Below are 57671 nucleotides of genomic sequence, written 5' to 3'. Positions count from 1 at the left end.
CGCCGGCGGCGTGCTGCTCTGCGCCCTCGGCTGGTACGGCGTGTCCGGCGAGCGTTACACCGCACGGCAGATCCCCTACCTCGCCTCGGCGACCGCCCCCGGTGCCGCCCTGATCATCGGCGGCACGGTACTGCTCGCCGCCCGCCGCCGCGATACGACACCCTCCCCCGAGCAGCAGCGCAACCAGGAGCAGATGCAACGTCAACTCTCGCTCCTGTACCAGCTTCTGACGGATGCTGTGGAGACTGCCGAGTCTCCCCAGCCCTCCCGAGGGAACGGTTCCGACTCAACCGCCGGTGCGCGGACGGACGGCTCCGCCCTGCTCCTCGCCGTCCCTGGCGGCCGGACCTACCACCGCACCGGCTGCCTGCTGGTCCAGGGCCGCCAGGACCCGGAGCGGCTGCTCGACGGCGCCGCCTCCGAACGCGGCCTGCGTCCCTGCCCGTTGTGCGATCCGCCGGAGGTGTGAGCGCGCGATGGCCGCCCCCCTCGCCCTCCAACTCGCCGTGGCCGGACTGTCCGTGGGCAGCGCGGCGGCGATCACCGGCATCGGCCTGGTAGTCTGCCACCGGGCCACCGGAGTGCTCAACCTGGCCCAGGGCGCCGTCGCCATGGCCACCGCGTTCGCGCTGCGCCAGTGCGTGGTGGTCTGGCACTGGCCGCGAGCGCTCGCGGTGGCCTGCTGCGTCCTACTGCTGGCGCCCGGACTGGGCTTCCTGATGGACGTCCTGGTGTTCCGTCGGCTGCAGCGGCGCCGCGCGGGCACCGCCGAGACCCTGGTCGCCGGGCTCGGCGTGTTCGTCCTGCTGGTCGGCGCCGCCACGCTGCTCTGGGGCACCACCCCCTACCCGGACGCGCCCGTAGTCGTGCCCGCCACCCCGCTGGGCACCCCGGACGGACTGCTGATCACCCTGGACACGGCGGTGGAGCTGGGGCTGGTGCTGCTGCTGGCGGCCGCCGTCGGCGCGCTGAGCCGCTGGACCGCGTTCGGTACCGCGCTGCGCGCGGTGGTGGACAACCGGCGGCTGGCCGAGCTGTCCGGGATCGACGCCGACGCGGTGGCGTCCACCGGCTGGGCCTTCGGCGCCTTCACCGCCGGACTGACCGGGGTGCTGCTGGCACCGGCCCTGCGCCTGGACCCCTACGGGCTGCCGCTGCTGGTGATGGAGACCCTGGCGGTCGCGGTGGCGGCCGGGCTGCGCAGCCTGCCGCTGGCGATCGGCACGGCACTCCTACTCGGCATCGGCCAGAGCGAACTGACGATGCTTCACCCCTCCGGAGCGGCTCAACCGCTGCTCCAGGCGGTGAGTTCGGGACTGTTCGTGGTCGCGCTGCTGGCCGTGGCCCTGCTCCCCGGCCGTCTCGCGGCCGGGCTCAGTGCGCTGCCCCCGGCCCCGACGCTCTCCGCCACGACCGCCGCGACGGTAACGGCGACCGCGACCAGTGCGGCGCGGACCCGGCAGATCGGACGCCGCTGGGCCGCAGCCCTGCTGCTGCTCGTACCGCTGGCCCTGCGCGGTGGCGATGTGCGCTCGCTGCTGCCGGGCCCCGGGCTGGCCCTGATCCTGCTCTCGATCGTCGTCGTCACCGGCTACGGCGGCCAGATCTCGCTCGGCCAGGCCGGGTACGCGGGCCTGGGCGCCCTGCTCACCGGAGCGCTGGCGGGCGGCACGATCCCCGGGCTCCCGGCGCTTCCGGCGCCCGCCGCCCTGCTGCTGGCCACCGCGGTCGCCGCGCCCTGCGGCCTGCTGGTCGGTTGGCCCGCCATCCGCCGCCGGGGCCTCGCACTGGCGCTGACCACCTTCGCGGTCGGTACAGCGATGAGTCGATTTGTCTTCCAGCAGCCCTCCCTCACCAGTGGGCTGCGCCTGGACCGCACCGGCGCCTGGGCCGACGACCGGCTCTTCTACGGCGTGGAACTCGCCCTCATCGCCGCCGCCCTGCTGGCGGTGCACGCCCTGTGCCGGGGCGCGACCGGCCGCGCGCTCGGCGCGATGCGCGACCACGAGCCCGCCGCGTACGCCTCCGGCGTGGACGTCCCCCGGTTGAAGCTGCTGGCCTTCACCGCGGGCGCGGCCCTGGCCGCGCTCGGTGGCGGGCTGCTGGGGCTCGGCGCCCAGGCCTTCGACCCCAACGCCTTCGACCCGGTGCTCGGCCTGCTCTGGTTCGCAGCGGCGGTCGGCCTCGGCGCGGACAGCGCCTCTGCGGCCGTGCTCGGGGCCATGGTGCTCACCGTGCTGGACGCCTCCACCACCGCCGGCGTCTCGGCCGCCGCGATCGGCCTGCTGGCCCTGGTCCGCGGACGGCTCGTCCACGGACGGCGCGCCGGGACCGGCGGGAGCACCGCCCCCGTACCGCCCGAACAGCCACCCCTGCCGGTCCGGCTCAGCCCGTTCGGCGAACGACTGGTCCAGCGCCTGAAGGGAGTCCCCGAGTGAGTCCGAGCCCGAGTCCCAGACCAAATCCGAGTCCGAGTCCGGCACCGCGCCTGTCCGCCCGCGCCCTGGTCCGCCGCTTCGGCGGGGTGACCGCCCTCGACCAGGTCTCACTCGACCTGCCGCCGGGCCGGATCACCGCCCTGACCGGCCACAACGGAGCCGGCAAGAGCACCCTGTTCCGCTGCCTCAGCGGAGCCGACCGACCCGACAGCGGCCAGGTGCTGCTCGACGGCCGCGACATCACCCGCCTCCCCGAGTACACCCGCGCCCGGCTCGGCCTGGCCAGGACCTTCCAGCAGATCGCCGTCTTCCCCGGCCTGAGCGTCGCCGACAATCTGCGCGTCGGCGCCGAGCAGGCGGGCCGCAGGGGACGGCTCGAAGCCGACTTCGCGGTCGCCCGCACACTGCGGCTGCTCGGGCTGGACCACCTCGCCGACCGGCACGCGTCCGGCCTGCCCACCGGCACCCTGCGGCTGGTGGAACTGGGCCGCGCGCTCAGCGCCGAACCGGGTGTCCTGCTGCTGGACGAGCCTGCGGCCGGACTGGACCGGGCCGAGTCCGAACAGCTGGCCGTACTGCTCACCGCACTGGCGGCGGACGGACTGGCGGTGCTGCTGGTGGAGCACGACCGCGAACTGGTCGACCGGATCGCCGACCGGGTGCTCACCATGTCCGCCGGACGCATCCTCCCGGCCGTATCCACATCGGCCGCATCCACACCCGCACCCGCACCGTCGGACGGCGCAGCCGATGACGCTTGAGATCGCCCTTCTCGGTGCCCGGGTCCGCCACGGCCCGCTGGAGGCGCTGCACGGAGTGGACCTGCCGGTCCCGGCCGGCCGGCTCACGGTCCTGCTCGGCCGCAACGGCGCCGGACGGAGCACCGCCCTGGACGCCCTGGCGGGCGCCGTGCCGCTCTCGGCCGGGCGGGTGCACTGGTACGGCGGCGCGCCCGCCCGGTCCGGCGCCGCCCGCGACATCACGGCGCTGGGCGCCTACGCCCGGGCCCGCCGCGGCATGACCCTGGTCCCCGCCGAGGGAGCGGTCTTCCCCTCGCTGACCGTCGCCGACCACCTCTCCCGGTCGACGCCCCGCGAGCGCGCCGCTGTCCTCGACCTCTTCCCCGAGCTGGGTCGGCTGCTCCCCCGCAGCGCCGGCACCCTCTCGGGCGGGGAGCAGCAGATGCTCGCACTGGGGGTGGCCCTTGCCCGCCCGAGCCGGCTGCTGATGCTGGACGAACCCGGTCGGGGACTCGCTCCGGCCGTCCTGGAGCGGTTGCACACCGCGCTCGCCGCCCAGGTCGCGGCGGGGCGCACCGTCGTCCTCGCCGAGCAGTCGCTGCCGTCGGAGGCCACCGCCGCGGTCGACCTGGTGCATGTGCTGCACCGGGGCTCGGTGATCTTCTCGGGCGAGCCGGGCGAACCCGGCCTGGCCGCGATCAGCGCAACCGCAGCACCGTCCCCGCATCCAGCCGGTCCGGGTCCGGGCCGATGGCGGCCCGGTTGAGCCGGTACAGCGCGCGCCAGCCGCCTGCGAGGCCGTAGCGGACGGCGATGGCTGACAGGGTGTCACCCGGACGAACGGTGTAACGCGCGGGCACCGGCCCGGGCACAGGCGTGGGCGTCGGCCCCGGGAGCGTCGCTCCCGACGTCGGCGTTGGTTGGGGACTCGGCGTCGGGCTCGGCGTCGGCTTGGGGCTCGGCGTCGGCGCAAGCGGCGGCGTCGGCGTCGGCATGGGCTTCAAGCTCGGCTTGGGCGTCGGTTTCAAGCTCGGCGTCGGCGTCGGCTTCACGCTCGGCTTGGCACTCGGCTTCAGTGTCGGCGTGGGCTTCTGACTCGGCTTAGAGCTCGGCTTCGGTGTCGGCTTGGGACTGAGCGTCGGCTTCGGCACGGGCTTCAGGCTCGGCTTGGGCGTCGGTTTCAAGCTCGGCGTCGGCGTCGGCTTCACGCTCGGCTTGGGACTGGGCTTCAGCGTCGGCTTCGGACTCGGTTTGGGACTCGGCTTCAGCGTCGGCGTCGGCTTGGGACTCGGCTTCGGGCTCGGCTTCGGCTTGGGGCTCGGCGTTGGCGTCGGCCTCAGCAGGCCCAGTTGCCGTGCGCAGGAGGGCCAGGCCTGCCAGCCCTGCTCGCGGAGGATCCTCTCGGCCACCGCGATCTGCTGCTGCTTGGTCGCCTGGTCCGGCCGGGTCGCATAGACCCTGCCGCCAGACTCGCGCCAGGTCTCCAGCGAGATCTGGACTCCGCCGTAGTAGCCGTTGCCGGTGTTGATGTGCCAGTTCCCGCTGCTCTCGCAGGCGGCGAGCGAGTCCCAGACGGCCGTGGTCACCCGGGCGGGCGCAGGCCCGATCGCCGCGCCGCTGCCGTCCGCACTGGGCACCGCCCAGAGCAGCAGCGTCGCGGTGACGACGGTCAGTGCCTGTCTGCGTATGCCCACGGCCGACGACGCTACGTCCGATCAGCACACGATCTGATGAGCCACCAGATCGGCACGCCGAAGCCTCACCCGGTCGGCCGCAACAGCCGCGCAGCCAGCACGCGCACCAGCACCGGCAACGCCGAAGGCACGGCACCCCGTGAGGGGTGCCGTGCCTTCGGTTGGAGCAGAGGCTGACGTCAGCCGATGGTCAGCACCTGACCCACGAGGATCAGGTTCGGGTTGGAACCCACGGTGCTCTGGTTCTCCTGGTACAGGGTCTGCCAGGTGGTGCCGTTCGCGGCCGCGATGGCGCTCAGGGTGTCACCGGACTTGACGGTGTAGGAGGTGCCCGAGGCAGTGGAGCCGGTGGAGGCGCTGCTGTCGGTGCTGGAGGTGGTGGCGGCGCTGTCCGAGGAGCTGGTGTTCGAGCTGCTCGAGTCGCTGGAGCTGCTGGAGCTGCTGTCCGCGTAGCTGTTGGAGCTGTTGGAGCTGCTGGAGCTGTCGGACGAGCTGGAGCTGTGCCACCGTAGGCGGCCCAGGTGGAGGCGGAGAACTGCAGGCCACCGTAGTAGCCGTTGCCGGTGTTGATGCTCCAGTTACCGGTGCTCTCGCACTGCGCGACGGCCTCCCAGGTGGAGGTGTCGGCGGCGGAGGCGCTGGTGGCGGTAACCAGACCGGCCACGGGGGCGGCGACGACCACACCGGCAAGTACGGCGGCCCGGAGGCGGCTCTTCTTGCGGCCACCCTCGGTCTCGATGGCGGCGGTGCGGGCAGCGTCGGTCTCGCGGCGGAAGATCATGAAGTCCCTCTCGACAGCCCCGGCCGGGCCCACGGGCAGCGCTTTGCAAGCACTGCTTCGTTCCATGGATCCGGTTCTGCGGGACGGGCGGCGGCACGGGGGTGTCCGCCTGGCCGTCCCGGTGCCTGCCACTCGCCGCCGGCCTGTCCTTGCGGCGGCGGGCGCACTTCCCCGGGGTGAGCCGAGGAGGCGTACAGAGGCGGGCGAACCCGGGCGGTGCTCGTTGCACCGGTCTCCGAACGTAGGCAACTCGTGCTGCACAGCCAAATAATTTGGTTTAAATGCTGATCAGAGGGGCGTTACCGGAGGTATCGATCATCGAATGCCTGGCAATTGGCACCGATTGGTCCGATATATGCAAGATCGACGGCGGGCGTCGTGGGCTGCGCCACACAGCCGGCTCAGTGAGCTGACCCACATTGTCGACCCACGGTCACCGCTGACCTGCAGGGAGTGAAATCTCGACCGGCCGTTCCCCTGCTCGAACCCCCTCAACCGTGACCTGGCGCACACCCGGTCCGTTTGTCATCACGGCTGGGGCAGCACCGCGCCGCCCCCGTGACCCAAGGAGTGTTCGTGCCGCGTTTGATCGACGTCAGCGACGAGGTCCGTGCCGAGATCGGCGACGACGAGGCGGACCGCCTGCTCACCGGAGTCACCGCCCCGGACCGATACGACTGCACCTCATGCCGGGCACCGGGCGATGTCACTGTGGAGCCGACGGCGACCGTGCTCTTCGTCGGCGAGGAGACGGCAGTCCTCGCCTTCGCCCATTCCCGCTGCATCCCCTCCCAGGTGGTGCCGGTCGCCGAGGAGCAGTTGCTCGGCGCGGTGCGCAGCATCGGCCAGACCGCTGGCGGCGCGGCCCCCGGCAGCCCCGAGCAGTCCCCCTACCCGTACCCGGCCGAGTTCCAGCCGGAGTTCCAGACCCAGCCGCACACCGGCCCCCAGGGCGGCTTCCCGTCCGCGGCCCAGCAGGCCCAGCAGGCCCAGCCGCAGGCACCGGCGCAGCCGCAGGCCCCCGCCGCCGTCCCCTCCCCGCGGCAGCAGGACGCCGCCGTCCTCGGCGTCACCTGCGGCCTGGTGCTCAGCCAGGAGGGCCCGTACGCCGGAGTTCCCCGGGCCGCGCTGGTGGTGGAGCCCACCGGACCGGTCGGCCGTCCCGGCGACGAGTCGGGCGTGGACCACTTCGCCGAGATGCTGCTGGACCACGGCTTCGGGCAGGTCGCCGATGTCGAGCAGCCGCCGCAGCAGCTGCCGGGCTGGTCGGTGCTGATGGCGATGGGCCAGCTGCACGCGATCCTGCAGCCGGCGCCCCAGGGCGGCGGCACCATCGCCTGGTGGCAGGCGCACGTCCCGCTCCAGGTCACCGAGGCCTGGCGGTCCGCCGCCACCCGGCAGGGCGAGGTGCTGATGTACGCGGCCCCGGCCGGGAGCGTTGGCCGCCAGCCCCGGGAGGACCTGCTGCGGCAGGCGATGGACGACGCCGCCCGGCGCGGGCTGCTGATCGGCGCCGTACTGCCGCTGGCCGGGACCTGACCCCTCCGGCAGCACGCCGGCAACACGTCGGCAGCCCTCCAGCAGCCCTCCGCCGACCTCCGGCATCCCTCCGGCGCGCGTCCTGCCCCACGCGCTCCGGGGACGGACCACTCTCCACCTGTCGGCCGCCGCCCCGCATCCCGCGGGGCGCCCGGTCGTTGGCCATGACGTGCAGACTTCTCGCTCCTTCCCCCCGCCCCGCTGGGCCACCGGCCATGTGCCGACGAGCGCCCCGCTGATGCCCTCCCCGCGTTCGCACGAGGCCGAGCCCGCCTCCAGCACGCCCATCTACGACGCGCTGTACTCGGAGTTCCGCCGGCTCTTCCGGGCCCTGCCGGGGGACCGCTCGGGAGAGGAGGAGCTGCGCTTCACCGGCTTCGGCCACTACTACGCGGGCAGCAGCGAGTACGCCGCGCAGGGCGGGATGGGCCGCCACCGCAGCTACCTCTCGCTGCCGCCGGGCCGCGGCTGACGCCGTACGGCCCACGGCCCGCCCCCGGCCCGCGCGGCCCGCGCCCCGCGGAATCGACCGCCGCGCACCGCGCTGGCGCCCCGGCGGCATGCAGCAGGGCCCCGGGCGACTGCCGCCCGGGGCCCTGCTGTGACCGCCGTCCTGCCGTGACCGCGGCGCCTGCTCCTTCTACTTCTTGCGGCCGCGCTTCTCCCGCACCCGCACGCTGATGGAGATCGGCGTGCCGACGAAGCCGAACTCCTCACGCAGCCGGCGCTCGACGAAGCGCCGGTAGCCGGCCTCGATGAAGCCCGAGGCGAAGAGCACGAAGCGCGGCGGCTTGGCGCCGGCCTGGGTGCCGAACAGGATCCGCGGCTGCTTGCCGCCCCGCACCGGGTGCGGATGGGCGGCGACCAGCTCGCCGAGGAAGGCGTTCAGCCGGGCGGTGGGGATGCGGGTCTCCCAGCCCTCCAGCGCCGTCTCGATCGCCGGGACCAGCTTCTCCATGTGCCGGCCGGTCAGCGCGGAGACGTTCACCCGGGGCGCCCACTGGACCTGGACCAGGTCCTGCTCGATCTCCCGCTCCAGGTAGTAGCGGCGCTCCTCGTCGAGCTGGTCCCACTTGTTGTAGGCGACGACGACGGCGCGGCCGGACTCCACCGCCATCGAGATGATCCGGGTGTCCTGCTCGGCCAGGGTCTCGCTGGCGTCGATCAGGACCACCGCGACCTCGGCCTTCTCCAGCGCGGCCGAGGTGCGCAGCGAGGCGTAGAAGTCGGCGCCCGCGGTCTGGTGCACGCGGCGGCGGATGCCGGCGGTGTCGATGAACTTCCAGGTCTTGCCGCCGAGCTCGATCAGCTCGTCGACCGGGTCGCGGGTGGTGCCGGCCAGCTCGTTGACGACGACCCGGTCCTCCTTGGCGACCTTGTTCAGCAGGCTGGACTTGCCCACGTTCGGCCGGCCGATCAGCGCGACCCGGCGCGGGCCGCCGAGCGGCTCGCCGCCGAAGGTCTGCTCCGGGGCGGGCGGCAGCTTGTCCAGGATGGCGTCCAGCAGATCGCCGGAGCCGCGGCCGTGCAGCGCCGAGACCGGGTACGGCTCGCCGAGGCCCAGCGACCAGAGCATCGCCGCGTCGGCCTCGCCGGACAGTCCGTCCACCTTGTTGGCGCACAGCACCACCGGCTTGCCGGACTTGCGGATCAGCTTGACCAGGGCCTCGTCGGTGTCGGTCGCGCCGACGGTGGCGTCCACCACGAACAGCACCGCGTCGGAGGTCTGGATGCCCAGCTCGGCCTGCGCGGCGACCATGGCGTCCAGGCCGAAGACGTCGATCTCCCAGCCGCCGGTGTCGACCAGCCGGAAGCGGCGGCCGTTCCAGGTCGCCTCGTACTGGACCCGGTCCCGGGTGACGCCCGGCTTGTCCTCGACGACCGCCTCGCGACGGCCGATGATGCGGTTGACCAGGGTGGACTTGCCGACGTTGGGGCGGCCGACGACGGCCAGCACCGGCATCGGGCCGGCCTCCGACAGGTCGCCGATCTCCTCCGCGTCGAAGCCCTCCTCCGCGGCGAGGGCCATGAACTCGGCGTAGTCCGCCGGGTCGATACCGTCGACGTTGCCGGCGGAGCCGTCGAGCCCACTGGTGCCGGCGTTGCTGCCGACGTTCTCGTTACTCATGGTGCGGTGCCAACTCTCGTTCGTCAGACGCCCGGGAGGGCGCGCAAAGCTTCGGGGTGCTGCGTGGACCGGCCGGGCCGGTCGCAGCGGGCCCGGCAACGGCCGGGCTCGGTACGGGGCTAGGCCCGGACGGTTCGGGCGCGCTGCCGCACCAGGCCCAGGATGTGGCCGATGACCTCTTCCGGGTCCATCTCGCTGGTGTCCACCTCGATCGCGTCGTCGGCCTTGGCCAGCGGCGAGGTGGCCCGCCCGGAGTCGGCGGCGTCGCGGCGCTCGATGTCCGCGAGGATCGCCGCCACACCGGCCGGGTCGGCCACCCCCAGCTGCGCCGCCCTGCGGGTGGCGCGGGTGGTGGCGGAGGCGGTGAGGAAGACCTTGAGGTCGGCCTCGGGGAAGACCACGGTGCCCATGTCGCGTCCCTCGGCGACGATCCCGCGCGGAGCGGCGGCCGCCGATCCGCGCTGCAGGTCGACCAGCCGGGTGCGGACCTCCGGGACGGCCGAGACGGCCGAGACGGCCGCGGTGACCTCCGGGCCGCGGATCGGCCCGGAGACGTCCACGCCGTCGACGGTGATGGTCGGGCCGTCGGCGTCGGTGCCGGAGAGGATGACCGGCTTGGCCGAGGCGTTGGCCACCGCCTCGGCGTCGTCGACGTCCACGCCGTTCTGCAGCAGCCAGTAGGTCATCGCCCGGTACATCGCGCCGGTGTCGAGGAAGCTGAGGCCCAGCCTGGTGGCGATCTCACGGGAGACGGTGGACTTGCCGGTGCCGGCCGGGCCGTCGAGGACGACGATCACCGGGGCATCCGAACGGTCGCCGCTCGGTGCAGTGTGGTGGGCCACGGTGAAGGATCCTCATTCTTCTCGACGCAATCAGGGGTCTCCCCCAAGGTTACCGGTCCGAACGCACCCGCCAGCCCCGCTCCTGCAGCGCCGCCGTCAGCACACCGGCCGCGGAGGGCGCGACCATCAGCTGCACCAGTCCGACCTGCTGCCCGGTGGAGTGCTCGATCAGCACGTCCTCGATGTTCACCCCGACCCGCCCGGCCTCGGCGAACAGCCGCGCCAGCTCGCCCGGCTGGTCGCCGATGGCGACCACGACCGTCTCGTAGCGGGTGGGCGGCGCGCCGTGCTTGCCCGGGATCCGGGCCCGCCCGGCATTGCCCCGGCGCAGCACGTCCTCCACGGCGGTCGCGCCCTGCTCGCGCTTGGCCTCGTCCGCGGCCTGCAGCGCGCGCAGCCCGGCGACGGTCCCGTCGAGGTCGGCGGCCAGCTCCTCCAGGATGTCGGCGACCATCCCGGCGTTGGCGCTGAGGATCTCCACCCACATCAGCGGATTGGAGCCGGCGATCCGGGTGGTGTCCCTGATCCCGGGCCCGGCCAGCCGGACCGCGTTCTCCTCGGCGTGCTCCAGCCGCGCCGCCACCAGGCTGGCCAGCAGCTGCGGGGTGTGCGAGACCAGCGCGACGGCGCGGTCGTGCGCGGCGGCGTCCATCACCACCGGGACCGCCCCGCACAGCGCCACCAGCTCCAGCGCCGCGTTCAGGGTGTCGGTGTCGGTCTCCGGCGTCGGGGTGAGCACCCAGGTCCGGCCCTCGAACAGATCGGCCCGCGCGGCCAGCGGCCCGGTCCGCTCGGCCCCGGCCATCGGATGGCTGCCGATGTAGTGGACGGTGTCGCAGCCCAGCGCGGCGATGTCGCGGCGCGGACCCGCCTTGACGCTGGCGACGTCGGTGTACCAGCGGGCCAGGTTCTGCCGCTGGCAGTCGGCCAGCACCGTGGCGATCATCGCCGGCGGCACCGCGATGATCGCCAGGTCCACCGGACCCTCCGGCTCCTCCACCGTTCCGGCCCCCAGCGAGGCCGCGGTTCGGGCGGCGTCGGGGTCGGCGTCCCGCAGGTGCACCGTTATCCCGCGGGCGCTCAGCGCGAGCGCGGCGGAGGTACCGATCAGTCCGGTGCCGATCACGGCGGCGGTGCGCATGGCGGGATACGTCCTCGGGTTCAGGGGGCGGGTGCGGCGCGGGTTGCGCTCCCCATGATTCCGCATGGCCGGGCGGGGCAGCGAGTTCCGCGCGTGCGGACCGGGTCGGAGGCGCAGACCGACCCGGTCCCTGCTGCGGCGTCAGCGACCCTAGCTCTGCCGACCGCCATTCGAAACGGCGGGTTCACCTGTCGAGACTGCCGGAGCGACCGGACGGGCGGCCGCCCCGGCCCGCTGGGTGGTGGCGATGCAGCCCAGCACCAGTACCGCCGCGACCAGCGCGGACAGCGGCAGCCGCTCGCCCAGCAGCAGCACCGACCAGAGCAGCGTCAGCAGCGGCTGGGCCAGCTGCAGCTGGCTGGCCCGGGGCACGCCGATCGCCGCCATCCCCCGGTACCAGACCACGAAGCCGCCGAACTGGGAGACCGCCGCCAGATAGCCGAGGCCGACCACCGAGTGGACGCTCAGTCCGACCGGTTCCACCGCCAGCGCGACCGCGGCGGCGAGCGCGGTGAGCGGCAGCGCCGCCACCACGCCCCAGCCGATCACCTGCCAGCCCGGCATGGACCTGGCCAGTCGGCCGCCCTCGGCGTAGCCCACCGCGCACACCAGCAGCGCCGCCAGCAGGCACAGGTCGGCGCCGGTCGGACGGCCGTGGTTCTGCTGCAGCGCGAAGGCCGCCACGACCGCGGCCCCGGCCAGCGCCGCACCCCAGAACCAGGGCGACAGCCGGGTCCGGTTCCGCGCCGCCGACACCACCGCGGTGGCCAGCGGCAGCACCCCGATGACCACGGCGGAGTGGGCCGATCCGGCGGTCTGCAGGGCGAACGTGGTGAGCAGCGGGAAGCCGACCACACAGCCCAGCGCCACCGCCGCCAGCCCGCGCCAGTGCCGGCGCTCGGGAACCGGCACCCGCCCGGCGCGCAGGCAGCCGAGCGCCAGCAGGCCCGCCAGAACGCCGCGGAGCCCGGTCACCGTCCACGGGCCCAGGCCGTGGCCGCCGTCCAGCGCCCAGTCGGTGGCCGGGAAGCTGAAGGAGAAGGCCAGCACCCCCAGGGCGGCGAGCAGCACCCCGCCGCCGGAACCGCTACTCGACCCACCCGCGGAACTGCTACCGGATATCCGACTCTTCACCGTAGCGCTACCATGTTCTCTCATGAACGATAGTAGCAGTGTGGCCGATCTGGCGGACTCGCTGCGCCGCGAGCTCCAGCGCTACCCGGACGGGCAGATGCTCCCGTCCAGCCGCGCCCTGATGGCCCGCTACCAGGTCGGCCCGGGCACCGTCTCCCGCGCGGTCGCGGTGCTGGCCGCCGAGGGGCTGGTGGTCTCCCGTCCCGGCGCGGGCGTCTTCCGGGTCCGCCCGCACGACGGCCCGGACCGGCGCGGCGGGGACCTGTCCTGGCAGCAGGTGGCACTCAGCGCCGGCCGGGGCGAGCGCGCCGTGGACGCGACCGGGGTGCTGGCCACGCTGACCGTCCCGCCCGCCGAGGTGATCGACCTCAGCGGCGGCTACCTGCACCCCTCGCTGCAGCCCGAGCGCGCCCTCGCCGCCGCCCTGGCCAGGGCCGGACGGCGCCCCGGGGCCTGGGGCCGGCCGCCGGTCGAGGGGCTGCCGGAGCTGCGGGCCTGGTTCGCCGCCGACATCTCCGGCCCCTCCCAGGCCCTGGGCGCGGCGGACGTCCTGGTCGCGTCCGGCGGGCAGAGCGCGCTCAGCACCGCACTGCGGGCCCTGGCCGCGCCCGGCTCCCCGGTGCTGGTGGAGTCGCCCACCTACTACGGCATCCTGGCCATCGCCCGGGCCGCCGGGCTGCGCCCGGTGCCGGTCCCGCTGGACGGCGACGGCGTCCGCACCGACCTGCTCGCGGACGCCTTCGCGGCCACCGGCGCCCGGGTCTTCGTCTGCCAGCCGCTGTTCCAGAACCCGACCGGGGCGGTGCTGGCACCCCAGCGCCGGACCGAGGTGCTGCGGATCGCCCGCGCCGCCGGGGCGTTCGTGGTCGAGGACGACTTCGCCCGCAGGCTCGCCCACGCCGACGCGCCCCCGTTGCCGCTGCCGCTGGCCACCGACGACCCGGACGGCGTGGTGGTGCACATCCGCTCGCTGACCAAGGTGACCTCGCCGAGCCTGCGGGTGGCTGGACTGAGCGCCCGTGGCCCGGCGCTGGAACGGCTGCGCGCGCTCCAGGCGGTGGACAGCTTCTTCGTCTCGCGCCCGCTCCAGGAGACGGCCCTGGAACTGGTCGCGGCCCCCGCCTGGCGCACCCATCTGCGCACGGTCGCCACCGCGCTGCGGGACCGCAGGCAGGCCCTGGCCGTACCGCTGCACCGGCATCTGGCCGGACCGGCCCCGCTGGGCAGCTACCAGCTGTGGCTCCGGCTGCCCGACGGCGCCGACGAGACCGCGATCACCGCCGCGGCCTTCCGCGCCGGCGTCTCGGTCACCCCCGGCCGCGCCTACTTCCCGGCCGAACCCCCGGGCCCGCACCTGCGCGTCAGCTTCGCCGGCGCGGGCGGCGTCCAGCAGCTCGCCGAGGGGGCGGAGCTGCTCAACCGGGTCCTCGCCGGAGGGACGCCGTAGCCGCCCCCGCTGCGGCCGCAGGCCTCAGAGCACCCGCAGCTCACGCGAGGTCAGATTGAGGCGCTCGCCACCCGTTCCGGTGCACACCGCGATGTCCTCGATCCGGGCGCCGTACAGCCCCGGCAGGTAGATGCCGGGTTCGACCGAGAAGGCCATCCCCGGCTCCAGCGGCCGGGCCGACCCGGCGACGATGTAGGGCTCCTCGTGCGTCTCCAGGCCGATCCCGTGGCCGGTGCGGTGGATGAACTGCTCCCCGTACCCGGCCTCGGCGATGATCTCCCGGCCCACCGCGTCCAACCGCTCCGCGGTGATCCCGGGGCGGATCGACTCGCACTGCGCGGTCTGTGCCGCCAGCAGCACCCCGAAGGCCCGCAGGTAGTCGGCCGGCGCCTCGCCGACGCAGTAGTCGCGGGTGGAGTCCGAGCAGTAGCCCGAGGGCATGGTGCCGCCGATGTCGACCACCACCGGCTCCCCGGCCCGGATCACCCGGTCGGACACCTCGTGGTGCGGGCTGGCCCCGTTCGGCCCCGAGGCGACGATCACGAAGTCGACCGTCTCGTGGCCGGCCGCCAGGATGGCGTCCGCGATGTCCCTGCCGACCTCACGCTCGGTCCGTCCCGGCCGGAGCCAGTCGCCCACCGCCGCGTGCACCGCGTCGATCGCCGCGCCCGCGGCCCGCAAAGCCTCGATCTCGGCGGCGGACTTCCGCATCCGCAGCGCCCCGAGCACCTCGCCGGCCAGCGCCTGCTCCACCCCGGGCAGCGCGTCGCGCAGCGCCAGCACCTTCTCGGCCCACATGTGGTTGTCCACGCCGACCCGGCGCGCGGACCCGCCGATCCGCTCACCGATCAACCGGTACGGGTCCTCGGTCTCGCGCCAGCCGACGATCTCCAGGTCCAGCGCCCCGGCCGGCGACGCCTCGGCGGCCGGCTGCTCCAGCAGCGGCACCACCAGGAACGGCTCACCACTGGCCGGAGCGACCAGGCAGGTCAGCCGTTCCAGCGGCAGCGCCTGGTACCCGGTCAGATAGCGCAGATCCGGTCCGGGCGTAACCAGCAGGGCGTCCAGGCCCGCAGCGGCGGCGGCCTTCTGTGCGCGGACGATCCGGTCGGCGGGGTACAGCTCAGCGTCATGGGCCATGCGGCCCAGTCCACCATGCGGTCCGGTCCGCTGCCAGTCTGCGCAAGGGGTGATCCGGAGCGGCGGGGATCGGGTAGAAAGAGGAGATGATTATGCACCTGACGACGCTCGACGGCTGGCTGGCGCACCCCGACCGCCCCTACGCCACGGCCTCGCTGGCGTTGGAGGGCTTCATCCACTGCTCGCCGGACGAGAAGTCGGTCCTGGCCGTGGCCAACGACCGCTTCGCCGGCACCCAGGGACCGCTGATGGTCCTGCTGATAGACGAGGACGCCCTGGACTCCCCGGTCCGCTGGGAGGCCGCGGCGCCCGCTCCGCCGCCCGGCACCCCGGGCACCACGCTGTTCCCGCACATCTACGGCCCGGTCAACCGCTCCGCCGTCGCCGGGATGCTGGAGGTCGAACGCGACACCGCGGGCCGCTGGGCCACCCTCGCCGCCTGGAGCTGAGCCGCCCCGAGCCGGACCCCCGGCTAGGCCGCCTCGGGCTCGAAGATGTGGATGGCCTCCGACTCCCGCCCGTAGAGGATGACCCGCGCCGGCGGCACCTTCCCCTCCAGCACGAAATGGGCGTGGATCTCGGCGAAGGCCCCGGCGAGGGTGGTCAGCCGCTCGGCGCTCGGCGGGGCGGAGGGCAGCCAGTGCACCGCGAGCTGCCAGCGGACACCGGTGTCGTTGTCACGCGGCGCCGTCGGCTCCGCCTCCAGATCAACCGCGTCCAGGATGTTCAACAGGGCGTTCATGTCGTCCCCGTCGATGCGGACGAAGTTCTCCTCAACCAAGATCTCTGCCATGCCCGGTCAATACCCCTTGCCACGTCGGTGAATCCGCTTCGACGGGGCAGACGAGCCTGCGTATCCGTCCAGGTGTGAACAGGTGAGGGAGCCTCAGATGCCCATCCGCTTCCACAAGTCCTTCCCGATCTTCCCCGGTGTCCGACTCAACATCAACCGTCATTCGCTGTCGCTGAGCGCGGGCGGCCGGCACGAGCACTACACCGTCAACAACCGGGGACAGCGGACCGAGTCGGTGGACCTCCCCGGTCCCTTCTCCTGGCGCCGCACCCGCAGTTCCCGCCGCCGCGACCGCTGACAACAGCGCTGACCGCTGCTACAGCCACCCCCGCTCCCGGGCCGCCATTCCGGCCTGGAAGCGGGTGGTCGCGCTCAACTCCCGCATCAGCCGCTGCAGTCGGCGCTGGGTGGTGCGGAAGCTCCAGCCCAGCGAGCGGGCGATGGCCTCGTCGGTGAGGCCGGAGGCGAGCAGCGCCAGCAGCCGGCGGCTGTCGTCGTCGGGGGCCGACTCGCCGTGCGGGGCGTCGGTGGCCCGGATCGGCACGGCCCGCTCCCACTCCGCCTCGAAGAGCGTGACCAGCGCGTCCAGCAGCGAGGACGGGTGGATGACGTAGGCCGCCTCCACCGCGTGCTCCTCGGCCCCGATCGGGATGACCGCCTGCCGGGCGTCCGCCATGATCATTTTCATCGGCAACTCGGGTCGCACCCGGGCCTGTTCGCCCTCCGCGCAGCTCACCAGGATGTCGTTCTCCAGCCGTTGCGGCCAGGCCACCGCCTCACGGCTGTAGATGACCCGGTAGCCGATCCCCTCCCGCAGCCGGCGCCGCACCCGGCGCAGGTTGAACCCGGGGTGGTTCAGGTACGGCGGCCGGTCGAAGCCGCGGACCTGCTCGCGGGCGCCCTCCTGGAGCTGGTTGACCCGGTGGCCGATGTTCTCCCGCCCGGTCAGCACCTCCACCGACTGAGCGGGGTGGGTGTAGCGGGAGGCCTCCCGGTAGGTCTCCATCAGGGAGTGGACCTCCGACCTGGCCTGCCGCAGCACCTCCTCCTGCTGGCCGATCAGCGATCCGATGGCCACATCGGGCGCCGCGGCGAGGAAGGTGACGGTCCGTCCGGAGATCCGGCTGGCGATGCCGGCCCGCACCAACCGCGCCAGCGAGCGCCCGGTCAGGGTCGGCGAAAGGCCGCAGAGCTGCCCCAACTCGGTCGCCGTCACCTGCGGATGTGCGACCAGGGCGGCGTAGACCGCACCATCGGGCTCCGGGAGTCCCACCGACTCGAACACGGCTGACCTCACTTGTCGGGTCCATCTGGCGTACTTGCGCCGCTTGGCGACTATCCGTCAGCTGGCCATCTTGTGCCACATCTCGCGCACCTGACAAGTTGCTGCCACGCAGTTGCCGGAATCGCACCCTCCGAGCGAATCCCAGAGCCAGGCGGCGCCCCGATCCCGAATTGCCCGAAGGGACTTGAATGAACTGGTCCATATCCAGCGCGCCGACCCGGGCGCTGGCCCTGCTCGCCGTGACCGGGGCGCTGATCAGCGTCACCACCGGTCTGGCCGCGGCCGCCCCGGCGGCTCCCGGCACTCCGACGCTGCCGGCCGCCCCCAAGGCGTCCGCCCCGGCCGCTGCCGAGGGCCGACCCGCCCTCGGCAGCGCCTGGAAGCCCGGCACCGCCAAGGGCGCCGCCCAGAAGGCCGGACAGGTGGTCCCCGGACAGGTCGTCCTGCAGCTGTCGCCGCAGACCGCCCTGACCAGCGGGAAGACCCGCAGCACCGCGCCCACCTCCAGTTCCGCCCTCAACACCGCCCTCGCCGGACTGCACGCCACCGCGCTGCACCCGCTCACCGCGAACCTGGTCGTCGCCGACCTGGCCGACCGCGACTCGGCGGCCGCGGCGACCCGACTGGCCGCGGTGGACGGCGTGGTGAGCGCCGAGCCCAACCGCTATGTGTCCGGTATGAGCAGCGGCTCCACCCGGCTGCCCGCAGCCGCGGCCACCACGGCCGATGCCGACGCCGCCGAGCTGGCCCGGCAGGCCGCCTCCGCGCCCTCGACCGCGCAACTGCCCACCAACTACGGGCTGACCTCCTCCCTGGAGAGCTGGCTGAACGCCGGCGGTGTCGACGCCATGGGTGCCTACACCGATCTGACCAGCCGCTACGGCCAGCTCCCCGGCACCGGGGAGATCATCACCAATGTCTCGATCGGCGACCTCACCGACCAGTCGATGGCCGACGCCGGTGACACCTACGTCGAGTCCAACGGCCCCACCACCGTGGTCCGCAACGGCCAGCGCTACCTCGACATCCCCTCGATGCCGCTGATCCCGACCTGGACCGCGGACGCCTCCGGCACCCTGGACCCCACCGGGTCCACCGAGAACCAGGACGCCACCGACGGCGAGATCCTGCTGGACTTCGGCGTCATGTCGCCGCTGCCGCACGACCAGCAGCGCTCGGAGAACACCGGCGACGGGCTGACCGACCTGCTCGGCATCGCCCCCGGAGCCTCCTACCGCCTGGTGGTGCCGAGCGAGCCGACCATGGACCAGGTCGGCACCGCACTGCTGGCCGCCGCCCGGCAGACCCCGCGCCCCGACGTGATCAACGCCAGCCTGGGCTTCGGCACCGACACCACCGGCTTCGCGGGGCGCTACCTCGAGGACGACCCGGCGATGCAGTCGATCATCGCCACCATCGTGCACCGGTACGGCATCACGGTGACGGTGTCCGCCAACGACGGCACCCGCCTCTACACCCCGGCCTCGGTGGGCCCCGACGGCGGCAGTACGCCCACCGACGTCACCCGCAACGCCTCCGCGACCACCAGCGTCGACGACGACGCGGCCTCCACCACCCCCAGCGAGGTGCTGGACAGCGGCGCCATCGCGGCCGGCGGCAGCACCACCGACGACACCCTGGCCGACGGCGCCTCGGCGGCGGCCACCGTGGCCGAGACCCGGATCAGCGGCTCCGGGGACTTCTCCTCGGGATTCGGCACCCGGATCAACCTCTCCGCGCCGAGCGACAACATCCCCGCCTTCGAGCACAGCGGCTCCACCGCCCAGTCGGTGGGCGTCTTCCTCAGCGGCGGCACCTCCGCCTCCGCCCCGGAGATCGCCGCAGCAGCGGCGGTGGTGCAGCAGACCGCCCGGCTGACCGGACGCACGCTGACGCCCAATCAGATCCGCGACCTGCTGGTGCGCACCGCCCGCCCGGTCGGCACCCCGGCCCAGATCGACCAGGACCTCCAGGTCGGCCCGCAACTGGACCTGACCGCCGCCGTCGAGTCCCTGCTGCCGACCGCCAAGGGCGCCAAGGGTGGCAAGGACCCGGTGATCGACCGGATCTCGGTGGCCCACCGGGTCACCATCGGCGGCCTCGGCGGCACCTTCGTCGAGTACACCGACCCCGGCGCCGTCGACCTGGCCGGCCCGGTGGACGGCGACGGCAACGCCACCGGCCAGGGCCTGAGCGGCCCGGTCACCATCGCCGCCGACATCTCCTACCCGAACAAGAGCGCAGGCCGGGAAGCCGACTACACCCTCACCGTCGGCCGCACCACCTTCCATTCCGACACCCCCTCGATCCGGGCCACCCCGGCCCAACTGCTGACTGCCGCCGGGCTTCCCGTGGTCGCCGCCACCGCCCGTACCGTCGACTACACCTTCACCGTCCGCGACCACGACGGCCGCAGCGCCGAGCAGAGCGGCCGGCTGACCTTCACCGCCAGCGACGGCACCGTCACCGAGGCCGCCGCGCCGACCATCCGGACCGTGGCCAGGGCGGGCGACAGCGTCACCGTCCACTACGACCTGTCCGGTGTCAGGAACGTCAGCTCGCCGGAGCTGGTGCTCTCCACCGTCGGCCACTGGAACCCGGCCCTGGCCCCGCTGTTCAACCCGGCCTGGACCGCACAGCTCAGCCCCACCGAGGGCACCGTCACCATCCCGGCCTCGGCCTTCACCGGCGGCGGCGGGATCTACGGCGTCGGCATCATCCAGGACAACGAGCAGCCCCAGGCGCCGGTCTACGGGGAGTTCGCCCCGATCCGGGTGCAGGCGGCCGCTGCGAGCAGCCGTCCGGACGCGCCGACCCTGGGTGCCCCGGGACAGCCGACCGGACACACCGTCACGGTCACCCGTTCTGCTCCTGGGTTCACTCTGCACTACAGCACTGACAACGCCCGCGGCGCGGTGCTGGAGATCTCCGCCCCCGCCCCCACCCTCTACGGCTCGCTCAACACCTTCACCGCCCAGAACGGGGTGGGCCGCGACGGCGACGGCTTCGACACCGGCTCGGTGGTCTACCGGCAACTGCCGGGCCGATCGGGCACGGTGGAGCTGGATGCGCTCAAGCTCGGTCTGGCCACCTCGGTGCAGTACAACGTCCGCATCGTCCCGGTCGACAAGGACGGCACGGCGACCGGGCAGGCCTCCCCGTCCTCGGCACTGATCGTCGACGACGGGCCGGCCCCCGGCGGCGGCACCGTCACCGACTTCGTCACCGCGGGTACCGACTCGGTCGCCGCGGTCAGCGGCTCCACCGGCAGCACCGGGACCTCGGTGCGCCACTACGACCCGGCCACCGGCCGGTACGGCGCGGTGATCACCAGCGACACCACCGCGACGGCCGGCTACGGCGTACTGGGCGTGGACCCGGTGGCCCACACCGTGCTGCTGACCCACTGGGTCTCCAGCAAGGCCCAGCGCGTGGAGGTCTGGGACCTGGGCAGCGACACCGAGATCGGCTCCCCGATCACTCTGACGAGCAGTCAGGACATCCTGCTAGGCGGCAGGGTCGACCCGGCCCGGCACCGGGCCGCGCTGCTGGTGTGGGCCAAGCCGGGCAATGTGGACCAGCTGATCCCGCTGGACCTGTCCACCGCCACCGCGGGCAGCCCCGTCGCGCTGGACACCACCACCGCCCAGAAGCGCGGCGCCTACTTCTACGGCCTGGACGTGGACCGCTCCACCGGTCTGTTCCAGGTGGCCCACCTGGGCGGCGGCGGGCTCTGCTTCGGCCCGGGCACCGCCCAGGTGGCCGATGTCGACCTGGACACCGGGACGGTGACGGACGCGCCGACGTCCGCCACCCGGTGCGGGGTCCAGTTCGCCTCCTCGCAGAACGGCGGCAGCAGCTGGCTGTTGGGCTACACCGCGATCAGCGTCAACTTCCCCGGTACCACCGGCCTGGTCGGCTTCGACGAGTCCACGCTGGCCCCGGCCGGTTCGCTGACGCAGCGCCAGGAGAGCCCGCTGGCCTTCGCCGTGGACAGCGTCCACAACGTGGCGGTGGTGGCCTACGGCACTCCGCTGGGGAAGGTGGTGCTGGGCCAGCCGTTCGCGCAGACCACCGACAGCAACGCGATGAGCCAGCTCGACGTGGTCGACCTCAGCACCGGAGCCGTACTGAAGACCCTGTCCGACTCCAACTTCATCCAGGGGTTCGGCTCGGCCTTCGACGCGACCACCGAGCCGGCCGTCCAGCTCGACCCGGCCACCCGCACCGGCTGGACCTACGGCCCCGACGGGACCCAGATCCAGCAGTTCAGCTACTGACCGCCCGCTGAACCACGAAGACCGCCGGGCCCGTCCGCACCGAGATCGGTGCGGACGGGCCCGGCGGACGTTCCGTCACATGTGCACGGCGGCCGGGGCGTCCGGGTCCACCGAGATCTTCCCGCGGCGGTAGAGCACGCCGGTGAGCACCAGGCCGACCACGAAGAACCCGGCCGACCACCAGTAGGCGGTGCTGTAGCTGTGCAGCTGCGCCTGGGCCAGCACGGTCGGGCTCGGCGTCCTGCCGACCAGGTAGCTGGTGGCGGCGCTGGAGGCGAGGGTGTTCAGCAGCGCGGTGCCGATGGAGCCGCCGATCTGCTGCATGGTGTTGACCGTCGCCGAGGCGACGCCGGCGTCCGCCGGGTCGATCCGGTCGGTGGCCAGGCTCATCGCCGGGGGCATCACCAGCCCCAGCCCCAGACCGGTGATCACCAGCGCCGGCAGCACCGTGGTGACGTAGCCGCTGTTCATGCCGAGGCCGGTGAGCAGCACCATGCCGGCCGCCGCCAGGCCCATGCCCAGCGGGACCACCGGCTTGGGGCCGATCCGCGGGATCAGCACGATGGTGGAGATCTGCGCGGTGACGATCAGCGCACCGATCATCGGCAGGAACGCCAGGCCGGTGCTGACCGGGGTGTAGTGCCGCGAGACCTGCAGGTAGTAGGTCAGGAACAGGAACACCCCGAACATGCCCGCGCCGGAGATGCCGACGGCCAGGAACGAGGCGCCGCGGTTGCGGTCGAACAGCACCCGCAGCGGCAGCAGCGGGTGCGAGGCACGCGTCTGCCACCAGCCGAAGGCCGCGACCAGTACGGCGCCGGCGACCAGGAAGCCCCAGGTCATCGGGGAGGACCAGTGGTGCGTCTCGGCGTTGGAGAAGCCGTAGACCAGGCCGAAGAGCCCGGCGGTGACCAGCAGCGTGCCGGGGATGTCCAGCTTGGGGCGGTCGGCCGGGGCGCCGGGCTTAAGCAGGATCAGGCCGCCGATCAGGGCGATCACCGCGAAGACCAGGTTGACGTAGAGGGTCCAGCGCCAGCTGAGGTGCTCGGTGAGCAGCCCGCCGAGCAGCAGCCCCAGGCCGCCGCCGGCGCCGGCGATGGCGCCGTAGATGCCGAAGGCCTTGGCGCGCTCCTTGGCGTCGGTGAAGGTGGTGTTGAGCAGGGAGAGGGCGGCGGGTGCCAGCAGGGCGCCGAACATGCCCTGCAGGGCCCGTCCGATGACCAGGACCTCGAAGTTGCCGGCCGCACCGGCCAGCGCCGAGGCGACGGCGAAGCCGACCACCCCGACCAGGAACACGGTCTTGCGGCCGATCAGGTCGGCCAGGCGTCCGCCGATCAGCAGCAGGCTGCCGAAGGCCAGCGAGTAGGCGGTGATGACCCACTGCCGGTCGCTGTCGTTGAAGCCGAGCGCGTGCTGGGCCGAGGGCAGCGCGATGTTCATCACGGTCGCGTCGAGCACGACCATCAGCTGGGCGAGGGCGATGACGGCCAGCACCCACCAGCGGTGCGTGGAGGCAGGCTTCACGCCGGACGGGGTGTCGGTGCGGGCGCCGACGGTGGTCTGGGTCATGGGTCTCTCTCCGAACGAAACGGTTTCGTACCCGATCACCTTAGAACGCGACCTATCGAAACTCAAGCGTTTCGATAGGTCGTGAGTGTGAGTCAGGCAACACCGAGCGCGGGCAGGACCACCGCGTCGACGTAGCGGGCCAGGTAGTCCCGGTCGGCGAAGCGGCCCTCCAGGAACTTCCGGCCGATCACCGCGCCCAGCATCATGTGGGCGAAGAACTCCACGGCCGGGGTGTCCGCGGCGATCTCGCCGCGGTCCACCGCGCGCCGGACCATGGCCTCCAGCTTGGCCCGCTCCGGGTCGATCAACATCTCCTGCAGGGCGGCCGCCAGGTCCGGGTTGGTGCTCACGGCATGGCCGATGGCGCCCATGAACGCGGTGTCGTGCTCGGCCGCGTCGCCGACCTCGTCGGCCAGCCGGTGCAGGTCACCGCGCAGGCTGCCGGTGTCCACGTCGGAGGTCTTCACCGGCCGGTTGTGCCGCATCGCGGCGGCCACCAGCTCCGGCTTGCCCTGCCACTGCCGGTACAGGGTGGCCTTGCTGGACTTGCTGCGGGCCGCGACGGCGTCCATGGTCATGGCCTCGTACCCGACCTCGCGCACCAGCTCGATCACAGCCTGGTAGAGCTCGGCCTCCCGCTCACTGCTGAGCCGGGAACGGCGCACCGTCGCGGTCATCGCTTCCCCTGTCCCCTACAGCCCGACGGCCTTCATCAGCTGGCCGACCTCGGGGTTGGTCAGGCGGCGGAGCCACCCGGACTTCTGGTCGCCCAGCGCGATCGGGCCGAACTGCACCCGGACCAGCTTCTCGACCGGGTAGCCGACCTCGGCCAGCAGCCGGCGCACGATGTGCTTGCGGCCCTCGTGCAGGCTCACCTCGACCAGGTAGTTCTTGCCGACGTTCTGCACCACCTTGAAGCTGTCGGCCCGGGCCCAGCCGTCCTCCAGCTCGACGCCCTTGGCCAGCTGCTTGCCCAGGTCACGCGGGATCGGGCCCTGGATCGCGGCCAGGTAGGTCTTGGTCACCCCGTACTTGGGGTGGGTCAGCCGGTGCGCCAGCTCGCCGTGGTTGGTGAGCAGGATGATGCCCTCGGTCTCGGTGTCCAGCCGGCCCACGTGGAACAGCCGGGTCTCCCGGTTGTTCACGTAGTCGCCCAGGCACTGGCGGCCGTCCGGGTCCTCCATGGTGGCCACCACGCCGGCCGGCTTGTTCAGCGCGAAGAACAGGTACGACTGGGTGGCGACGGTCAGCCCGTCCACCTTGATCTCGTCGTGCGCCGGGTCGACCCGCTTGCCCTGCTCGCGCACCCGCTCGCCGTTGACCTCGACGCGGCCCTGCTCGATCAGCTCCTCGCAGGCGCGACGGCTGCCCATGCCGGCCCGGGCCAGCACCTTCTGCAGCCGCTCGCCCTCGGGCTCGCCGTGCGTCTTCGGCAGCTTCACGGCCGGCTTGTCGTGCCGGGCCCGCACCGCGTCCTCGACCTTGGCCTGCAGCTCGCGCGAGCGCACCGGCTTGGCCGGACCGCGCTTGGCGCCGGCCCCGCCGCCCAGACCGCCGGGGCGGATCTGACCGACCGAGCGGCCCGCGCCGGGCGCCTTGGCGCCGTACTCGGGACGGTCGTAGGAGCGCTGCTCGGGACGCGGCGCCTCCTTCTCCCAACCGCTGCCGCTGCGGCGCTTGTTGTCATTGGTCGAGCCACCGCGCTGCCCGCCGCGGCCGCCGCCGGCCCCGCGCGGAGCACCGCCCCCACTGCGGCCGCCACCGCCGCCGCTGCTGTTCCTACCGTTGTTGCCACTACCGCTACGCATCAAGAAGTCCGTTGTCGAATCCGTCGTCGGGGCCGCGTCCCAGGGCGGGTGTCACTGCCTGTCACCTGCTCGTGGCGACCGCCTCGGCGATCGCTGAGCCCTCCTGCGAGTCCGCTTCCACGTCGTCGGCCTCAGGCAGGAAGGGGGCCAGCTCCGGCAGCTCGTCAAGGCCGCGCAGCCCCATCCGTTCCAAAAATGTTTGCGTCGTCCGGTACAGGATGGCTCCTGTTTCCGGTTCGGACCCGGTCTCCTCGACCAGACCCCTCTGCACAAGGGTACGCATGACGCCGTCACAGTTCACACCACGGACGGCGGACACCCGCGATCTGGACACCGGCTGCCGGTACGCGATGACCGCCAGCGTCTCCAGCGCGGCCTGCGTCAACCGGGCGTGCTGGCCGTCCAGGACGAAGCGGTCCACCGCCGGGGAACAAACTGCACGGCTGTAGTAGCGCCAGCCCCCGGCCACGAAGCGCAGCTCGAATCCGCGCCCCTGCTCGGTGTACTCGGCGGCCAGCTCGCGCAGCGCCCGCTCCACGACCCGCCTGGGCCGCTCCAGCACCTCGGCCAGCTGGGCGGTGGTCGTCGGCTCGACGACCACCATCAGGATCGCCTCCAGCGCCGGCTTCAGCTCCATCGAGGCGACGGCGCTCGGCACGTCGAGCCCGGCCGGGCTCCCGGCCGTGAGCGGACCCGGCTCGGGCAGCGGCAGCGGCTCGGGGTCCGGCAGCGGTGGATGCGGCGGCAGCGGCGGGACCGGCGGCGACGGCACCGGGTCCGGGATCGGGTCCGGACCCGGTGCCGGCTCCGGCGGGGGCTCCGGGACCGGCTTGGGGATCGGGTCGGGCTCCGGCGTCGGCTGCGGGAAGGGTTCGGGCACCGGCTGCGGGCGCGGCGCGGGCACCGGATCGGGCTGCACCGGGTCGGGTTCGACCCAGGTCCCCTCCTCGATCCAGGCGTTCTCCAGGTACTCCCCCGGCCGCGGCCGGCCGGGCATGCCCAGCCGCCGCCGTCCGCCGGCCTGGGTTCCGTCGTCGTTGCCGTTCATCGCTTGCCACCTTCCTCGGCCGTGGAGCCCTCGGTGTCGAACTCCTCGCTCACCTCGACCTCTGCCCCTTCCTCCCCGATCCACTGCACCAGCAGCTCCCCCAGCGCCTCCGGCTGGTCGAACAGCAGCACCCGCTCGCGGTAGAGCTCCAGCAGCGCCAGGAACCTGGCCACCACCGTCAGCACGTCCGGGGCGTCCTCGGTCAGGACGCGGAAGCTGGCCTGCCCCAGCTGCTGCAGCCGCTCCAGCAGCAGCGCGGCCTGCTCGCGCACGCTGACCTTGGGCGTGTGGATGTGGTCGACGTAGACCACCGGCTTGGGCTTGGGCTCCATCGCCCTGGCGGCCAGCCGGGCGAAGGCCTCGGGGGTGAGGCTGATGACCACCTCGGGCAGCAGCGCGGCATGGTGCGGCTCGAGACCGGCGGTCCGCGGGCGGCGCTTCTGCTCCTCGGCCCAGCGCTGCTCGAACAGCGTCGCGATCTGCTTGTAGGCCCGGTACTGGAGCAGCCGCGCGAACAGCAGGTCACGGGCCTCCAGCAGGGCCAGGTCCTCCTCGTCCTCCAGCTCGGCGACCGGGAGCAGCCGGGCCGCCTTCAGGTCCAGCAGGGTCGCCGCGACCACCAGGAACTCGCTGGCCAGGTCCAGGTCCCAGTCCGGGCCCATGGCCCGGATGTGGGCGATGAACTCGTCGGTGACCCGCGACAGCGAGACCTCGGTGACGTCCATCTTGTGCTTGGCGATCAGGCTCAGCAGCAGGTCGAACGGCCCCTCGAAGTTGTCCAGGCGCACCAGGAACCCACCCGACGGCGCCTCCTCCTCGGGAGGCGCGGCGGCAGGTACCGGAACGGGGGGTGCGCTCACGGGCTCAGCGTAGAGCCCCGGGCGGACAGTGGGTGATCACGACCCGGACCCGGCTGCGGCGTGTGCGTGGTTTGTCGCGCAGTTCCCCGCGCCCCTACGGTGCTGCAACTGAATCGCAGTGGGGACGTGGCACCCCCCAGGGGCGCGGGGAACTGCGCGACAAACCCCGCACAGCCCGCACCCGAAAACGGCGCTACCGCCCCCGCAGCCGCCGCACCAGGATGCTGGCCTCGCCCCGCTGCTCCAGATCGGCCAGCACCACCGCGACGGCCTCCCGCACTATCCGGCCGCGGTCCACCGCGAGCCCGTGCTCGCCGCGCAGCACCAGCCGGGCGTGCTCCAGATCGATCAGCTCCTCGGCGGAGACATAGACCGTGATCTTCTCCTCGTGCCGCTCCCGCCCAGTGGGGCGGGACCGCCCGCCCCCCCGCGGCTTGCGCCGGGCCGCGGCGTCCGCCGCCGGCGCGGGGGTGCCGTTGTGCTGCGGTGCGGGCTGTCCGCCCGGCACGCCGGAGGCCGCCCCGTTGGCCAGCGGCCGACGCTGCGGGGCCACCGGCGCCGACGCCGGCGCCGCGGCCTGGGCCGCCTTCTCGCCGGAGGCGTGCTCGCCCTCCGGCTCCGCGGCTGCCTCCGTCGACCGGCCTGCCGGTGCTTCGGAGGAGCGGGGCGCGGGCGTGAGCGACATCCCCCCGGTGGTCCGGAACAGTTCGTCCGCTCCCGGGAGGCTCACTCGACGGGGCACCGGGCGAGCACCTCCCTGGCGAGCTGGCGGTACGCGGCGGCGCCGACCGAGTTGGAGGCGTAGGTGGTGATCGGCTCGCCGGCCACCGTGGTCTCCGGGAAGCGCACCGTGCGGCCGATGACGGTGTGGAAGACGTGCTCGCCGAAGGCCTCGACGACCCGGGCCAGCACCTCGCGGCTGTGCACCGTACGGGAGTCGTACATGGTCGCCAGGATGCCGTCCAGGCGCAGGTCGGGGTTGAGCCGCTCGCAGACCTTCTCGATGGTCTCGGTGAGCAGGGCGACCCCGCGCAGTGCGAAGAACTCGCACTCCAGCGGCACGATCACGCTGTGCGCCGCGGTCAGCGCGTTGACCGTGAGCAGGCCCAGCGAGGGCTGGCAGTCGATGATGACGTAGTCGTAGTCCGGCAGCAGCGGCTTCAGCGCCCGCGCCAGCGCGGACTCCCGGGCCACCTCGCTGACCAGCTGCACCTCGGCGGCCGACAGGTCGATGTTGGAGGGCAGCAGGTCCATGCCGGGGACGGCGGTCTTCAGCAGCACCTCGTCGGCCGTCAGGCCCCGCTCCATGAGCAGGTTGTAGACCGTCAGGTCCAGTTCCATCGGGTTGACGCCGAGGCCGACCGAGAGCGCGCCCTGCGGGTCGAAGTCGACCAGCAGCACGCGGCGGCCGTACTCGGCCAGCGCCGCGCCCAGGTTGATGGTCGAGGTGGTCTTGCCGACCCCGCCCTTCTGGTTGCACATCGCCACGATCTTGGCCGGACCGTGCTCGGTGAGCGGCGAGGGGATCGGGAAGTACGGCAGCGGACGGCCGGTGGGGCCGACCCGCTCGCGGCGCTGCCGGGCCGCGTCGGGCGCCAGCGTGGCGGCGTACTCCGGGTCGGGCTCGTACTCGGCGTCGGGGTCGTAGAACTGACCGTCCGGCAGCTCGGCGTAGACCAGGCCCGGTTCGACGGCGTCGTAGGCCGTCGCGTTGTAGACCGCCGGCTCGGGCACGTCGGAGTGGCGCGCGCCGGCCTGGTAGGGATCGGCCTGGCCGGGGTAGTGGTGGGTGTCGTACTCGGGTGTCGCCTGGCGGGCGTCAAAAGTGCGCACGTCCATCGACTCCTCCCCGGAGGGACCGGCGACGTCCTGCACCAGTCCTGGCTGACCACCCCCGGGAGCAAATGTCGACTCATTCACAAGTCGTCTTACCTCCTTGGCGACCGCCGTTGACACCGGAATCGTTTGGTGGGGCTTTGGGGCTTGCCCCCTCCAATGGGCGGCATGTGCCGTGCCGCAGCCTAGCAACGACACAGTAGCGCCAACCACCACACCAGTGATGCACGAACCAACATGTCGATATGACTAGATCACTGCTCAGTGGCCGACGACAGCCCCGCACCCCGCCACGATGCCAGAGATCAGGCGGCAGTACAGCTCTTCGGGCCACCGTCATCACATCTGCACGGGAGTGAGATCCCGGTCAGAAAGTTGACGATCTGTCGACATTGAGACCATTCGCCCCGCTACGACGGGCCCCCGGGCACGCCGTAGGGCGGAGCACCGGGGTGCTCCGCCCTACGTTTTGGACTATGCCTCAGGCCAGTACGTCGGCCAGGTCGACCGAGCTGAGCCCGTGCGCCTCGGCCACCTCACGGTAGGTCAGCTGGCCCTCGTGCGCGTTGAGGCCCTTGGCCAGCGCCGCGTCACGGTTGCAGGCCTCCTTCCAGCCGCGGTTGGCCAGCTCGACGATGTACGGCATCGTCGCGTTGGTCAGCGCGTAGGTGGAGGTGTTGGGCACCGCGCCGGGCATGTTGGCGACGCAGTAGAAGACCGAGTTGTGGACCGTGAAGGTCGGGTCGGCGTGCGTGGTGGGCCGCGAGTCCTCGAAGCAGCCGCCCTGGTCGATGGCGATGTCGACCAGCACCGAGCCCGGCTTCATCCGCGAGACCAGCTCGTTGGTGACCAGCTTGGGGGCCTTGGCGCCGGGGATCAGCACCGCGCCGATGACCAGGTCGGCCTCCAGCACCGCCTTCTCCAGCTCGAAGGCGTTGGAGGAGATCGCCTTGATCCGGTTGCCGAAGATCTTGTCGGCCTCGCGGAGCTTGTTGATGTCGCGGTCCAGCAGGGTCACGTCGTAGCCCATGCCGATGGCGATGGTGGCCGCGTGCCAGCCGGAGACGCCGCCGCCGATGACCACGGCCTTGGCCGCGTGGGTGCCGGGCACGCCGCCCGGCAGGGTGCCGCGGCCGCCGGCCGGGCGCATCAGGTGGTACGAGCCGACCTGCGGGGCCAGCCGGCCCGCGACCTCCGACATCGGCGCGAGCAGCGGCAGGGCGCCGTTGGCCAGCTGCACGGTCTCGTAGGCGATGGCGGTGGTGCCGGAGGCGAGGAGCGCGTCGGTGCACTCCCGCGAGGCGGCCAGGTGAAGGTAGGTGAACAGGGTCTGGCCCTTGCGGAGGCGGTGGTACTCCTCGGCGATGGGCTCCTTGACCTTGAGCAGCAGGTCGGCGGCGGCCCAGACCTCGTCGGCGGTGGCGAGGATCTCGGCACCGGCGGAGACGTACTCCTCGTCGGTGATGGAGGAGCCGACTCCGGCGTTCTGCTCCACGACGACCTGGTGTCCGTTGCGGACCAGCTCGTGCACGCCGGCGGGCGTGATGGCCACGCGGTACTCGTGGTTCTTGACCTCGCGGGGGATGCCGACCTTCACGGCTAAACACGTCCCTTGCACATCGGGGGTCCGCCGGCGGATACGCCGACGGTGGCCGCGCACTGGTTGCGGCACTTCCGAGTGTAATGAAGCCCGAGGATTGCGGCAGCCTTCCAATCTGACCAAAAGAATACGATCGGTTGGCAGTTTCGTAGGCTTGCGCGGTGGCGGGCGTTAACAAGTGCTACCAAAAGCACCAAATCGCTCACACAACCGCAATCACTCCGTAACGACCGGGTGCGTCGCAGCCTCCCCGCTCCGCCGCCGCTGCGGCAGCCCCAGCGCCGCCGCCTGCTCGCGCCGGGCCCGGCCGCCCTCGGCGTCGCCGGCCCGCTCCAGCGCCTCGGCGGTCCGCAGCAGCACCTGGGTCTGCAGCCGGGCACCCGGCGGACCGGCCACCCCGCGCGCCTCCTCCAGCGCGTCCCGCAGCGTGCGCACCGCCTGGTCCGGGTTGCCGGCCAGCTCCTGCACCCGGGCCGCGCCGAGGGTCGCCCCGACCGCCCCGGCCGGGTCGCCGAGTTTGCGGTGCAGCGCCGCGGCCGCCCGGTAGTCCTTCAGCGCGTCGCCGATCCGTCCCTGCGCGGTGTGCGCGGCGGCGAGCCGGCCCAGCAGCCGCACCTCGTCGGCCTGCTCGCCGCGCCTGCGCCGCAGCCCCAGCGCCCGGCCGTACCAGTCCGCGGCCCGGACCAGGTCGCCCGAGGCCCGGAACGCCCCGGCGACGGCCTCCAGGATCCGGCAGACCGCGACATGGTCGTCGGCGGCGCGGGCCGGGCCCAGCGCCGAGCGGTAGCGCTCCAGCGCGCGGCGGTGCTGGCCCGCCGTGGCGTGCAGGTCGCCCAGATTGACCAGCGCGGCCGCCTGCTGCCGGTGCAGCCCGCCGCGCAGAGCGAGCTCCAGCACCGTGCCGTGCAGGGCGTAGAGGTCCGCGGCGACCGGCTCCGGGCCGCCGGCCCACAGCGGCAGCGCCCGGACCAGGGCGGTGGCCAGCCGCATCGCCAGGCCGTCCAGCGCGCCGTCGGCCACCGCGGTGTCCAGGGCCGCCCGCAGCACCGGCAGCTCGGTGTCCAGCCACTGCCAGGCCTCGGCCGACCCGGAGAAGCGCAGCGGCCCGGGCAGCGGGTCCGGTGCGGGCCCCCCGGCCGGGGCCAGCTGGTGGCAGCAGGCGGTGAGCAGCCGGGTGAGCCGCTCCAGCAGCCGGGCCCGGGCCAGCTCGGTCTCGGCCGGCCGGTCCTCCACGAGCAGCACGGCCAGCGGTTCGCGCAGGCAGCCCGGCAGCTCGTGGCGCCCCCGGGCGCCGACCGGACGCAGCAGCTGCTGCTCGGCCAGCGTCGCCAGGTGCACCTCCGCGGCGTCCACCGGGCAGCCCAGCAGCGCCGAGGCGGTGCGCGGATCGGCCACCCCGCCGGGGGCCAGCGTCAGCAGCCGCAGCAGCCGGGCGGCCTGGGCCGGCAGTCCGTCACGGACCAGGTCGAAGGCGCGCAGCAGCGGCTCGACACCGGGTTCGGCGGCCCCGGGCCGCTTGGCCAGCACCACCCGCAGCGGCTCGGGGGCGTCCCGCCCGCGGAGTCCGCCCGCCTCGGGCTCGGAGGTGTCCCGCCCGCCGGGTCCGGCCGCCTCGGGTTCGTGCGAGGGCACCCGGGGCCGCTCGGCGGGGTGGGCCGCCAGCAGCCGCAGTACGTCGGTGACCGAGGCCCTGGGCCTGGCCCTGAGCCAGCCGCCGACCAGGCAGAGCGCCATCGGGTGGCAGGCCAGCGTCTCGGCCAGGGTCCGCGCCGCCACCGGGTCGCAGACGATCCGGGTGTCCCCGGCGTGCGCCACCAGCACCGCGGTGGCCGCGGAGGCCCCCAGACCGCCGATCACCACCGGACGGGCGTCGGCCAGACCGGTCAGCGGCCCCGAGGTCACCGCCACCACCAGGCAGCCGTCGGACGGCGGCAGCAGCGCCTCGACCTGTTCCACCTGCGTCACATCGTCCAGCACCAGCAGCACCTGACGCCCCGCCAGCGCCTCCCGCAGCGCGGCCGGGCCACTGGCCGCCCGCTGTTCGGCGTCCTGCTCCTCGGTGTCCGGATCGGGCAGCGGGGCCGGCGGCCGGGGCTCCCCCAGCGCCTCCAGCAGCACCTCGGCCGCCCGCTCGGCGGGGACGGGCCCGCCGCCGGGCCCGGTCATCCGGACGAAGAACTGGCCGTCCGGGTAGTCCGCCGCGACGGTGCGGGCGAAGCGGACCGCCAGCGCGGTGCGTCCGGAGCCGCGCCGCCCGGCGACGATCAGCACCCGGCAGCGCGGGGCCTCCCCGTCCGCGCCCAGGCCGGGCCGCCGCACCTCGTCCCGCAGTTGGGCCAGCTCCGCCTGGCGACCGGCGAAGACCGCCGGATCGTCGGGCAGCTCCGCGGGCGGCAGCGCGCCGCGCCGCTGGTTCCGACGTACCGTCCGCGCCTCTGCCGCCTCAGCTTCCGCCACTCGCGCAGCGTAGTTCACCAGCGGGGCGCAGCTCCGCAGCTGCGCCCCGCCGTCAACAAACCGACCCGCCGATCACTCGAACGGGCGCGCCGGCCAAGGGGCTTCGGCGGGTCGCAGGCCGTACCGGCCGGCCTCCCCGAACACATCGCTGTCCAGCGCGACCTTGGCCGCGAGCACCGAGGACACCAGCGCGCCGTTGTGCAGGTCGCCGGCGAGGACCAGCCGCACCAGCTCGTCCAGGTCGATCCGGTCGACCTGGAGGTCCAGCTCCTCGTGCTCGGCCTGGAAGCGCTCGCCGTCCGCCTCGGCCAGGTCCCGGGCCAGGAAGATCCGCAGGGCCTCCGAGGAGCCGCCGGGCGAGCTGTAGAAGTCGATCAGCGTCCGCCACTCGCCGGCCTTGGTGTGCGCCTCCTCGTACAGCTCCCGCTGGGCGGCGTGCAGCGGGTTCTCGCCCGGCACGTCCAGCAGGCCGGCCGGCAGCTCCCACAGCCGGTGCCGCACCGGGTGCCGGTACTGCCGCACCAGCAGGACCCGGCGCTCCTCGTCGATGGCCAGCACCCCCACCGCACCGGGGTGCTGCTGGTAGTCCCGTGCGGCGGTGGCGCCGTCGGGCATCACGACGTCGTCGGTCCTGATGTCCCAGACCTTCCCGTGGAACGACAGCCGCGAGGCCGTCACCGGCCACTCCTCCGGACTGTCCACAACCGGCTCCCGCCGCATAGCCACCCTCCACCGTTGCTTTTCGGACTTTCCTGAGCCATGCAACCAGAAAGGGGCGCGGGGAACTGCGCTGCCAACCATGCACCTCCGTAGAGGGCTGGTCGCGCAGTTCCCCGCGCCCCTGGTGGTGCTTACTCGCCGTCGTTGGCCTGACGCTTCACTGCTGCCGCGACGAGCCCGGCGAACAGCGGGTGCGGGCGCGTGGGGCGGGACTTGAGCTCCGGGTGGGCCTGGGTCGCGACCAGGTACGGGTGCACGTCGCGCGGGTACTCCACGTACTCCACCAGGTCGCCCTTGGGCGACAGCCCCGAGAAGACCAGCCCGGCCTTCTCCAGCTCGCCGCGGTACGAGTTGTTGACCTCGTAGCGGTGCCGGTGCCGCTCCTCGACGTACGGCTCGTCGCCGTACACCTCGCGGACGATGGACCCCTCCGCGAGCTTCGCCGGGTACAGCCCGAGCCGCATCGTGCCGCCCAGGTCGCCCTTGCCGTCGACGATCTCCAGCTGCTCGGCCATGGTCGAGATCACCGGGTTCTGCGCCGCCGGGTCGAACTCGGTGGAGTTGGCGTCGGCCAGCCCGGCCAGGTTGCGCGCGGCCTCGATGACCACGCACTGCAGTCCCAGGCACAGCCCCAGCAGCGGGATCTGCTTCTCCCGGCCGTAGGTGATCGCGGCGACCTTGCCGTCGACCCCGCGGTCCCCGAAGCCGCCCGGGATGCAGATCGCGTCCACGTCGCCGAGCTGCTCCTCGGCGCCCTCGGGGGTCCGGCAGTCGTCGGAGGTGACCCACTTGATCTCGACCTTGGCCTTGTTGGCGAACCCGCCGGCCCGCAGCGCCTCGGTCACCGACAGGTAGGCGTCCGGCAGGTCGATGTACTTGCCCACCAGCGCGACCTTCACCACGTGCTCGGGCTCGTGCACCCGGCGCAGCAGGTCGTCCCAGACTGTCCAGTCGACATCGCGGAAGGCCAGGTCGAGCCGGCGCACCACGTAGGCGTCCAGCCCCTCGCCGTGCAGCACCTTGGGGATGTCGTAGATCGACTTGGCGTCGATCGCCGCGACCACGGCCTCCTCGTCGACGTCGCACATCAGCGAGATCTTGCGCTTGATGGCCTGCGGCACCTCGCGGTCGGCGCGCAGCACGATCGCGTCGGGCTGGATGCCGATGTTGCGCAGCGCGGCGACCGAGTGCTGGGTCGGCTTGGTCTTGAGCTCGCCGGAGGGGCCGATGTAGGGCAGCAGCGAGACGTGCACGAAGAAGACGTTGTCCCGGCCGACCTCGTGCCGGACCTGGCGGACGGCCTCCAGGAAGGGCAGCGACTCGATGTCGCCTACGGTGCCGCCGACCTCGGTGATCACCACGTCGACGTCCTCGGTCGCCATCCGGCGGATCCGGGACTTGATCTCGTTGGTGATGTGCGGGATGACCTGCACGGTGTCGCCCAGGTACTCGCCGCGGCGCTCCTTGGCGATGACGGTGGAGTACACCTGCCCGGTGGTGACGTTGGCCGAGCCGTGCAGGTTGGTGTCCAGGAACCGCTCGTAGTGGCCGATGTCCAGGTCCGTCTCGGCGCCGTCGTCGGTGACGAAGACCTCGCCGTGCTGGAACGGGTTCATGGTGCCGGGGTCGACGTTGAGGTACGGGTCCAGCTTCTGCATGGTGACCCGCAGTCCGCGGGCCTTCAGCAGAGCCCCGAGGCTGGAGGCGGTGAGCCCCTTGCCGAGCGAGGAGGCGACGCCCCCGGTGACGAAGAGGTGCTTGGTCGTCGAGTTGTTCCGACCGGAACTGGCCGAATGGGGCTGTGCCAAGAGGGGGCTCCCGTGGTTGCGTCTTCGCAGGTGTCGACCGGACCCTGCGTACCGCCCCCGGGGACACTGGGAAACCAGGGTCGCTGAGGGGCGGGTTGGCGGCGGTGCTTAGCACCAGTCCACGGAGTACCAGCCTATCAGCGCCGTGGCTTGATCGCGTTCCTCGGCCCCTCCGGCGGCGCGCCGTGATCACGGTGTTCACACCCACCCCGGTCGGCGTCGTATCCTGCACGGACGCGTTCCTGCAGCAGGAACCCCACAGATCCCAGGAGCACCACAGCACCTGACGGATCGACGGCAGATCCGGGCGCTTCCACCCCTTGAGCCTCCCTTTCCCCCGCATCAGCGCTGCCGAGTTCATCTCGCGAACTGGAGATCCACGTGGCCGCTCGTATCGAGGACTACGCCCTCATCGGCGACATGCAGACCGCCGCCCTCATCAGCCGGGACGGTTCGGTCGACTGGCTGTGCCTGCCCCGCTTCGACTCCCCCGCCGCCTTCGCCGGCCTGCTCGGCACCGACGAGCACGGCTTCTGGCGGATCGGCCCGGCCGACCCGATCGGGCAGCCGCAGACGGCCGCGCCCAAGGGCATCCCCGACTTCACCGAGAGCGGCGAGTTCCGGGTGCTGCCGCCGACCGCCGCGGCCCCCGCCGCGCCGGCCACCCGGCGCCGCTACCGCGGCGACTCGCTGGTCCTGGAGCAGGAGTGGGACACCCCGCGCGGCACCGTCCGGGTGATCGACTTCATGCCGCCGCGCGGGCTCCCCGAACGCGGCGCGGTCCCGCAGATGATCCGCATCGTCGAGGGGGTCAGCGGCCGGGTGCGGATGCGCTCGGCGCTGCGGATGCGCTTCTCCTACGGCCGGGTGGTCCCCTGGGTGCACAAGGTGGAGGACGGCGACACCGTCCGCACCGTCGCCGTCGCCGGACCCGACTCGGTGTGGCTGGACGGCGAGGCCGAGACCTACGGCCGCAACCTGACCACCTACGCCGACTTCACCGTCGCGGCGGGCCAGCGCATCGCCTTCGCGCTCACCTGGCAGCCCTCGCACCTGGGCGCCCCGGACCAGCCGGACGCCGAGGAGGCACTGGCCACCACCGAGGAGTTCTGGCAGGACTGGGTCTCCCACTGCACCTACCAGGGCCCCTACCGGGAGGCCGTGGTCCGCTCGCTGATCACCCTCAAGGCCCTCACCTACGCCCCCACCGGCGGCATCGTGGCCGCCCCCACCACCTCGCTGCCGGAGGACATCGGCGGCGTCCGCAACTGGGACTACCGCTACACCTGGCTGCGCGACGCCACCATCACGCTTTCCTCGCTGCTGCGCACCGGCTACCGCGACGAGGCCCGCGCCTGGCGCGAGTGGCTGCTCAGGGCGGTCGCCGGCGACCCGGAGAACCTGCAGATCATGTACGGGATCGCGGGCGAGCGGGAGCTCACCGAGGCCTCGCTGGACTGGCTGCCCGGCTACGAGGGCTCCACCCCGGTCCGGATCGGCAACACCGCCGCCGAACAGCTCCAGCTGGATGTCTACGGCGAGGTGGTCGAGGCGCTGCACCTGGCCCACATGACCGGTCTGGTCCGCAACGACCACGCCCACCTGCTGCAGCTGCGCCTGATCAGCTACCTGGAGCAGCACTGGAGCGAACCGGACGAGGGCATCTGGGAGGTGCGCGGCCCGCGCCGGCACTTCGTCCACTCCAAGGTGATGGCCTGGGTCGCGGTGGACCGCACCATCCGGATGCTGGAGGAGACCCCGCACGAGGGCCCGCTGGAGCGCTGGCGCCAGCTGCGCGACGACATCCACTACGACGTCTGCGAGAACGGCTTCGACCGGGAGCGCAACACCTTCACCCAGTCCTACGGCTCCAAGGAACTGGACGCCTCGCTGCTGCTGATCCCGCAGGTCGGCTTCCTGCCGCCGGACGACAAGCGGGTCATCGGCACCATCGAGGCGATCCAGCGCGAGCTGCTCACCCCCGACGGCTTCGTGCTGCGCTACCCCACCAGCGGCGGCGTCGAGGGCCTGGACGGCCTGCCCGGCGACGAGGGCGCGTTCCTGGCCTGCTCGTTCTGGCTGGCCGACGACCTGGCGATGATCGGCAGGGTCGGCGAGGCCCGCGACCTGTTCGAGCGGCTGCTGGCGATCCGCAACGACGTGGGGCTGCTCGCCGAGGAGTGGGACCCGCGGCTGCAGCGGCAGGTCGGCAACTTCCCGCAGGCCTTCAGCCACGTCCCGCTGATCGACACCGCACTGCGGCTGAACGCAGTCGGCGGACTGCCCGCGAGGTAGCCGTCCTCCTTTGTATACTCGTGGAACAAAGTCGTTTCCGCAAAGGAGTGCCATGCCTGCCACCACCGCCGCGACTGTGGTCCTGACCGCCCGTGCCCTGCTGCTCGACATGGACGGGACCCTGGTCGACTCCGGTCCGGCGGTGGAGCGGGTGTGGCGGGCCTGGGCCGCCAAGCAGGGCCTGGACGGCGACCGGGTGCTGGAGGTGGTCCACGGGCGGCAGGGCTTCGCCAGCATGGCGATCCTGCTGCCGGACCGGCCGATGGAGGTCAACCACGCCGAGAACGCCGAGATGCTGGCCCGGGAGACCGCCGACACCGAGGGCGTGGTCCCGATCGGCGGCGCCCCGGCCCTGCTGGCCTCGCTGACCGGCCTTCCGCACGCACTGGTCACCTCCGCCGACGACGCCCTGGCCCGGGCCCGGATGGGTGCCGCCGGACTGCCCGTCCCGGCCGTGGCCGTCACCGCCGAACACGTCACCCGCAGCAAGCCGGACCCCGAGGGCTTCCTGCTGGGGGCCGAGCTGCTCGGCATCGACCCGCGCGAGTGCATCGTCTTCGAGGACTCCGAGGCCGGCACCCGCGCCGGCCTCGCCGCCGGCATGCGCGTCATCGGCGTCGGCCCCGCCACCACCGCCTACGGCGCGACCGTCACCGTCACCGACCTCACCCAGATCCAGGTCAGCACCAACGATTCCGGCACCCTCACCGTGACGATCACCCCCTGAGACAAAAGGGGCGCGGGGAACTGCGCTGCCAACCACCCACCAACGCAGACCGAACCGCCTACCGCTCCCCCGTCAGCTCGTCGTACACGCTCAACACCTGAGCCACCGTAGCCGCCTCATCCGGCCACGTCTCCGCCTGCACCGGCCCAGCAGCGGCAAGCTCGGTCCGCCGTCCCTCGTCCGCGAGCACTGCCGACACGGCCGCCGCCAGAGCCGTCGGATCCCCCGGAGGGACCAGCACCGCCGCGTCCCCCACCAGCTCGGGAAGTCCCCCCACCGCCGTCGCGACGAGAGGCACCCCCGCCCGCAACGCCTCCTGGGCCACCAGCGACCGGGCCTCCCAGCGCGAGGAGATCACCACCAGGTCCGCCGCCAGCAGCAGCTCCCGCACGTCCGAGCGCCGGCCCAGCAGCCTGGCCCGCAGCTTCTCGGACTTGATCCGCGCCCGCAGCGCCCCCTGCTCGGGCCCGTCCCCGGCGATCAGCAGCAGCGGCTCCTCGCCGCCGCGCCACCCCGAGGCGGCGTCCAGCAGCAGGTGGAAGTTCTTCTGCGGGACCAGCCGTCCCACCGCCAGGACCACCGGACGGTCGACCCGGTCCTTGCTGCCCAGCAGCTCCTTGCGGACCGCCTCCCGCCCGCGCTCCGCGGCCGCCACCGGAAGCGGCGGCGCGGCCACCGGGCCGAGCCTGGCGTCGGCCGCGCCGAGACTGCGGGCCCGGGCCACCAGGTCGGAGGAGGCGCCGAGGATCAGGTCCGCGTTCTTGGCGACCCGGCGCTCCATCAGCCGCAGCAGCCTGCGCTCCACCCCGGTGGCGAGGTTGGCGTGGTGCGAGGTGACCACCAGCGGGGTCCCGGCCCGCGCCGTGCGCAGCGCCAGGTCCGACAGCAGCGCGGCCCGCAGCCCGTGCGCGTGCACCAGCGAGGCCCGGGCGAAGGCCCGCCGCAGCTCGCCCACCGCGGCGGCGTCGGTACGGGGCCCCGGGGTGGGCGTGATCTCGACCGGCTGGAAACGCGCCCCCGAGCCGGAGAAGCCGTAGAGCTCGTCGGTCTCGGCCGGCCCGCACACGGTGACCTCCAGGCCGTGCGCGCTGAGCCCCTGGGCCAGGGAGCGCACATGCGCGCCGATGCCGCCTGAACTGCCCGCCAGTACCAGGACGGCGTGCAGTTGGCCGGTGTGGGCTGCAGAGGTGTGCTCCACGGTCAGCGTCGTCTCCTGCTCGGTCGGATGGGTCGGCGGTGGGACAGGGGTCGGCGGGCGGGCTGTCGCGGCACCACGATGCCAGCTCGGAAGGGGTCTTGGACAGTCGGCAGCGGCGCTGCAGCCGTGGTCACGCCCCGTTGCTCACCCGTTCGGCGGCGTGTCGCCGAACGGCCTCCGGCTAGTCGGCGGCCGCGGTGCGGGCGGCCGCCAGCAGTTCCTCCGCATGTGCCCGGCCGAGCTCGGAGTCCTCGAGACCGGCCAGCATCCGGGACAGCTCCCGGACCCGTTCCACGTCGCTGAGGGTGGTGACGCCGCTGCGGGTGACCGTGCCGTCGACGGTCTTCTCCACCACCAGGTGCCGGTCCGCGAAGGCCGCCACCTGCGGCAGATGGGTGACCACGATGACCTGCGAGGTCCGTGCCAGCCTGGCCAGCCGCCGGCCCACCTCGACCGCGGCCTTGCCGCCGACGCCGGCGTCGACCTCGTCGAACAGGTAGGTCGGCACCGGGTCCGCCCCGGCGAACACCACCTCGACCGCCAGCATCACCCGGGACAGCTCACCGCCGGACGCGCCCTTGGCGATCGGACGCGGCGGGGCACCGGGGTGCGGCGCCAGCAGCACCTCCACCTCGTCCACGCCGTAGGGGCCGAAGTCGGCGGCGGGGGTGATCCCGAAACTGACCCGGGCGTGCGGCATGGCGAGCTCGGTCAGCTCGGCGGTGACGGCCTTGGCGAAGTCCTCGGCCGCGGCCCTGCGGGCGGCGGTGAGCTGCCCGGCGAGCTCGGAGACGGTGCCCCGGAGCTGCTCCTGCTCCTCCTCCAGGGCGCCGATGGTGTCGTCGTCGCCGTCCAGCTCGGTGAGCCGCTCGGCGGCCGTCTCGGCCCACTCCAGCACCTCGGCGAGACCGCCCTCGGCGCCGCCCGCGGCTCCGGCGTACTTGCGCACCAGGTGAGCCAGCACCGCGCGGCGCTCCTCCACCGCGGCCAGCCGGGCCGGATCGGCATCCAGGTCGTCCGCGTAGCCGGCCAGGTCGCCGGCGATGTCGCCGAGCAGGTAGCCGACCTCGCCCAGCCGGTCGGCCAGCGCCGCCAGCCTGGGGTCGTGGTGGCGCACCGACTCCATCGCCCGCCGGGCCTGCGCCAGCAGGGTCCCGGCGTCCACCGCGTCCGGGTCGGAGGGCTCGCCGGCCAGCGCGGCGTGCGCCTGGTTGGCGGCGGAGGACAGCGCGTCGGCATGCCCGAGCCGCTCGGACTCCGCCGCCAGCTCCAGGTCCTCGCCGGCCAGCGGCTCCGCCGCGGCGACCTCGTCCAGGCCGAAGCGCAGCAGGTCGGCCTCCTGGGCCCGCTCCCTGGCCCGGGTGGTCAGCTCCTCCAGCCGCGCGGTCACCTCGCGCAGCCTGCGGAAGGCGGTCTGGTACTCCACCAGCGGCAGCGCCACCGGATCGCCCGCGTAGCGGTCCAGCGCGCCGCGCTGCCGGGCCGGCTGCAGCAGCCGCTGCTGGTCGGTCTGGCCGTGCACCGCGATCAGGTCCTCACCCAGCGAGGCCAGCAGGCTCATCGGCACCGAACGCCCGCCGACGTGCGCCCGCGAGCGCCCCTCCGCGGAGACGGTACGGCTGATCAGCAGCGCGCCGTCGTCGAGCTCGGCGCCCGCCTCGGCAGCGCGCTGCGCGGCCGGAGAGCCGACCGCGTCGGCGACCCGCCCCTCCACCACGGCCCGCTCGGCGCCGTTGCGCACCAGGGCCGGGTCGGCCTTGCCGCCGAGCAGCAGCCCCAGGCTGGTGACCACCATGGTCTTGCCCGCCCCGGTCTCACCGGTCACCACGGTGAATCCGGGCGACAGCTCGACCACGGCGTCCTCGATCACGCCCAGCGCCCGTATCCGCATCTCCTCCAGACGGGGGCGCTCTACGCCGTTGACCTGCACCTTGTCCTCTCGGTGAGCGCTCACTGGCCCCTCTGGGGGAAATCCTGGGGAGCCCGCGCTCCCGTCCACGTCCGTACCACGACCCCATGACGGGTTGCCCTGAGCCTAGTGGCCTGACCCGTCCGAGCGAAGCGGGGACCGCCCCGTTCACCCGCCCTTGGGCCTCAGCGCTGCGCCGCTCCGCGCCAACCCGTCACCGGCAGTGCGAACTTGGCGACCAGCCGGTCGGTGAAGGGGGCCCGGTGCAGCCGGGCCAGCCGGACCGGGATCGCGCCCCTGCGGACCTCCACCCGGGCCCCGGCCGGCAGCTCCACGGTGCGCCGCCCGTCGCACCACAGCACCCCGTTGGGCGTCTTCGCCTGCACCTCGACGGCCAGCACCGAGTGCGGCGAGGTCACCAGCGGCTTGGCGAACAGCGCATGGGCGCTGATCGGCACCATCAGCAGCGCCTCGACCTCCGGCCACACCACCGGGCCGCCGGCCGAGAAGGCGTAGGCGGTCGATCCGGTGGGGGTCGCGCAGACCACCCCGTCGCAGCCGAAGGTGGACACCGGGCGCCCGTCCACCTCGGTCACCACCTCGATCATGCGTTCGCGGGATGCCTTCTCGACGGAGGCCTCGTTGAGCGCCCAGTCGGTGTGCACCACCCGGCCGTCCGTTCGAACGACCACGTCCAGGGTCATCCGCTCCTCGACCTCGTAGTCGCTGTCCACCACCCGCTCGACCACCTTCTGCAGGTCGTCGCGCTCCACCTCGGCCAGGAAGCCCACCCGCCCGAGGTTCACCCCGAGCATCGGCACCCCAGACTCCCGGGACAGTTCGGCGCCGCGCAGCAGCGTGCCGTCGCCGCCGAGCACCAGCACCAGCTCGCAGCCCCTGGCCGCACCCGGACCGACCGCCACCGTCTCCACCTGCGCCGGGTAGCCCATGTCGGGCGCCTCCTCGGCCAGTACCCGCAGCTTGATGCCGGCCTTGGACAGCCCCTCCACCAGGCACTCGACGCTCTGCAGGGCCTCCTCGCGGCCGGTGTGCGCGAGCAGGAAGACGGTACGGTCGCTCATCTGAACCTCCGGCGCCGGACGGGACGTCCTCGGCCCGGTCGGCGCTCCCCCTCTGATGCGGGCAAGTCGCGGTCAAGTGCAGTGCTCCGACCTTACCTTCTGCGCTCCGGCGCACCCGGAAGCCCAGCCCCAGCAGCCCCTCCGGTGGACAGCCGTTCACCCCGGCGAATCCCGCTGTAACCCGTGTGTTAATTCCCGGAGTAGAAACGTCGCACCCGAGCTCCCGATCAATTCCGCTGCCCTACGCTTCCCATGGGAACCGAGGGGGATCCCGTTTTCCAGGCCCGGGGGGGCTCGTATGGTCGAGTTGCGCCGCCATTCCCGTTTTTCCCGTTCACCCGGACGCATACTGACCGGGCTGCTCTCGGTTCTCGTGCTGGTGCTCGCACTCGGTCTGGCGAATGCCAGGCCGGCGAACGCCTCGGCCAATCTGGTGGTGAATCCCGGATTCGAGCAGCTGGGCTCCGGAAACTGGCCGGTCTGCTGGGAGCAGTCCGGCTGGGGCAGCAACACCGCGGCCTTCTCGGTCAGCAGCCAGTCCAACACCGGCAGCCACGCCATGCAGATCACCATGACCGCCGCCGGCACCGGCGACCGCAAGGCGATGATGACCGAGAACAGCTCCTGCGCCCCGGCGGTCACCCCCGGGCACCAGTACCTGCTCGGCCTGGACTACATGACCAGCACACCGGACTCGGTGGTCACCATGTTCCGGCACGACACCCAGAACGGCTGGCAGTACTGGACCGACCTGAAGACCCTGCCGGTGTCCGCGACCTACGCGCAGACCAGCGTGGAGACCCCGGCGATCCCGGCCAATACCGACATGGTGACCTGGGGCGTGTCCATCTACGGCGTCGGCACCCTGGTCACCGACGACTACACCATGTACGACGCGACCGCCGCCGTGACCGGCACCGGCTGCAGCGCCGGCACCGCCTGCACCGCCGGGGTCTGGCAGACGCTGCCGTTCAACTCGCCGGTCCGCTCCATCCACGTGGTGCTGCTGAAGAACGGCAAGATCCTGATGGTGGCCGGCTCCGGCAACGACCCCAACGCCTTCGCGGCCGGCACCTTCACCTCCGCCGTCTACGACCCGGTGGCCGAGACCTTCCAGGTCATCCCCACCCCCTCGGACATGTTCTGCTCCGGCCACGTCCAACTCGCCAACGGCGACGTGCTGATCCTGGGCGGCAACGCCGCCTACCCCGCCGCCGACGGCAGCCACGGCTACGAGGGCCTCAACTCCTCGTACCTGTTCGACCCGGACACCAACACCTACGTCAAGGTCAACAACCTCAACGACGGCCACTGGTACCCCTCGGCCACCGAACTGGGCAACGGCGACGTGCTCGCCTTCGGCGGGCTCAAGGCCGACTCCACCGGCTCGGTGACCGCCGAGTACTTCTCCGCCGCGAGCAACTCCTGGCTGCCGCTGAACCAGGTCAACCAGACCTGGTCGTACTGGGGCCTGTACCCGGCGATGATCCTCCGTCAGGACGGCACGCTCTTCTACACCGGCAGCCACGTCTTCGGGAACAACATCTCCGGCACCGGCTCCGACCTGTACAACTACACGACCAACACGATCACCTCGGTCAGCGGGCTGCAGGACAAGGACAACCGGGACCAGTCGATGTCGGTGCTGCTGCCGCCGGCGCAGAACCAGGAGGTGCTGACCGTCGGCGGCGGCAACGTCAGCACCAACGTCGACGCCAACCGGGACACCGACCTGATCAACCTCTCCGCAGCCACCCCGACCTACACCGCCGGGCCGCAGCTGCCGCAGGGGACCGTCACCGGCGGCGCGACCGAGACCGGCACCCAGGGCAAGATGTACGTCTCGCTGGTGGTGCTGCCCAACGGCAAGGTGCTGGAGACCGGCGGCGGCCTGCACGACCGCGAGGACCCGGTCTACGAGGCGTCGATGTACGACCCGATCGCCAACACCTTCACCCCGGTCGCCGCCGACCAGGTGCCGCGCACCTACCACTCCTCGGCCTTCCTGCTGCCCGACGGCCGGGTCATGGCGATCGGCAACAACCCCGGCGACGGCAGCTTCGACATGCGGGTCTCGGTCTACTCGCCGCCGTACCTGTTCGACGGGGCCCGGCCGCAGATCACCTCCGTCGGCTCGACCGAGTGGCACTACGGCTCCACCCAGACCGTCACCGTCGACCGGACCGTCGGCACCGCCGAACTGATCCGGCCCGCCGCGGTCACCCACTCCTCCGACCCCAACCAGCGCTACGTCGCCCTGCCGGTCACCGCCAACGGCAACACCCTGAGCCTCAACGTCACCAGCAACCCCAACCTCGCCCCGCCCGGCTGGTACATGCTCTTCGTCACCGACGCCAACGGGGTTCCCTCCGTAGCCACCTGGGTGCATCTGACATGACGACCCGAAACGTGCGCACCCGCGCCCTGCTCGCCGGCGGCGCCCTGGCCGCCGCGACCACGATCCTGCTGGGACTCCAGGCCGCCGACGGCGCCTCCGCCGACGGGCACCGGGTCCGGCACCTGGCCGTCCCGCTGACATCCGGGCCGCCCGCCGTCCACGTCCCGCAACCGGGCGGCAGCGGCGGCCGGGCGGTCCCCAACCGGAGCGGGCCGTCCAGGGTCCCGGTCCCGGCCAACGTCGACGGCTGCGACCACGACTACGGCACCACCAACCAGTGCGTGCCCTGGAGCATCCAGGGCACCACCACCGCCGCCCGCTGCGGCTGGCTGACCACGCACGGCTTCGGCCCGCTGAAGGTCTACGGCAAGGACCGTCAGCACCTCGACAGCAACAAGGACGGGACGGCCTGTGGCAGCGGCGACCGCACGCATACGTGAGGGCCTGGCCCTCGCCGCCGGCTGCGCCCTGCTCACCGCCTGCGCGGCCACGGCTGCGCCGACGGTGCGTCAGCAGGCGGCAGCGGGCGGCCCGATCGCCGTGGCGACCGCACCGGCCGCACCCAGCGGCGCCTGGCCCTACTACGGCACCCGGATCGAGCCGACCGTGGCGCTGCCGTCCTTCCAGCTCACCGACACCGGCGGCAAGCCCTACCGGCCCAGCACCCGCGCGGCCGGACGGATCGTCACCCTCTTCTTCGGCTACACCGCCTGCCCCGACGAGTGCCCCACCACGATGGCCGACATCGCCGCCGCCCTGCGGCGGCTCCCGGCGGCGGGCCGGGCCCGGGTCACCACCCTGTTCGTGACCCTGGACCCGGCCCACGACACCCCAGCGGTGCTGCGCAGCTGGCTGGACGACTTCGACACCGGCTTCGTCGGCCTCAGCGGACCGGTCGCCGTGGTCGACCGGGACGCCCTCTCGCTGGGTGTCCCCGCCCAGCCGCCGAGCAAGGACGCGGCCGGGACCCGCACCGTCGAGCACGGCACCCAGACCCTGGTCTTCGGCCCGGACGGCACCGCCCGCTTCGTCTGGAGCCCGACGACCACCGTCGCCGACATCGCCCATGACCTGAATGTGCTGGCCGGATGACTTGAATCCATTAGTGGATATTTCGGCCCGGTAGCCGGTCCGTAAAAGCCCTGCTTTCCGCCGCCGTTGCTGCTCCGACTGCGCTCTACTGGTAGTACCGGGAAATCCGGAATTCGATACACCGCACTGACGCATTACCACTCCGGGGGGAAGTGAATGGTCAGTTCCATTTTCATGCTGCTGGTGTCCGCCACGCTTTTCTGCATGTCCGCGCTGACACTCTGGTGGATGCTGCACGCCTGGCGCACACCCGAAATACTCGAAGGCACCCGCTTCGTCCCCAGCGACGGCGCGCACAGCCTCTCCTTCTCGCTGCTCGTCCCGGCCCGGCACGAGCAGGAGGTGCTCCGGCACACCATCGAACGGCTGCTGGAGACCGACTACCCCGACTACGAGATCCTGGTGATCGTCGGCCACGACGACCCGGAGACCGCCGAGGTGGCCGCCCGCCTCGCCGAGGAGCACCCCGAGCAGGTCCGGGTGGTCACCGACACCCACGCCGTCAAGAACAAGCCCAAGGCCCTCAACTCGGCGCTGCCGCACTGCCGCGGCCGCGTCGTCGGGGTCTTCGACGCCGAGGACCACGTCCACCCCGACCTGCTCTCCCACGTCGACCACGCCTTCCGCGGCGACGCCGACGTGGTGCAGGGCGGGGTCCAGCTGATCAACTTCCACTCCAGCTGGTACAGCCTGCGCAACTGCCTGGAGTACTTCTTCTGGTTCCGCAGCCGGCTGCACCTGCACGCCAGCCGCGGCTTCATCCCGCTCGGCGGCAACACCGTGTTCGTCCGCACCGAGGTGCTGCGCCAGGCCGGCGGCTGGGACGAGCAGTGCCTGGCCGAGGACTGCGACCTGGGCGTGCGGCTCTCCTCTCAGGGCGCCAAGGTCGTCGTCGCCTACGACTCGGCGATGGTCACCCGCGAGGAGACCCCGGACACCCTCTACGGGCTGCTGCGCCAGCGCACCCGCTGGAACCAGGGGTTCCTCCAGGTCTACCGCAAGAAGGACTGGAAGCAGCTGCCCACCGTGCGGCAGCGGCTGCTGGCCCGATGGACCCTCAGCACCCCCTTCCTGCAGGCCTTCTCCGGCGTGGTCATCCCCCTGGACGTGGCACTCGCCCTCTTCGGGCACCTGCGGGTCTCGGTGGCACTGGCCTCCTTCCTGCCGGTGGTGCCGACCCTGGCGACCTTCGCCTTCGAGGCGGTGGCCCTGCACGACTTCGGCCTGCAGTACGGGCTGCGGGTACGGCCCTGGCACTACGTCAAGTTGATCGTCGGAGGCCCCTTCTACCAGGTCGTGCTGGCCGCGGCGGCACTGCGCGCGGTCTGGCGCGAGGGCCGCGGTCAGCGCGGCTGGGAGCTCACCCGGCACGTCGGCGCACACCTCACCGAGGGCGCGTAGCAGCACCCCAGAGAAGAGAGGAAGGTTCCATGACCACCGTTCTGGACACCCTCGCCGGCGCAGCCACCACCGAGGCACCGGCCCCCGCGGCACCCTCCCGGCGGCGCCGGGACCTGTGGACCGCGCTCGCGGTCACCCTGCCGGTCCTGATCGTCCAGGCCTGGAACATCACCGGCTACCCCACCGTCAGCGACGACGAGGGCACCTACCTGGCCCAGGCCTGGTCGGTCCAGCACTGGCACGGCCTGGCCCCCTACACCTACTGGTACGACCATCCACCGCTCGGCTGGATCCAGATCGCCATGCTGTCCTGGCTCCCGGCCCTGTTCAGCTCCCCGGCGCACGTGTTCACCGCGGAGATGCGGGTGGTGATGATCCCGGTCACCGCCGCCTGCTGCCTGCTGCTGTTCGTGCTGGCCCGGCGGCTCGGGCTGGCCCGCTGGGCGGCCGGGCTCGGGGTGCTGCTGTTCGGCCTGTCGCCGCTGTCGGTGGGCCTGCAGCGGGAGCTGTTCCTGGACAACTTCGCGGTGCTGTGGATACTGGCCGCGCTGGTCCTGGCCGCCTCACCGCGCCGGCACCTGTGGCACCACATCAGCTCGGGCCTGGCCGCCGGCGCCGCGGTGCTCTCCAAGGAGACGATGCTGGTGGCGCTGCCGGCGCTGGTGCTGCTGCTCTGGCAGCGCAGCGACCGCACCACCCGGAAGTTCTCGCTGGTCGGCTTCGGCTCCGCGTTCGCCCTCACCGTCGCCCAGTACCCGCTGTACGCACTGCTCAAGAACGAGCTGCTGCCGGGCACCGGCCATGTCTCGCTGTGGGGCGGCATCGCCTTCCAGCTCGGCCGGGCCGGGTCCGGGTCACTGCTGACCTCGGGGACCGGCTCCAACCAGACCCTCAACTCCTGGCTCTACTACGACCACGTGCTGATCGTGGCCGGGCTGGCGGCCGCCGTCGCAATGGTCGCCTCCCGCCAACTGCGCGCCGTGGCCTGCGCCGTACTGCTGTTCACGGCCGTGGCGGTGCGCCCCGACGCGGGCTACCTGCCGGCCATGTACATCATCCAGGTGCTGCCGTTCCTGGCCCTGTGCATCGCCGCCACCGCCCAGGTCCTGGTCCGCACCGGACTGCACGCCTTCCCCCGGGTCGGCCTGCGCCCGGTGCGCTGGGCGGCGGTCGGCGCGGTCGCCGTCCTCGCCGCCGGATACGTCGTCCCGCACTGGTACGAGGGCGACCGCACCGCCGTCACCGCCGACGCCAACGCCCAGTACGACCGCGCCGTCCAGTGGATCCGCGCGGACATCCCCGACCCGGCCCGCACCCGGATCGTGGTGGACGACGCGATGTGGCTGGACCTGGTCCACGACGGCTTCAAGCCCGGCACCGGCGTCATCTGGTTCTACAAGGTCGACCTCGACCCCGCGGTCGCCCACGGCTTCCCCAAGGGCTGGCGCAGCCTGGACTACATCGTCTCCACCCCCACCCTCCGGCAGGACCCCAACAGCCTGCCCACCGTGGAGCAAGCGCTCACGCACTCCACCGTCATCGCCTCCTTCGGCAGCGGGACGAACCTGATCCAGATCCGAAAGATCGACAAGTCTTCCTGATCGGCCCAGCCTCCTGACAGAACGCCAGAAGGGTCCATCCCATGACCTCCGAGACCTCGCACACCCCCGGCACCGCCGGCACCCCCGCCTTCACCGTGCTCATCCCGACCTACAACGAACGCGACAACGTCCCCGAGCTGCTGCGCCGCCTGGTCGCCGCGCTGCTCCCGGCCGACCGGCCGCAGGACGCCCCGGTACCGCGACTGCTGTTCGTCGACGACGGCAGCGACGACACCGCGCAGCTGCTCATCGCGGCCGCCGAGGACTGCCCGCTGCCCATCACCGTGCTGCACCGCGACGTCCCCGAGGGCGGGCTGGGCGGCGCCATCGTGGCCGGCCTGCGCCAGGTCTGCGACGGCGGCGGCGACTGGGCCGTGGTGATGGACGCCGACCTGCAGCACCCGCCGGACCTGGTCCCGGAGCTGGTCGCCACCGGCCGCCGGGAACGCGCCGACCTGGTGGTGGCCAGCCGCTACCTGGAAGGCGGCAGCAGGCAGGGCCTGGCCGACCGCTATCGGCTGGTGGTGTCCGGCGCCTCGACCCTGCTGGCCAAGGGGGTCTTCCCGCTGGAACTGCAGGGCATCAGCGACCCGATGAGCGGCTTCTTCGCACTGCGCACCGCAGCCGTGGACCCCGCCGAACTGCGGCCGCTGGGCTACAAGATCCTGCTGGAACTCGCGGTCAGGTCCCGGCCGCGCCGGGTCGCCGAAGTGCCGTACCACTTCGGCGAACGCTTCGCCGGGGAGTCCAAGTCCTCGCTGCGCGAGGGCCTGCGCTTCCTGCGACACCTCACCGGGCTGCGGTTCTCCACCCCGGGCGGCCGGGCCCTCGCCTTCGGCCTGATCGGCCTCAGCGGAGTGCTGCCCAACCTGGGCCTGCTGCACCTGCTGACCCAGGCTCACATGCACTACCTGCCGGCCGAAGTACTGGCCAACCAGGCGGCGCTGGCCTGGAACTTCGCCCTGCTGGAGGCCACCGTCTTCCGCAGCCGGCGGCACCGGCACTGGGCCAGCCGCACGGCCAGGTTCTGGGCGCTCGGCAACGCCGACCTGCTGCTGCGCATCCCGCTGCTGGCGCTGCTGGTCAGCGGCCTGGGCATGGGCGTGCTCTGGGCGACCGCGCTGACCCTGGTGGCCTCGTTCGCGGTGCGCTTCCTGATCGCCGAACGGTCCATCTACGTCCCGCACCGCGAGGCCCCGCGCACCCCGGCGGCCGCCTCCGCACCGCTGCCCGTGCCCGACCTGGCCACCGCCGAGTGACCGGTCGGCCAATCACCGGCTGACGGGCTACTGGGGGCCCTGCTCCACGGCCCGGCGGGCATCCGCCGGGTCCAGGGGCGGGGCGTCCCGGCGGAACCACAGGAAGTACTCGACATTGCCGGAGGGCCCGGGCAGCGGGCTCGCGGTCACCCCGCGCACGCCGAGCCCCGCCTCGGCGCCCTGCCCGGCCACCTTCTCGATCATCTCCTGGCGCAGCTGCGGGCTGCGGACCACCCCGCCGCTGCCCAGCCGCTCCTTGCCCACCTCAAACTGCGGCTTCACCATCAGCACCAGATCGCCCTCCGGCGCGGTGCAGCGCGCCAGCGCCGGCAGCACCAGCCCCAGCGGGATGAACGACAGATCGCTCACCACCAGGTCCACCGGCACCCCGTCGAGCTGATCCAGGGTCAGCTCCCGGACGTTGGTCCGGTCCATCACGGTCACCCGGTCGTCGCTCTGCAGCGACCAGGCCAGCTGGCCGTAGCCGACGTCCACCGCCAGCACCCGGTCCACCCCGGCGCGCAGCAGCACATCGGTGAACCCGCCGGTGGACGCGCCGGCGTCCAGGCAGCGGCGGCCCTCGACGACCAACCCCTCGGGCCGGAACACCTCCAGCGCGCCGGCCAGCTTGTGGCCGCCCCGGGACACGTAGTCGGGGTCGTTGTCGTCCTTCGCCACCACCACCGCCGCAGCGGTCTCCACCTGGGTGGCCGGCTTGGTCGCCGTCGTCCCGCCCACGGAGACCCGCCCCGCGGCGATCAGCTCGCTGGCGTGCTCCCGCGACCGGGCCAGCTTGCGGCGGACCAGCTCTGCGTCCAGACGGCGTCGTGCGACTGCCACGTGCGGTTCAGCTCCTGCGGTTCGAATCGGTGCCGAGCGGGTGCGGCTCGGCGTCCAGCGCGTTCAGGGTGTCACGAAGCGTCCGGTGCACGCTCTCGTAGACCCCGGCATGCGCCTCCGTCGGCACCCCGTCCAACTCCGCGAGCCGCGCCAGCGCGGAGTCGACTGCGTCGTGCCCGGTCTCCAGCACCGGCTCCCGGGACTCACTCATCGCCCGCCTGCGCCTTCGGCGCCACCCGCTTCGCGGACGAGCCCACCGCGCCGGCGGTGGCCTTCTTCGCCGCAGTGGTCCGCTTCGCCGGGGTCTTCTTGGCGACGGCCTTCTTCGCCGGCGCCCGCTTCGCCGCGCTCCCCTTCGCGGCGCTGCTCGTCGCCGACGCGCCCTCGGCCACGGTCTTCGTTGCCGCCACCCGCTTCACCGCAGACCGCTTCGCCGGGGTCTTCTCCACCGCGGTGGGCTTGGCCGTGGCCTTCTTCGCTGCGACCTTCTTCACGGGCGCCTTCGCCACCGGTGCCGGCTCCGTCACCGCCGTGGCGGCAGCCGCCGCGGCCGGCTTCCCGGCGGGGGCCTTCCGCGCCGCGGGGGTCCGGGCCGGCGCCGCCGCTGCCTCGGCGGCGACCGCCGCCTTCCGCGCGGCCGTCTTCTTCATCCCCGGCACGGCCGCGCGCCTGCGCGCCGCAGCCGCCGCGGCCTCGTCGTCCGCCGGGAGGTCCTCGTCGACGACCACCCGCACCGGTCGCACCGAGCCCGACTTCCGCCGGGGTGCCGGGAAGGCCTGCTCGGCGCGCGGCCGCGCGACCCGTGGCTCCTCCTCCGGCTCCTCCGGCTCCTCGGGCTCCGCCGCGGGCGCGTCCTCCCCGCCCTGCAGGTGCCGGACCTGCTGTTCCAGGAACTCCAGGACCACACCCACCTGGACCACCCCGTCACCGAGGCGGCTCCACACCTTGTCGGCCTCCGAGCGCACCACCCCGACCACCAGCTGCACCGGCTCGGGCGCCCGCTCCAGCAACTGCTCCGGACGCACCCCGCTCAGCTCCACCAGTTCCCGGGCGGCCCCCTCGGCCCTGCGCCGGACCTCCTCGGCCACGCCGACGACCCCGGTGGCAGCCCCCGCCGCGGCCTTCAGGCAATCACGCACCACGTCGCGCATCCGGCACTCCTCCTCCACACCCACGCACTCGACAGGCCCTGCACCGACGCTACCGCCTGGCCGCCCCCCGTCGCGCACTCAGCGCGCCCCGGGCTGCGGTAGCGTCGGACGCACCCAGCACCCATCCCGCACCTCAGGAGCACAGCGCACCATGGCCACCCCCGCCGAGTGCCGCGCGGCACTGGACCAGCTCAGCCGCAACCTCGGCAAGGCCGAGGGCGACGTCCGCACCGCCGCGTCCCTGGACCGCTCGCTGACCTGCTGGATCACCGACCTGGACCTCACCTTCTCGGGGCGGCTGCGCGACGGCAGCATCACCGAGGTGACCGAGGCCCCCGGCCGTCCGGTCGAGCGGGCCCAGATCCGGCTGTCGATGTCCGGCGACGACCTGGTCGCCCTGGTCGACGGCAAGCTGAACTTCGCCTCGGCCTGGGCCACCGGCCGGGTCAAGCTGGAGGCGGGCATCCGCGACCTGCTCCAGCTCCGCAAGCTGCTCTAGGCGTCCCCGGCCCCGGCCGGCCTCAGAGACCCAGCGAGGCCAGCGCCTCGCGCCACTTCGGGGTCGACCCGCCGGGCGCGTCCGCCGCCGCCCAGGCCGCCGCGCACAGCGCCCGCAGCCCGTCGTAGCTGTCCTCCCCGCGCTCGGCGAGGACCAGGGCACCGTCCCGCAGCTCCACCGTCCAGCCGCCGCAGCGGTACGAACCGCCGTCCCCGGCGCTGAGCGCGGGCTGCACCCGCAGCAGCCCGCGCAGGTCCGCCGCCAGATAGGTCGGGCGGTACTTCGCGGGGGCCTCCGGCAACTCCTCGGGCCTGCTGACGCCGGTGAACACCAGCAGGCTGTCGACACCGCCGTTGTAGGCGCCCTCGATGTCGGTGTCGAGCCGGTCCCCCACCACCAGCGGCCGCTTCGCCCCGGTGCGGATCACCGTCTCCCGGTGCATCGGCGGCAGCGGCTTGCCGGCCACCTCCGGCTCCACCCCGGTCGCCGTCCGCACGGCCGCGACCAGCGTGCCGTTGCCCGGCGCGGTGCCGCGCGCGGTCGGGATGGTCAGGTCGGTGTTGGAGGCCACCCACGGCAGGCCGCTGGCGACCGCGTAGGAGGCCTCGGCCAGCTGCTGCCAGCCCACCGTCGCGTCATAGCCCTGCACCACTGCGGCCGGATCGTCGTCCAGCGAGCGCACCGGGCGCAGCCCGTGCTCCCGCACCGCCTCCAGCAGCCCCTCGCCGCCGACGACCAGCACCGCCGCGCCGGCCGGCACCTTCCCGGCGACGACTCGGGCCGCCGCCTGCGCCGAGGTGATCACGTCCTCCGGCTCCGCGGCGACGCCCAGCTCGGTCAGGTGCTCGGCGACGGCCTTGGGCGTGCGCGAGGCGTTGTTGGTCACATAGGCCAGCCGCATCCCGGCCGCACGGGCCTCCGCGAGCGACTCCACCGCGTGGTCGATCGCCCGGGGCCCGGCGTAGACGACTCCGTCCAGGTCCAGCAGGGCCGTGTCATAGGCCCGGTACAGCGGCTGGTCTGCGTGCTCAGACATGGATCGGTGTCTTCCTACTCGTCCTGATGATGCTCTTGGTCCTGCTGGTCCTGCCCGTGCTCTGCCCCGACCGTACCGAACCCGCCGGCCCGCGCCTTCAGCGTCGCCCGTGTCTGGCGCAGCGCGGCCCGGTAGTGGGCGGCCTCCGGGCGCATCGCCACCGCGAGCGCCAGGTGCACCGCCGACTCCTCGAAGTCCCCGGTCCGGGCCGCCGCCAGCCCCCAGCCGAACTGGGCGTAGTCGTCGGACGGATCCGCCAGTGCCACCTCCCGGAAGCTCTCCAGCGCCGCGGCGTACGAACCGGCGTCGAACTGGGCCCTGGCCAGCGACTCCCGGATCGCCGCCGAGCCGGGCTCCGCCGCGGCGGCCCGGCTCAGCAACTGCTGCGCGGCCCCCGGATGGCCCCCGGCCAGCAGGGCGCTGCCGCGCCGGAACCACTCGTAGACATCACCGCTCGGTGCACCTTCGTCACTGCGTGCACGTTCCCTCATCGCGCCCTCCGATGATCAGGCAACCAGGCATACCCGATTAACATGCCCAGAGTGAGAGCAGTCAGTGCAGACGACTCAGGAGATTTCCGCCCCGGCGACGATGCCCGCGGTTGGGGTGATGCCGGACGGGTGGCCGCGGCCGGGCTGTCGCTGGCCCCGTTCCGGGGGCTGCGCTACGACCCGGAGAAGGTCAGCTCCCTGGCCGCCGTCACCTCCCCGCCCTACGACGTGGTGGACCCGGACGGACGCCTCCGTCTGGAGACCGGCGACCCGCACAACATCGTCCGGCTGATCCTGCCCCGCCCGCAGCCGACCGCCGAGAGCGGCTACCGCCAGGCCGCCCGCCTGCTCACCGAGTGGCAGCGCACGGGCGTGCTCGTCCCCGACCCCGCGCCCGCCCTCTACGTCTACGAGCAGCACACTCCCCCCGAGGACGGCGACCCGGGCAGCGGCACCCTGCAGCGCGGCCTGATCGGCGCGCTGGCCCTCAGCGAGCCGGGCGCCGGAGTGGTGCTCCCGCACGAGGACGTGATGCCGCAGCCGGTCGCCGACCGGGTCGGCCTGATGCGCACCACCAAGGCCAACCTGGAGCCGCTGCTGCTCACCTACCGCGGCGACGGCGGGGCCGCCGACGTGGTCGAACGCGCCGCGTCCGGCCCCCCGCTGCTGACCACCACGACCCTCGACGGCACCACCCACCGGCTCTGGTCCGTCACCGCCGAGGCCGACCTGGCCGCCGTCAGCACCGACCTGGCCACCTGCCGGGCCCTGATCGCCGACGGCCACCACCGCTGGGCCATGTACCTGCGCCTCCAGGGCGAGTACCGGCACCTCGCCAACAGCCCCTGGGACCGCGGCCTGGTGCTGCTCGTCGACACCGCCCGCTACCCGCTGCGGGTCCGCGCCATCCACCGGGTACTGCGGCAGCTCCCGGTGGACAAGGCCCTCTCCGCCCTCGACGGCGCCTGGTCGGTCGGCCTGGTGGAGGACGGCACCCAGCAGGGCGCGCTCGCCGCCCTGGCCGACGCCAAGGCAGCCGGGCTGAACGCCTTCGTCCTCGCCGGCGACGGCGGCTTCCACCTGGTCACCGGGCCGGACGAGGAGACGCTGCGCGCGGCGGTCCCCGACGACCGCCCCGAGGAGTACCGCCGTCTGGACGCCACCGTGCTGCACTCGGTGCTGCTGGACCGGGTCTGGCACGTCCCGGACGCCCCCGAGCACATCGGCTACCTGCACGACACCGCAGCCGCCGTCCGCGAGGCCGAGCGCGGCGGGGGCACCGCGGTGCTGCTCCACCCCGTCGACGAGGGGGTGGTCCGCCGACTGGCCGAACAAGGCGTCACCATGCCCAGGAAGTCCACCTCCTTCGGCCCCAAGCCGGCCACCGGACTGGTCCTGCGCAGCCTGCTGGTCCGCTGAGCGCCCGTCAGCCGAAACAGCTGTGGCCCGGAACCAGAGAACTTCTGGTTCCGGGCCACAGCTGTTGGATCAGTCCCGATCGCTCTCGGGCTCCAGGAAGGGACGCTCGGCGGACGGGCTACTGAAGCCCTCCTCCTCGTCCTCTTCCTCGTCGTCCTCGTAGTAGTCCTCGCCGTCGCCCTGGGCGAACTCGGCGTCGTCCTCCGCGTCGCCGTCGTCGTCCACCTCGACGACGATGCCGGTCTCGTCCTCGTCCTCGTCGTCCACCTCGACGTCGGGGTCGAGGGCGTCGACGAACTCGATGCCGTCCAGCTGCGCCAGGCGCTCGGCCGCGTTGGTGCTGCCGTCCTGGTCGGCCTCGACCGCCTTGGCGAACCAGTCGCGGGCCTCGTCCTCACGCCCGGCGCCGATCAGCGCGTCGGCGTAGGCGTAGCGCAGCCGGGCCGTCCAGGGCTGCACCGAGTGCGAGCCGAGCTCGGGGCACTCCAGCGTCACCACGGCGGCGTCGAACTGCTCCATGTCGCTGCGGGCACCTGCGGCGACCAGGCGCATCTCGATCTGCCCGGCCTTGTCCAGCTGCTTCACCTCGGGCGCGCCGGCCATCTCCAGCGCCCGCTCCGGCCGACCGAGACCGCGCTCGCAGTCCGCCATGACCGGCCACAGCTCCGCCGACCCGGTCATCCGCCGAGACGCACGGAACTCCGTCAGCGCCTCCGAGTAGCGCTCGGTGACGTAGGACGCGAAGCCGGCCGCCTCACGCACCGCCGCGACCCGAGACGCCAGCCGCAGCGCGACGCGCGAGTACGCGTACGCCTCCTCCGGCTCGCTGTCGAGCAGCCGCGCAACCATGACCAGGTTCTTGGCCACGTCCTCGGCGAGCGTCTTCGGCAGGCTCATCAGCTCCTGGCGGACATCACCGTCGATCTCCTGCCCGGTGACGTCCTCGTCGATCGCGGGCCGCGGTCGTCGCGGTTGAAGCCACCGCCACGGGGACGGTCGTCCCGGTCACGGCTGTAGCCACCGCCGGACGGGCGGTCGTCACGACGGGGGCCGCGGTCGTCACGGTTGAAGCTGCGCGGACGATCGTCCCGGTTGAAACGGGGACGGTCATCACGGTTGAAGCCACCGCCGGAGGGACGGTCATCCCGACGGAACCCACCACCGGACGGGCGATCGTCGCGGCGCGGGCCGCGGTCATCGCGGTTGAAGCTGCGCGGACGGTCGTCACGGTTGTAACCGCCACCCGAGGGCCGGTCGTCGCGACGCGGGCCACGGTCGTCACGGTTGAAGCCCCCACCACGGGGACGGTCGTCCCGGTTGAATCCGCCACCGGAGGGTCGGTCGTCACGACGGGGGCCGCGGTCATCGCGGTTGAAGCTGCGCGGACGATCGTCCCGGTTGAACCCACCACCGGACGGACGGTCATCACGTCGCGGGCCACGGTCGTCACGGTTGAAGCCCCCACCACGAGGCCGGTCGTCACGGTTGAACCCGCCGCTCGAGGGACGGTCGTCGCGGTTGTAACCACCGCCGGAGGGGCGGTCGTCCCGACGGTACCCGCCGCCGAACGACGGTCGGTCGTCGCGGCGCGGACCGCGGTCGTCACGGTTGAAGCCCCCACCACGGGGACGATCGTCACGGTTGAACCCGCCGCCCGAGGGACGGTCATCCCGACGGAACCCACCACCGGACGAGGCCGGCCGGTCGTCGCGGCGCGGTCCGCGGTCGTCACGGTTGTAGCCGCCACCGGACGGACGGTCGTCCCGACGCGGTCCGCGATCATCGCGGCTGTCGCGGTTGTAGCTACCGCCACGGGAGTCACGCCGGCCGGCGCCCGCACCCCCGGTGCCCTGCGATCCGTCACCCGAACGGCGCTCCGGGCGTCCCTGAGGGGGGTTCGACATCGACCTGACTCCTTCTGATCTACCAGCAACATCCCGGTGGCCACCGTCGAGGCACCCCACCGACTCTCATTGTCCCGCACCCGGCAGGTGCCCGCTCACGGGCTACCGGCCAGTTCAATTCGATCCTGCAAAAACACAAAAAGCCGCGGCCCCAGCGAATCGCTGGGGCCGCGGCTCTGAATGATTGTTCGGCGGCGTCCTACTCTCCCACAGGGTCCCCCCTGCAGTACCATCGGCGCTGTGAGGCTTAGCTTCCGGGTTCGGGATGTTACCGGGCGTTT

The 57671-nt window shown here is 72.9% G+C and carries 47 protein-coding genes, 1 rRNA gene and 3 pseudogenes (1 of these 51 running past the window's edge); 20 read left to right on the top strand and 31 right to left on the bottom strand.

Annotated features, from left to right (window positions below; genetic code table 11):
* The 4 genes in view from IF29_RS0136910 to IF29_RS0136900 are tightly spaced (at most 7 nt apart) and all read left to right on the top strand, a layout consistent with a single transcriptional unit that may run on beyond the window.
* Nucleotides 1-469 carry the 3' portion of a hypothetical protein gene (locus IF29_RS0136910; protein WP_051726517.1) on the top strand. It extends 92 nt beyond the left edge of the window, so 469 of the gene's 561 nt are visible here — the last part of the coding sequence; its start codon lies off the left edge, out of view; the stop codon is at nt 467-469.
* Nucleotides 470-476: 7 nt separating this feature from the next.
* Nucleotides 477-2438 (top strand): ABC transporter permease subunit, encoded by a 1962-nt coding sequence (locus tag IF29_RS42785; RefSeq protein WP_232242776.1) that lies wholly within the window; start codon nt 477-479, stop codon nt 2436-2438.
* Nucleotides 2435-3199, top strand: coding sequence for an ABC transporter ATP-binding protein (locus tag IF29_RS48240; protein ID WP_232242774.1), 765 nt, complete (start codon nt 2435-2437; stop codon nt 3197-3199). Before IF29_RS42785 ends, IF29_RS48240 begins: the two co-directional genes overlap by 4 nt.
* Complete coding sequence (locus IF29_RS0136900) at nt 3189-3944, top strand: ATP-binding cassette domain-containing protein (protein WP_051726516.1); 756 nt, start codon at nt 3189-3191, stop codon at nt 3942-3944. The genes IF29_RS48240 and IF29_RS0136900 overlap by 11 nt, the downstream gene beginning before the upstream one ends.
* Here the strand turns inward: IF29_RS0136900 and IF29_RS45535 are convergent.
* Nucleotides 3877-4872: a LysM peptidoglycan-binding domain-containing protein gene (locus IF29_RS45535; protein ID WP_084715443.1), complete on the bottom strand. Its 996-nt coding sequence runs from the start codon at nt 4870-4872 to the stop codon at nt 3877-3879. The genes IF29_RS0136900 and IF29_RS45535 overlap by 68 nt on opposite strands.
* A gap of 327 nt (nt 4873-5199) precedes the next feature.
* Between IF29_RS45535 and IF29_RS48680 the strand changes: the two genes are divergently transcribed.
* Nucleotides 5200-5325 carry a hypothetical protein gene (locus IF29_RS48680; RefSeq protein WP_269665097.1) on the top strand — a complete coding sequence of 42 codons (126 nt, stop codon included), beginning with the start codon at nt 5200-5202 and terminating at the stop codon, nt 5323-5325.
* 82 nt (nt 5326-5407) lie between these two features.
* Here IF29_RS48680 and IF29_RS48235 read toward each other — a convergent pair.
* Nucleotides 5408-5653 (bottom strand): annotated as a pseudogene (locus tag IF29_RS48235) (transglycosylase family protein); the annotation flags it as partial.
* A gap of 576 nt (nt 5654-6229) precedes the next feature.
* On the opposite strand from IF29_RS48235, the gene IF29_RS0136875 reads away from it, so the two are divergent.
* Nucleotides 6230-7192 (top strand): hypothetical protein, encoded by a 963-nt coding sequence (locus tag IF29_RS0136875; RefSeq protein ID WP_030265137.1) that lies wholly within the window; start codon nt 6230-6232, stop codon nt 7190-7192.
* Between the two features lie 169 nt (nt 7193-7361).
* On the top strand, nt 7362-7664 hold the full coding sequence (locus IF29_RS0136870; RefSeq protein WP_157624114.1) for a hypothetical protein: 303 nt from the start codon (nt 7362-7364) through the stop codon (nt 7662-7664).
* Between the two features lie 168 nt (nt 7665-7832).
* Here the strand turns inward: IF29_RS0136870 and der are convergent, their stop codons facing one another.
* From der to IF29_RS0136850, 4 genes are all read right to left on the bottom strand, one after another.
* A complete protein-coding gene (gene der / locus IF29_RS0136865) occupies nt 7833-9221 on the bottom strand; it encodes a ribosome biogenesis GTPase Der (protein WP_232242779.1) in 1389 nt (462 codons plus the stop codon).
* Nucleotides 9222-9439: 218 nt separating this feature from the next.
* Nucleotides 9440-10162: a (d)CMP kinase gene (gene cmk / locus IF29_RS0136860; protein WP_232242773.1), complete on the bottom strand. Its 723-nt coding sequence runs from the start codon at nt 10160-10162 to the stop codon at nt 9440-9442.
* A 49-nt stretch (nt 10163-10211) separates the two neighbouring features.
* Nucleotides 10212-11303: a prephenate dehydrogenase gene (locus tag IF29_RS0136855; RefSeq protein ID WP_030265126.1), complete on the bottom strand. Its 1092-nt coding sequence runs from the start codon at nt 11301-11303 to the stop codon at nt 10212-10214.
* Nucleotides 11304-11453: 150 nt separating this feature from the next.
* A complete protein-coding gene (locus tag IF29_RS0136850) occupies nt 11454-12461 on the bottom strand; it encodes a DMT family transporter (protein ID WP_084715442.1) in 1008 nt (335 codons plus the stop codon).
* On the opposite strand from IF29_RS0136850, the gene IF29_RS0136845 reads away from it, so the two are divergent.
* Nucleotides 12460-13884 carry an aminotransferase-like domain-containing protein gene (locus IF29_RS0136845; protein ID WP_030265119.1) on the top strand — a complete coding sequence of 475 codons (1425 nt, stop codon included), beginning with the start codon at nt 12460-12462 and terminating at the stop codon, nt 13882-13884. The genes IF29_RS0136850 and IF29_RS0136845 overlap by 2 nt on opposite strands.
* Before the next feature lie 24 nt (nt 13885-13908).
* On the opposite strand, the gene IF29_RS0136840 is transcribed toward IF29_RS0136845, so the two are convergent.
* Entirely contained in the window at nt 13909-15024 is a 1116-nt protein-coding gene (locus IF29_RS0136840; RefSeq protein WP_030265117.1) for a M24 family metallopeptidase, read from the bottom strand.
* 86 nt (nt 15025-15110) lie between these two features.
* Between IF29_RS0136840 and IF29_RS0136835 the strand changes: the two genes are divergently transcribed.
* Entirely contained in the window at nt 15111-15473 is a 363-nt protein-coding gene (locus IF29_RS0136835; protein WP_030265114.1) for a DUF952 domain-containing protein, read from the top strand.
* Between the two features lie 23 nt (nt 15474-15496).
* On the opposite strand, the gene IF29_RS0136830 is transcribed toward IF29_RS0136835, so the two are convergent.
* Entirely contained in the window at nt 15497-15817 is a 321-nt protein-coding gene (locus tag IF29_RS0136830; protein WP_030265111.1) for a hypothetical protein, read from the bottom strand.
* Between the two features lie 97 nt (nt 15818-15914).
* Between IF29_RS0136830 and IF29_RS0136825 the strand changes: the two genes are divergently transcribed.
* The gene (locus IF29_RS0136825) at nt 15915-16115 is read left to right on the top strand and encodes a DUF4236 domain-containing protein (RefSeq protein ID WP_030265108.1); all 201 of its coding nucleotides are present in this window, start codon (nt 15915-15917) and stop codon (nt 16113-16115) included.
* An 18-nt stretch (nt 16116-16133) separates the two neighbouring features.
* On the opposite strand, the gene IF29_RS0136820 is transcribed toward IF29_RS0136825, so the two are convergent.
* Nucleotides 16134-17114, bottom strand: a complete 981-nt coding sequence (locus tag IF29_RS0136820) for a transcriptional regulator (protein WP_232242772.1) — start codon at nt 17112-17114, stop codon at nt 16134-16136.
* Between the two features lie 176 nt (nt 17115-17290).
* Here IF29_RS0136820 and IF29_RS0136815 point away from each other — a divergent pair, with 176 nt between their 5' ends.
* Nucleotides 17291-21382 carry a S8 family serine peptidase gene (locus tag IF29_RS0136815; RefSeq protein WP_030265101.1) on the top strand — a complete coding sequence of 1364 codons (4092 nt, stop codon included), beginning with the start codon at nt 17291-17293 and terminating at the stop codon, nt 21380-21382.
* A gap of 75 nt (nt 21383-21457) precedes the next feature.
* Here IF29_RS0136815 and IF29_RS0136810 read toward each other — a convergent pair whose 3' ends face one another.
* The 11 genes from IF29_RS0136810 to IF29_RS0136760 form a co-directional block, all read right to left on the bottom strand.
* Nucleotides 21458-22951, bottom strand: coding sequence for an MFS transporter (locus tag IF29_RS0136810; RefSeq protein WP_030265098.1), 1494 nt, complete (start codon nt 22949-22951; stop codon nt 21458-21460).
* A 92-nt stretch (nt 22952-23043) separates the two neighbouring features.
* Complete coding sequence (locus tag IF29_RS0136805) at nt 23044-23628, bottom strand: TetR/AcrR family transcriptional regulator (RefSeq protein WP_030265094.1); 585 nt, start codon at nt 23626-23628, stop codon at nt 23044-23046.
* Between the two features lie 15 nt (nt 23629-23643).
* Nucleotides 23644-24759 carry a pseudouridine synthase gene (locus IF29_RS0136800; protein ID WP_030265091.1) on the bottom strand — a complete coding sequence of 372 codons (1116 nt, stop codon included), beginning with the start codon at nt 24757-24759 and terminating at the stop codon, nt 23644-23646.
* Nucleotides 24760-24820: 61 nt separating this feature from the next.
* Nucleotides 24821-25396, bottom strand: coding sequence for an SMC-Scp complex subunit ScpB (gene scpB / locus IF29_RS0136795; protein ID WP_051726522.1), 576 nt, complete (start codon nt 25394-25396; stop codon nt 24821-24823).
* A 407-nt stretch (nt 25397-25803) separates the two neighbouring features.
* Nucleotides 25804-26667: a segregation and condensation protein A gene (locus IF29_RS0136790; RefSeq protein WP_037598058.1), complete on the bottom strand. Its 864-nt coding sequence runs from the start codon at nt 26665-26667 to the stop codon at nt 25804-25806.
* A gap of 193 nt (nt 26668-26860) precedes the next feature.
* Nucleotides 26861-27409: a hypothetical protein gene (locus IF29_RS0136785; protein WP_198037658.1), complete on the bottom strand. Its 549-nt coding sequence runs from the start codon at nt 27407-27409 to the stop codon at nt 26861-26863.
* Nucleotides 27394-28500 (bottom strand): ParA family protein, encoded by a 1107-nt coding sequence (locus IF29_RS0136780; protein ID WP_380521733.1) that lies wholly within the window; start codon nt 28498-28500, stop codon nt 27394-27396. Before IF29_RS0136780 ends, IF29_RS0136785 begins: the two co-directional genes overlap by 16 nt.
* Nucleotides 28501-28984: 484 nt before the next feature.
* A complete protein-coding gene (ald, locus tag IF29_RS0136775) occupies nt 28985-30100 on the bottom strand; it encodes an alanine dehydrogenase (RefSeq protein ID WP_030265076.1) in 1116 nt (371 codons plus the stop codon).
* 219 nt (nt 30101-30319) lie between these two features.
* A complete protein-coding gene (locus IF29_RS0136770; RefSeq protein ID WP_051726515.1) occupies nt 30320-32560 on the bottom strand; it encodes a tetratricopeptide repeat protein in 2241 nt (746 codons plus the stop codon).
* A 72-nt stretch (nt 32561-32632) separates the two neighbouring features.
* A complete protein-coding gene (locus IF29_RS0136765; protein WP_030265069.1) occupies nt 32633-33280 on the bottom strand; it encodes an NUDIX domain-containing protein in 648 nt (215 codons plus the stop codon).
* Between the two features lie 131 nt (nt 33281-33411).
* Nucleotides 33412-35088, bottom strand: coding sequence for a CTP synthase (locus tag IF29_RS0136760; protein WP_030265066.1), 1677 nt, complete (start codon nt 35086-35088; stop codon nt 33412-33414).
* A 381-nt stretch (nt 35089-35469) separates the two neighbouring features.
* Here IF29_RS0136760 and IF29_RS0136755 point away from each other — a divergent pair, with 381 nt between their 5' ends.
* The gene (locus IF29_RS0136755) at nt 35470-37383 is read left to right on the top strand and encodes a glycoside hydrolase family 15 protein (RefSeq protein ID WP_030265064.1); all 1914 of its coding nucleotides are present in this window, start codon (nt 35470-35472) and stop codon (nt 37381-37383) included.
* Nucleotides 37384-37435: 52 nt separating this feature from the next.
* Nucleotides 37436-38110 (top strand): HAD-IA family hydrolase, encoded by a 675-nt coding sequence (locus IF29_RS0136750; RefSeq protein WP_030265063.1) that lies wholly within the window; start codon nt 37436-37438, stop codon nt 38108-38110.
* Between the two features lie 58 nt (nt 38111-38168).
* On the opposite strand, the gene IF29_RS0136745 is transcribed toward IF29_RS0136750, so the two are convergent.
* The 3 genes from IF29_RS0136745 to IF29_RS0136735 form a co-directional block, all read right to left on the bottom strand.
* Nucleotides 38169-39308: a glycosyltransferase family 4 protein gene (locus tag IF29_RS0136745; RefSeq protein ID WP_051726514.1), complete on the bottom strand. Its 1140-nt coding sequence runs from the start codon at nt 39306-39308 to the stop codon at nt 38169-38171.
* Nucleotides 39309-39489: 181 nt separating this feature from the next.
* Nucleotides 39490-41199, bottom strand: coding sequence for a DNA repair protein RecN (recN, locus tag IF29_RS0136740; protein ID WP_030265059.1), 1710 nt, complete (start codon nt 41197-41199; stop codon nt 39490-39492).
* A gap of 203 nt (nt 41200-41402) precedes the next feature.
* Nucleotides 41403-42299 carry an NAD kinase gene (locus IF29_RS0136735; RefSeq protein WP_030265056.1) on the bottom strand — a complete coding sequence of 299 codons (897 nt, stop codon included), beginning with the start codon at nt 42297-42299 and terminating at the stop codon, nt 41403-41405.
* A 298-nt stretch (nt 42300-42597) separates the two neighbouring features.
* On the opposite strand from IF29_RS0136735, the pseudogene IF29_RS0136730 reads away from it, so the two are divergent.
* From IF29_RS0136730 to IF29_RS0136705, 5 genes and pseudogenes are all read left to right on the top strand, one after another.
* Nucleotides 42598-45137 (top strand): annotated as a pseudogene (locus IF29_RS0136730) (galactose oxidase-like domain-containing protein).
* Nucleotides 45109-45789, top strand: a complete 681-nt coding sequence (locus IF29_RS0136720; protein ID WP_051726512.1) for an SCO family protein — start codon at nt 45109-45111, stop codon at nt 45787-45789. The pseudogene IF29_RS0136730 and the gene IF29_RS0136720 overlap by 29 nt, the downstream one beginning before the upstream one ends.
* Before the next feature lie 156 nt (nt 45790-45945).
* Complete coding sequence (locus tag IF29_RS0136715) at nt 45946-47190, top strand: glycosyltransferase (protein WP_030265046.1); 1245 nt, start codon at nt 45946-45948, stop codon at nt 47188-47190.
* 29 nt (nt 47191-47219) lie between these two features.
* A complete protein-coding gene (locus IF29_RS0136710; protein WP_037598053.1) occupies nt 47220-48791 on the top strand; it encodes an ArnT family glycosyltransferase in 1572 nt (523 codons plus the stop codon).
* 41 nt (nt 48792-48832) lie between these two features.
* Nucleotides 48833-50050 carry a glycosyltransferase gene (locus IF29_RS0136705; RefSeq protein ID WP_063757694.1) on the top strand — a complete coding sequence of 406 codons (1218 nt, stop codon included), beginning with the start codon at nt 48833-48835 and terminating at the stop codon, nt 50048-50050.
* A 27-nt stretch (nt 50051-50077) separates the two neighbouring features.
* On the opposite strand, the gene IF29_RS0136700 is transcribed toward IF29_RS0136705, so the two are convergent.
* From IF29_RS0136700 to IF29_RS46530, 3 genes are read right to left on the bottom strand one after another with little or no spacing between them, the layout of a single operon-like run.
* A complete protein-coding gene (locus IF29_RS0136700; RefSeq protein ID WP_030265038.1) occupies nt 50078-50890 on the bottom strand; it encodes a TlyA family RNA methyltransferase in 813 nt (270 codons plus the stop codon).
* Between the two features lie 7 nt (nt 50891-50897).
* Complete coding sequence (locus tag IF29_RS0136695; RefSeq protein WP_037598051.1) at nt 50898-51101, bottom strand: hypothetical protein; 204 nt, start codon at nt 51099-51101, stop codon at nt 50898-50900.
* A complete protein-coding gene (locus IF29_RS46530) occupies nt 51094-52041 on the bottom strand; it encodes a hypothetical protein (RefSeq protein ID WP_051726511.1) in 948 nt (315 codons plus the stop codon). Before IF29_RS46530 ends, IF29_RS0136695 begins: the two co-directional genes overlap by 8 nt.
* Nucleotides 52042-52192: 151 nt before the next feature.
* On the opposite strand from IF29_RS46530, the gene IF29_RS0136685 reads away from it, so the two are divergent.
* Complete coding sequence (locus tag IF29_RS0136685; protein WP_030265030.1) at nt 52193-52540, top strand: SCP2 sterol-binding domain-containing protein; 348 nt, start codon at nt 52193-52195, stop codon at nt 52538-52540.
* 22 nt (nt 52541-52562) lie between these two features.
* Here the strand turns inward: IF29_RS0136685 and IF29_RS0136680 are convergent, their stop codons facing one another.
* Both IF29_RS0136680 and IF29_RS0136675 read right to left on the bottom strand, forming a co-directional pair.
* Nucleotides 52563-53576 (bottom strand): HAD-IIA family hydrolase, encoded by a 1014-nt coding sequence (locus tag IF29_RS0136680; RefSeq protein ID WP_030265026.1) that lies wholly within the window; start codon nt 53574-53576, stop codon nt 52563-52565.
* Between the two features lie 14 nt (nt 53577-53590).
* Entirely contained in the window at nt 53591-54067 is a 477-nt protein-coding gene (locus IF29_RS0136675; protein WP_037598048.1) for a tetratricopeptide repeat protein, read from the bottom strand.
* 129 nt (nt 54068-54196) lie between these two features.
* Between IF29_RS0136675 and IF29_RS0136670 the strand changes: the two genes are divergently transcribed.
* Complete coding sequence (locus IF29_RS0136670) at nt 54197-55486, top strand: DUF1015 family protein (protein ID WP_030265020.1); 1290 nt, start codon at nt 54197-54199, stop codon at nt 55484-55486.
* 69 nt (nt 55487-55555) lie between these two features.
* On the opposite strand, the gene IF29_RS0136665 is transcribed toward IF29_RS0136670, so the two are convergent.
* The 3 genes and pseudogenes from IF29_RS0136665 to rrf all read right to left on the bottom strand — a co-directional run.
* Nucleotides 55556-56383, bottom strand: a complete 828-nt coding sequence (locus IF29_RS0136665) for a tetratricopeptide repeat protein (RefSeq protein ID WP_051726510.1) — start codon at nt 56381-56383, stop codon at nt 55556-55558.
* A pseudogene (locus tag IF29_RS45525) lies at nt 56383-57291 on the bottom strand (hypothetical protein); the annotation flags it as partial. The pseudogene IF29_RS45525 and the gene IF29_RS0136665, both read right to left, overlap by 1 nt.
* 285 nt (nt 57292-57576) lie before the next feature.
* Nucleotides 57577-57671 (bottom strand): 5S ribosomal RNA (gene rrf, locus IF29_RS44120); the annotation flags it as partial.

Origin of the sequence: Streptacidiphilus jeojiense, assembly GCF_000719095.1 — a bacterium.
Taxonomy (GTDB): Bacteria; Actinomycetota; Actinomycetes; order Streptomycetales; family Streptomycetaceae; genus Streptacidiphilus; species Streptacidiphilus jeojiensis.
The sequence above is the reverse complement of the archived record's forward strand: the minus strand, read 5'-3'. Positions and strand labels throughout refer to the sequence as shown.

Bases quoted from the DNA above. Each gene is read 5' to 3' on its own strand.
- IF29_RS0136675 (WP_037598048.1), bottom strand. From the start codon at position 54,067: ATGAGGGAACGTGCACGCAGTGACGAAGGTGCACCGAGCGGTGATGTC.
- IF29_RS0136680 (WP_030265026.1), bottom strand. From the start codon at position 53,576: ATGTCTGAGCACGCAGACCAGCCGCTGTACCGGGCCTATGACACGGCC.
- IF29_RS0136835 (WP_030265114.1), top strand. From the start codon at position 15,111: ATGATTATGCACCTGACGACGCTCGACGGCTGGCTGGCGCACCCCGAC.
- IF29_RS0136685 (WP_030265030.1), top strand. From the start codon at position 52,193: ATGGCCACCCCCGCCGAGTGCCGCGCGGCACTGGACCAGCTCAGCCGC.
- IF29_RS0136825 (WP_030265108.1), top strand. From the start codon at position 15,915: ATGCCCATCCGCTTCCACAAGTCCTTCCCGATCTTCCCCGGTGTCCGA.
- der (WP_232242779.1), bottom strand. From the start codon at position 9,221: ATGGCCCTCGCCGCGGAGGAGGGCTTCGACGCGGAGGAGATCGGCGAC.
- IF29_RS42785 (WP_232242776.1), top strand. From the start codon at position 477: ATGGCCGCCCCCCTCGCCCTCCAACTCGCCGTGGCCGGACTGTCCGTG.
- IF29_RS0136805 (WP_030265094.1), bottom strand. From the start codon at position 23,628: ATGACCGCGACGGTGCGCCGTTCCCGGCTCAGCAGTGAGCGGGAGGCC.
- IF29_RS0136695 (WP_037598051.1), bottom strand. From the start codon at position 51,101: ATGAGTGAGTCCCGGGAGCCGGTGCTGGAGACCGGGCACGACGCAGTC.
- IF29_RS0136665 (WP_051726510.1), bottom strand. From the start codon at position 56,383: ATGAGCCTGCCGAAGACGCTCGCCGAGGACGTGGCCAAGAACCTGGTC.
- IF29_RS0136830 (WP_030265111.1), bottom strand. From the start codon at position 15,817: ATGGCAGAGATCTTGGTTGAGGAGAACTTCGTCCGCATCGACGGGGAC.
- IF29_RS0136840 (WP_030265117.1), bottom strand. From the start codon at position 15,024: ATGGCCCATGACGCTGAGCTGTACCCCGCCGACCGGATCGTCCGCGCA.
- IF29_RS46530 (WP_051726511.1), bottom strand. From the start codon at position 52,041: ATGCGCGACGTGGTGCGTGATTGCCTGAAGGCCGCGGCGGGGGCTGCC.
- IF29_RS0136810 (WP_030265098.1), bottom strand. From the start codon at position 22,951: ATGACCCAGACCACCGTCGGCGCCCGCACCGACACCCCGTCCGGCGTG.
- IF29_RS0136710 (WP_037598053.1), top strand. From the start codon at position 47,220: ATGACCACCGTTCTGGACACCCTCGCCGGCGCAGCCACCACCGAGGCA.
- IF29_RS0136850 (WP_084715442.1), bottom strand. From the start codon at position 12,461: ATGAGAGAACATGGTAGCGCTACGGTGAAGAGTCGGATATCCGGTAGC.
- IF29_RS0136855 (WP_030265126.1), bottom strand. From the start codon at position 11,303: ATGCGCACCGCCGCCGTGATCGGCACCGGACTGATCGGTACCTCCGCC.
- scpB (WP_051726522.1), bottom strand. From the start codon at position 25,396: ATGGAGCTGAAGCCGGCGCTGGAGGCGATCCTGATGGTGGTCGTCGAG.
- IF29_RS0136765 (WP_030265069.1), bottom strand. From the start codon at position 33,280: ATGCGGCGGGAGCCGGTTGTGGACAGTCCGGAGGAGTGGCCGGTGACG.
- recN (WP_030265059.1), bottom strand. From the start codon at position 41,199: ATGCGGATACGGGCGCTGGGCGTGATCGAGGACGCCGTGGTCGAGCTG.
- IF29_RS0136815 (WP_030265101.1), top strand. From the start codon at position 17,291: ATGAACTGGTCCATATCCAGCGCGCCGACCCGGGCGCTGGCCCTGCTC.
- IF29_RS0136900 (WP_051726516.1), top strand. From the start codon at position 3,189: ATGACGCTTGAGATCGCCCTTCTCGGTGCCCGGGTCCGCCACGGCCCG.
- IF29_RS0136845 (WP_030265119.1), top strand. From the start codon at position 12,460: ATGAACGATAGTAGCAGTGTGGCCGATCTGGCGGACTCGCTGCGCCGC.
- IF29_RS0136705 (WP_063757694.1), top strand. From the start codon at position 48,833: ATGACCTCCGAGACCTCGCACACCCCCGGCACCGCCGGCACCCCCGCC.
- IF29_RS0136750 (WP_030265063.1), top strand. From the start codon at position 37,436: ATGCCTGCCACCACCGCCGCGACTGTGGTCCTGACCGCCCGTGCCCTG.
- IF29_RS0136800 (WP_030265091.1), bottom strand. From the start codon at position 24,759: ATGCGTAGCGGTAGTGGCAACAACGGTAGGAACAGCAGCGGCGGCGGT.
- IF29_RS0136735 (WP_030265056.1), bottom strand. From the start codon at position 42,299: ATGAGCGACCGTACCGTCTTCCTGCTCGCGCACACCGGCCGCGAGGAG.
- IF29_RS0136715 (WP_030265046.1), top strand. From the start codon at position 45,946: ATGGTCAGTTCCATTTTCATGCTGCTGGTGTCCGCCACGCTTTTCTGC.